Here is a 44960-nt window from a genome sequence, read left to right as displayed (position 1 = left end):
CAGAAGTGAAACGCCGTAGCGCCGATGGTAGTGTGGGGTCTCCCCATGCGAGAGTAGGGAACTGCCAGGCATCAAATTAGTAAAGAACGTGTTCCTTTTCCCCTGACAAGGAAAATAACAGGAACAAACAGGTATCAGCCGATTGCTGATGCGTGTGAAAGAACCGGTGGAGCGGTAGTTCAGTTGGTTAGAATACCTGCCTGTCACGCAGGGGGTCGCGGGTTCGAGCCCCGTCCGTTCCGCCAATTATTGCATAACCCCTGAATCGAAAGATTCAGGGGTTTTTTGCATCTGATATTTATGAATTTAAAGATCAAACGGCCTTGATAGCGGTATAGTTTACTTTTTAAGTCTCTCATTTTGATATTTAAAACTCCATTTCTCCCTCTGATTAAATAGCCTTAATTTATTCGAAATAATTATTCTTACAAAATAGTAATTGTTATCAGTTATATTGTTTTTTTATTTTATGCAGTTTAATAATTGAAAAATCCTCACCTGGAAAGTAATTTGTTTATATTCGGATAACTAAATGAAGTCACGATATAAATTATTGTGGGATCTTAAGCGAAATCTATAGTTCATGGTAATATGCAGACAAATTACAGATGCAACTTCCAATAAAATATCATAAAGTCTTATTTCGGATAATTTGCAAAGATCACTCATCATGAAATTCACACTGGATATGCTTGACTGGCGGGCTCTCGCTCCGGGAGTTAATAGCTGCGAACACTGGATCCAGTGGGCCAGCCAGCCTGATGCAGATAAATTTTCAGGTGAAATCCTTAAAAGTGCGCAAATTCCTATGATGACCGCACGTCGTATGAGTATCGGAAGTCGTTTTGCTGTGGATATCGGTCTTTCATTGCTCGAAAAGCATAACGTTGATGCGGCCATTTTTACCAGTCGTCACGGCGAGCTCGAAAAAACAGGGCGGATTTTGCATAATTTGGCAAATGAAGAACCTGTTTCACCGACTGAGTTTTCGATGTCAGTACATAATACTGCGGCGGGGTGGTTAACGATTACCGGCAAGAATCCCCTGCCAGTGACTTCATTAGCGGCGGGGTATGACAGTTTTCAGCAGGGAATACTGGAAGCACAATCAATGTTATCAGCAGGCGCTTCCCGTATTATGCTGATTGATTTCGACGGGCAGATACCTCCGATATATAATGAATCGATAAATTCTGAGTTTCTCCCTTATGCTGTGGCAATAATATTAACAGCTGGCAATACTCTGCAGTGTGAGCGCGTTTCAATGCCTGATGAACATCGGGTGTTACCTCTTGCGCAGAGTCTTCAATTCCTGCGCGGCTATCTTTCAACTATTCCGGTATTTGATGTAAGTGCGGGTAATCGTCATAGCTGGCAATGGTCGCGTAACTTGTGATGGGAGAATCTGGACTGAACAATGAGATGTCTTCTCTGCCGAACCGTATCTGGCGGTGGCTGGCGACCGGATTCTTTTTCGCACTTTTCGGAATTGGCGGACTGTTGCTTTCGCTAATCTGGTTTAATCTGTTGCGGCTCGTCATACGCCAGCCTGACAGATTGCATCGAATGACACTGAATAGTATCCGAAGCAGCTTTCGTTTTTTTCTTGGCGGATTACGTCTGGTGGGCGTGATGGATTACAGGTTTACAGGTGATGAAAAGTTTCAGCAGGATACAGGCTGTCTCATCGTCGCGAACCATCCCAGCTTACTTGACTATGTCATCCTTGCATCACAAATGCCGCGTTGTGATTGCATTGTCAAACAGGCTTTGCTGAAGAATCCGTTTCTGAGTGGCGTGATTAAAGCCGCCGGATATCTGGTTAACTCGGGGTCGGATGCGCTGCTACAGGCATGTGAAACCCGCCTGAAAGCGGGGGGGACGTTGCTGGTCTTTCCGGAAGGCACGCGTACAGTGCCCGGTGAGCCGATGACATTACAGCGCGGTGCCGCAAACATTGCGCTGAGAGCAAATTGTGATGTAAGAATTGTTCATATTACCTGTCAGCCACCTATGCTGACTAAACGGGGAAAATGGTATCAAATTCCCCCGGTAAAACCTCAGTTTGTTATTACTGTTGCCGATAAGGTAAAGGCTGAAGACTTTCTCAATGAAAGTGATCTTTCACCGGCTCTGGCTGCAAGACGTCTGACACAGCATTTGCGCACTGAGCTGATGCGTGGAAATACTCAAGATAATGAGAAATAAGTCATGGATTCATTAAGTAACGACATTAAAGCCCTTATCATCAAGACGCTTAATCTGGAAGGTATGACACCAGATGAGATAGAGACTCAGGCACCGCTTTTTGGGGACGGCTTGGGGCTGGATTCTATCGATGCTCTTGAGCTGGGCCTGGCGTTGAAAAAGCAATACGGTGTGATCCTTTCGGCTGAAAATCAGGAAATGCGCGAACATTTCTATTCTGTTGAAAGTCTTGCCAGATTTATATCAGTACAGCGTGATTAAAGAGATTCCTATGCAGAAGCAAGAAATTTACCAGCAAATTAGCGCGTTATTAATCAAGCTATTTGAAATTGATGAAAGTGATATCAGTCCGCAAGCGAAGCTTTATGAGGATCTGGAATTAGACAGCATTGATGCTGTTGATTTGGTTGTTCATTTGCAAAAGACGACGGGCAGAAAGATTAAACCTGAAATGTTCAAATCTGTAAGAACAGTTCAGGATATTGTTGATGCGATTGATGAATTGCTTAACACGCCCGAGTCCTGATTTTTGTGAATAAGCCCCGGCATTTATCTTTCCCTCTGCTGGCAAAAATTGCCCGGTGGGCAATGCCGGTGGCGGTGATTGCTTATCCGATAGCCGTCTGGTGTGGATTAAAAAATTGGGGAACAGGCGTTCTGGCGCCAATGCTTATCGCCGTATTTATTCTGCGGTTACTGACTTTTCGCGGGAAATTATCCCAGCTTACCTTTTTTGGAAAAGCGATTGCCATCGTGGGGATTGTGCTGGTGGCAACCAGCGTTTTGCTGCGCGAAACGTCGATGCTGCTGTATTACCCGGTCGCGGTAAATGCTTTATTGCTGGGCGTGTTTTTCAGCTCGCTGTCTGCCCGGCAATCTCTGGTTGAGCGACTTGCCCGTCTGAGCGAACCGGAATTGCCGCCACGGGGCGTTATTTATACACGTCGGGTTACTCAGGTCTGGTGCGTTTTCTTTTTCTGTAATGGATTGATGGCCTTATATACCTGCCTGAAAGGCGATACGGATTTATGGGCTCTTTATAACGGCGGGATCAGTTATCTGCTGATTGGCTTATTAATGGGTATTGAATGGATAGTCAGAAAGCGTCTGCGTCAGTGACAACCCTGCCGATGTGCAAATGGCTGAGCACGGAAAGAGCTGAGGATCATCTCATCGCCTGGAGTGAAGACCGGGAATGGCGGCAACATGAGTTTCGCCGCGATGTGTTATCCCTTATTGCCAGCCTCAGTGCGACCTCCCATTCCCGCTGGGCATTATGCCTGGAAGATAACTACTCATTTGCCGTCGCGCTGCTGGCTGTGATTTACAGTGGAAAGATGCCGGTTCTGCCCGGTCATTTTCGTCCAGCCGTATTATCTGAACAACGAAATGAATTTGATGCGCTGATTACCGATCTCCCTTTGTCACCTGATTGTCCGGTGCTGCGTTTTCCTTTCGCACGGCAGGCAATGCAGACGGTTTTGCCGCAATGGCCGCAAGATGCTTCAGTCGTCCTGTTTACTTCCGGTTCGACGGGTAAACCGCAAAAAATCGTTAAACCGGTTTCCTGTCTGGAACGTGAAAGCCAGTGGCTCAGCGCGCTCCGGGGAGCGGAATTTACTGACGCGCGTTTTGTCGCCACCGTTGCCCCCCATCATATGTATGGCCTGAGTTTCGCTTTTATATTGCCGCTGTCGCTGGGGCTGCCGTTTGCAAACACCTGCGTGAAATATCATGAGCAGCTACAGTCTCTGGCTGCCGCGCATTCTCTGGTCTTCATCAGCAGCCCGGCATTTCTTGAAAGGCTGGATCCGGCGCTGAATATGAAAAAACTCCGCCATGTTTTTTCTGCCGGCGGACCGCTGAAGAATGCCGCCGCCCGGTTAGTAGAACGTACCTGTGGTGATTTGCCGACGGAAATTTATGGCACGACCGAGACGGGTATTATCGCTTTTCGCCGGCAACATCAACCCGATGAGGTCTGGACGCTTTTTGGTGATATCACATTTTCGCCCCGTCCGGATGGCAATACTTCTCTGGTTTCGCCGCTGATCTCACCTTCCGGCAGTTTCACGCTCAGCGATGACATAAGAATGTTCCCCTCCGATCCGCGCCATTTTGAGTTGCTGGGTCGCAAAGATCGGATTGTGAAAATCGCGGAGCAACGTGTTTCCCTGACTGAGATTGAGCAACGCTTATGTCAGTTGGATTTTCTGTCGGAAGCCAGTGTGCTGACTGTTGAAAAACGCGGCAGGGTTTATGTGGCTGCTGTACTGGTGTTAAGCCGCAGCGGAGAACAATTTTTGGATTCGCAAGGTCAGGCGGCGCTGCTGGAAAACCTCCGGCAGACGCTGCGCAGCTGGATATCTCCTGTCGCGCTGCCGCGATACTGGCGCATAGTTCCGGTGATCCCCCTTAACCAGCAAGGCAAACGCTCGGCTGCTGAAATACAGGAAATGTTTTTATGATTATGCCTGACGTGCTAAATCAGCAACTCAATGGCGAAAACAGCCTGCTTCTTACGCTCACATTGCCTGCCGGTTTATTCTGGTTTGAAGGCCATTTCCCGTCTTCGCCAATCCTTCCTGGCGTGACGCAGGTGAACTGGGTCATGATCTACGCAGAAGAGATCCTGGGGATGAATAACGCGTTTGCCGGAATGGAAGTGGTGAAATTCCAGCGACCTCTATTACCTGAAGAAACGGTGGATTTGCAGATCGACTGGCTGGAAGAAAAACACCGGCTGGTATTTCGTTACATCGTGGGTGATACCGTCGCCAGTAGTGGAAAAATCACATTATGTCCATGATGCCGCCAGATACTTTTTCTCCCTGCCTGATTATTCCCTGTTACAACCACGGGCCGATGATGGCTGGTGTTCTGGAAAGCCTCCTGCCATCCGGTCTGCCCTGTATTGTGGTGGACGATGGCAGTGACGCGCAAACGGCTGATGAGTTACAACGACTGGCCTGTGTGACGCCCTGGATGAGCCTGGCGCGTCTTCCGGCAAATCAGGGGAAAGGTGCAGCGGTGATAGCGGCGCTGCGACTGGCCGCCGAAAAAGGCTTCACTCACGCGCTACAGGTAGATGCCGACGGTCAGCATCAGCTTTCCGACGTCCCGGCGATGCTGGCGGAAGCAAAACGCTACCCGGATTGTCTGATATCGGGTCAGCCGATTTACGATGAAAGCGTGCCCAAATCGCGCCTCTATGGTCGCTATATCACGCATTTCTGGGTATGGGTCGAAACCCTGTCATTCGCATTAAAGGACAGCATGTGCGGTTTTCGCGTTTATCCGCTTAAGCCTTGCCTGCAACTGATGGAGAAAAAGACGCTGGGTTTGCGGATGGATTTCGATACGGAAATCATGGTGCGTCTTTACTGGCAGGGCACGCGCAGCCGCTTCCTGCCTACGCGGGTCACTTATCCCGAAGACGGCCTTTCGCATTTCGATGCCGTGAAAGACAATGTAAAAATTTCGTGGATGCATACCCGGCTGTTTTTTGGCATGTTATCGCGCATTCCTTATTTGCTGCGTCAGCGTAAAAACAGGCCTGAACACTGGTCCGCAACGCAGGAACGCAAAGGATTATGGGGCATTCGCCTGATGCTGGCGGTTTACCGGACGCTGGGCTATCGGGCTTTTCGCCTGCTACTTTATCCGGTAATCACCTATTTCTGGCTGACCGGGCGTACACAGCGCAATGCCTCTGCGGACTGGCTTGAGCGTGTCCGTATCACCGCCGCAGAACGCGATATTTCCCTGCCTTATCCGCTGAGCACGTTCCGCCATTTCATGCGTTTCGGTGAATCAATGCTGAGTAAACTGGCGAGCTGGCAGGGCGATAAAACCCTGACCGATGCGGTGCTGGTGAATCCCGAAATTTGCGAATCGCATATTGCCTCTGGCCGCGGAACGTTGATCCTCGCCTCGCATCTGGGCGATATCGAATCCTGCCGGGCGATTGGCGCGCTCAATCACCGCGTGACTGTCAACGCGTTGGTATTTACCGAACACGCCGAGCGGTTCAATCAGGTGATGAAAGAAATTAATCCGCAGGCGGTGGTTAACCTGATTCAGGTGAGCCAGATGGGCCCTGAGACAGCCATCTTATTGCAGGAAAAATTGGATGCCGGTGAATGGGTGGCGATTGTCGGCGACCGGACGTCAGCCAGCCAGCATCAGCGTGGCGAACATTCCCGCGTCATTTGCAGCGAGTTTCTGGGCAAGCCCGCCGCCTTCCCGCAGGGGCCTTTTATCCTTGCCGCGGCGCTTCGTGCGCCGGTGATGCTGATGTTTGGCATCATGCAGCAACAGCAGTTGCATATTTACTGCGAATCTTTTGCCGATCCGCTGATCCTGCCACGTGCCAATCGTCTGCCCGCGCTTCAGGCCGCCGTCGATCACTATGCCGCACGGCTTGAACATTACAGCCTGCTGGCACCGCACGACTGGTTCAATTTTTATGATTTCTGGCAGCATCCCGCGGATGTCGCCCCTGACAGGAAACCTGACTGATATGACTTCCAAACTTGACCCGCGTTTTAACGATCCGCGATTTTCTACCCGCGTTGAAATTACGGTGCCTTTTCATGATGCCGACGCGATGGGCGTAGTCTGGCACGGCAATTATTTCCGTTATCTGGAAGTTGCGCGCGAGCAGTTACTTAAGCAATTTGATTACGGCTACCGTCAGATGGAAGCGTCGGGTTATGTCTGGCCAATAGTCGATACCCGCCTGAAATATATCGCGCCGGTGCTCTTTGAGCAGCGTATTGCGGTTCATGCTCAGCTTGAGGAAATCGAGAATCGTCTGCGCATCGGCTATCAGATTTACGATATCGAAACCGGTAAACGCACGACAACAGGTTATACATTGCAGGTCGCGGTGGACGCCGTTACGAAAGAAATGTGTTTTGTCTCGCCGCAGGTACTTTTTGATAAAACAGGAGTCAGCCTGTGAAAGCCTTTCTGCTCCTTGTTATGACCATTTTCAGCGTAAGCGCACACGCGGTCACGCTGGAAGAATTGCAACTGCGCTTCAGCCAGGTGCCAGTGTTGCGTGCTGATTTTTCTCAGCAAAGAACTATCAGCGGGATGGCGCAACCGCTCAATTCCAGCGGGAACCTGCTGATTGCGCAGCAGCAGGGGCTATGGTGGCAACAGGAAAAACCGTTCAGTCTGACCTTATTGCTGACCGAAAAACGCATGGTGCAAATCATGGCAGGTCAGGAACCGCAGGTGGTGACGGCGGAAAATAACCCGCAGATGTTCCAGTTTAACTCCCTGCTGAGCGCGCTGTTCCACGCAGACCGCAAGGTGCTGGAAGAAAACTTCTCTCTCAATTTTACCGATCTGGGCAATGGCGCATGGAAACTCATCCTGACGCCGAAAGTGTCGCCGCTGAACCGTCTGTTCCGCAGTATCACGCTCAATGGCGAAACCTTCCTGAACAATATCGATATTGACGATATGCAGGGGGATGCTACACACATTCGTTTCTTCAATCAGAAAACGACGCCAGCCACGCTGACCGATGCCGAGAAACGCCATTTTGCATCCTGATCTTCACAGAAAACTGGCGCAAAGCTGGCTGCTGATTATCGCGCTGCTGGTGGCGGCACTGTTCTGGTTACTGCCGCGCAGTCAGATTAACAGCAGCGTGCTGGCGCTTTTGCCTGAGCAGCAGACGGCGGATATTCCGCAGGCGTTTTCTGACGGATTTACCCAACGGCTGGACAGGCAACTGATGTGGCTGGTCAGCCCGCCGCCGGGTGCCGGAGTCCGGCCCGCTGATGACTGGCTCAGACAACTGCAAACTTTGCCGGAACTGAGTCAGGTCGCCGGACCGATGGATGCGCAGCGTCAGCAGGAGTGGGGCACTTTCTTTTTCCTGCATCGCAATGCATTGCTCGATGACGCGACCCGCCAGCGTCTGAAATCAGGTGCTGAAACGCAAAGTCAGTGGATCCTTGGCCAGGTTTACTCGGCATTTGCAGGTGTCAGCGGTAAAGAACTGGCAAATGATCCATTGCTGCTGGTGCGTGCTTCTCAAATGGCTCAGCAGCAGAACAGCGCCGGTATGACCCTGGATCAGGGCTGGCTGATGGCCCGTGATAAAAACGGTCGTAATTGGTATCTGCTGCACGGTGAACTGAAAGCGTCATCGTATGACATCACCTCCGCGAAACAGACGGTGGCGGCGCTCAGTGCAGTGAAGCAGGCCTTTGAAACACGCTGGCCGGGGGCAAAAGTTCTCGAGCGCGGGACGATTTTCTACAGTCATTATGCCAGCCAGCAGGCGCAGCACGACCTGTCCACCATTGGCGTCGCATCGGTCATTGGCGTGTTTGCGCTGATCTTACTGATGTTCCGTTCGGTCCTGCCGTTGCTGCTCAGTCTGCTTTCTATCGCTATCGGCGCGCTGTCGGGCACCGTTTTTACCCTGTGGGTGTTTGGCGAAATTCACGTGATGACGCTGGTGCTGAGTACCAGCATTGTCGGCATTTCCGCCGATTATACGCTGTATTTCCTGACTGAACGGCGAGTACACGGTGAGGTTAATTCCCCGCTGGAAAGCCTGAAAAAACTGTTCCCCGCCTTATCTGTGGCGCTGCTGACCACTGTGGCTGCCTATCTGATGTTGCTGATTTCGCCGTTCCCCGGCCTGCAACAGCTGGCTGTTTTTGCCGCTGCCGGGCTGAGCGCCGCCTGTATCACCGTGATGTGCTGGTATCCGTATTTGTCGAAGCGTTTGCCGGTCGGACCGACACCGGGGCTGGCGATTATCATGCGCTGGTTGCTGGCGTGGCGCAGTCGCAAGGCTGTGCGCATTGGCTTGCCATTACTGATTTTAGTGCTGGTGTTGACCGGAATATCGCGGCTGAAGATCAACGACGACATCGCCGATCTGCAATCCCTTCCGGCGGATCTTCAGCAGCAGGAGCAGCAGATAGCCGCGCTCACCGGACAGACGAACGACCAGAAATGGCTGGTGGTGTATGGCGATAACGCCGAGCAGACACTGCAACGTCTGGAAGCCCTGCGGCCAAAGCTGGTGCAAATTAAAGATAAAGGGGTGATTGACGGTTTCCGTGCGCTCAGCCTGCCTTCACAGGCACAACAGCAGCGCGACTTATTACTGCTCCGCCAGCGCGCCCCGCAAATTATTGCGCAGTTACAACAGGCGGGAGTGACGGTGACAACACCCGATCTCAGTGCGCAAACGGTTGATGTGCCGCAGTGGCTTAACAGCGTGGTCAGCGAGGGCTGGCGTTTGTTGTGGCTGTCACTGCCGGACGGGCGCAGCGCGACGTTGATTCCGGTAAATGGTGTTCATGATAGCGCAGCGATGGCGGCGCTGGCGGCTGTCACACCGGGAACCGGCTGGATTGACCGCAAAACAGAATTCAGCAGCCTGTTCTCGCAGTACCGTGTTTATCTGACATATCTGCTGGCGCTGGCTGTGGCGGTTATAGCGGCTATTTATCTCTGGCGTTTTCGCCTGCCGCACGGGCTGATTTGTCTCGTTCCTACACTGCTTTCACTCGGAATGGGCGTCGCAGCGCTGGGCTTCAGCGGTCACAATCTTAATCTTTTCTCCCTGCTGGCGCTGATCCTGGTGCTGGGAATTGGCATCAATTACACCCTGTTTTTCACTAATCCGCGCGGCACGCCGACGACGTCAATGTTTGCCATTTTCATGGCAGTGGTGACGACATTACTGACGTTCGGCATGCTGGTGTTCAGCTCGACACAGGCGATCAGTAGTTTCGGTATCGTACTGAGCGCCGGTATCTTAACCGCCTTCCTGCTGTCGCCACTGACCTTGCCGGCTAAAAAAAGAGGACGCAAAAAATGACCCGAATGATGTGGCCGGTGCTGGCGCTTCTGATCTTAATGCTTGGCGGTTGTGCGACAAATTCGCCTTCAGGTACTGAGCCCCATGCCTGGCTGAAACGCGGCGTGCAGGTGAAACTCCCCGCACCCGTTCTGGAAAAACCGGTCAGCCAGCAACAGCTACTGACGGCCACCGTCAACGGCAAACAGCAGTCATTGCTGGTGCTGCTCAATGCTGATGGCAAATCGCTGCAACTGGCCGGATTGTCCCCGCTGGGGATCCGTCTGTTCAAAGTGGTCTACGATCAAACGGGGATCCACACCGAGCAGGCGATAAAAATTGAGGGTTTACCTCCAGCAAATCAGGTTCTGGCCGATATTATGTTGAGCTACTGGCCGGTTCAGAGCTGGCAACCGTTGTTGCCAACGGGCTGGACGTTCGATGAGCAACCGCTTCGCCGGACATTACTGGATAACGAGGGCCATGCCGTCACCCGCATTGATTATGTCGCGCAGGGCGCCACGCGTCAGCCCATTTCGATTACTCAGATGGCGTTTCACTACCAGATAACTATCCAGAATGTCGGTGACTAACATGATCTACTTTTCGGCCGTGGGCATGGTTAACGCGCTGGGAAACAACAATGCGCAAATCGCCGCCAGCCTGAAGTCGGGCATGGCGCCAGGTATGACCGTGCAAAAAGGCTGGCTGACAGAGGACAGGCCGGTGTGGCTCGGCAGCGTTACCGGCGAACTGCCTGCGATCCCGGCGGACTTATCAGCGCATCGCAGCCGCAATAATCAGCTGTTAATGGCCGCGCTGGCGCAAATTGAAGCGCCGGTGAACAATGCTGTCGCCCGTTATGGCAAAGATCGGGTGGCGATCGTGATGGGTACCAGCACCTCTGGCATCGCTGAAGGTGAGGATGCGGTGCGCCATCTTCAGCAGCATGGCAAATTCCCTGCGGGATACGACTATCAGCAGCAGGAACTGGGCGACCCTTCGCAGTTTATGGCGCAACTGCTGGATCTGAGCGGGCCCGCCTATACTTTATCGACAGCGTGTTCTTCCAGCGCGAAAGCGATTATCAGCGGAAAACGCCTGATTGAATCCGGACTGGCTGATGCCGCGCTGGTTGGTGGTGCCGACAGTTTGTGCCGGATGCCGGTGAACGGCTTTAACAGCCTGGAATCTTATTCCCGCGGACATTGCACGCCGTTTGGCCAAAACCGCGACGGGATTAATATCGGTGAGGCATCAGCGCTGATTTTGCTGACTCGCGAACCGGCTGATATTGGCCTGCTTGGTGCCGGTGAATCATCGGATGCCTGGCATATGTCTGCGCCGCATCCTGAAGGACTGGGGGCAGAACGTGCTATCAACATGGCGTTAGAGCAGGCCGGTCTTCGCCCCGATGATGTGGGCTACATCAATGCGCACGGCACTGCCACACCGCTCAATGATCAGGTCGAAGCCGCTGTAATACACAGGCTGTTTGGCAACCGTACCCCGTGCAGTTCTACCAAACATCTCACCGGTCATACGCTGGGCGCGGCGGGTGCAACAGAAGCCGCGCTGAGCTGGCTTATTCTGACGCACAATATTGCATTGCCACGACAGGATTTCAGCGTCACGCCGCGGGACAGCAGCCTGCCGGAAATCCGTCTGGTGGAAACCACCGAAATGGCGGGAAAGCCGGTCATTTTATCCAACTCTTTTGCCTTTGGCGGCAATAACGCCAGTCTGGTGATCGGGAGACCGTCATGAAGACGTTAAACGCGGCAGATTACTTACCGCATGAATCGCCGATGGTATTGCTGGAAAGCGTCATCGACGTGGCAGAAGAAACGGCGTTGTGCAGCGTCGTCGTATCAGAAAAGAGTGTGCTGGCGCCCTTCCTCAATGCCCGTGGTGCGTTGCCCGCGTGGTACGCCATTGAACTCATCGCGCAAACTATTGGCGTGTGGAGTGGCTGGCACGGTGCGCAGAGCGGAGCATCGCCGCAGGTGGGCATGCTGCTGGGCGGCAGGGCGATAAAATGCAGCATGCCGGAATTTGCGGCAGGCAGCGAATTACTGATAAGTGTTGCAATGGTATTACGTGATGAAAAACTCGCGAGTTTTGAAGGTGTTATCTGCATTAAACGAGAACAAGACAACCTTCAGGTTGCACACGGAAGGCTGAATACGTATCAGCCAGACAAGGATGAACTCATTAAATTGACACAGGGGAAACAGGAATGACGCGTTCGGTATTAGTGACCGGTGCCAGTAAGGGGATCGGCAAAGCCATTGCCTGCCGGCTGGCTGGTGACGGATTTTTGGTAGTCATTCACTACCACAGCGATAAGACGGGTGCAGATAACACCCTGCAACAGATTACGGAAAATGGCGGCAGCGGACGCATTGTGCAGTTCGATATCAGCAATCGCCAGCAGTGCCGCGAAGTGATCGAAGCCGACATCGAAACGCATGGCGCGTATTACGGTGTGATCAATAACGCCGGGATCACCCGCGACGGGGCGTTTCCGGCGCTGACTGACGAAGACTGGGATGGCGTGATCCATACCAATCTCGACAGCTTCTACAATGTTTTACACCCCTGCGTGATGCCGATGATCGGCCTGCGTCAGGGCGGGCGAATTATCGCGCTGTCTTCGGTTTCCGGCATTACGGGCAACCGCGGTCAGGTCAATTACAGTGCAGCAAAAGCCGGGGTTATCGGTGCCTGCAAGGCGTTATCGCTGGAGCTGGCGAAACGCAAAATCACCGTCAACTGCATTGCGCCGGGGCTGATTGATACCGGTATGCTCGACATGGAACAACCCGCGCTGGATGCCGCGATGAGCATGATCCCGCTTAAACGTATGGGGCGTGCCGAAGAAGTCGCCGGACTGGCGAGCTATCTGATGTCGGATATTGCGGGTTACGTGACCCGTCAGGTGATCTCCATTAACGGAGGCATGGTATGACCGTGCGCGTAGTGATTACCGGCATGAAAGGCGTTACCGCGTTCGGCAACCACTGGGACGAGGTTTCTGCGCGTTTGCAACAGGGTAAAAATGCCGTTCGTCATATGGATGAGTGGCTGATTTATCAGGGGTTGAACACCCATCTGGGTGCGCCGGTGGATGATTTTGTTTTGCCTGCACACTACACCCGCAAGCGCATCCGCTCGATGGGGCGCGTTTCCCTGCTTTCGACACGCGCGGTGGAACTGGCGCTGGAACAAGCCGGTTTGCTTGACGATTCGGTTCTGACGGATGGCGAAACCGGCATTGCCTTCGGTTCATCGACCGGCAGCACCGGACCGGTGAGCGAGTTCGCCACCATGCTGACCGAAAAACACACGAATAACATCACGGGCACAACCTACGTGCAGATGATGCCGCACACCACGGCGGTGAACGCCGGTCTGTTCTTCGGGCTGAAGGGGCGCGTTATTCCGACGTCCAGCGCCTGTACGTCAGGCAGTCAGGCGATCGGTTATGCCTATGAAGCGATCAGACACGGCTATCAGACTGTGATGGTGGCTGGCGGTGCGGAAGAACTTTGTCCGTCAGAAGCGGCGGTTTTTGACACGCTGTTTGCCACCAGCCAGCAGAATGATCACCCGGAACTTTCTCCGCGACCGTTCGATACACAGCGTGATGGTCTGGTCATTGGCGAAGGAGCAGGGGCGCTTATTCTTGAATCGCTCGAACACGCACAGGCGCGTGGCGCGAAAATTTACGCAGAAATCGTCGGATTTGCCACTAATTGCGATGCGGCGCATATCACCCAGCCACAGCAATCGACGATGCAGATTTGTATCGAAAAAGCGCTGAAAAATGCGGGTATCCCTTCTTCTGAAATCGGGTACATCAGCGCGCATGGCACGGCGACTGAGCGCGGCGATATTGCAGAAAGTCATGCCACTTCCGCAGTGTTTGGTAATCAGACGCCGATCTCGTCGCTGAAAAGTTATTTCGGCCATACGCTCGGGGCCTGTGGCGCGCTGGAAGCCTGGATGTCGCTGGAAATGATGCGTGAAGACCGGTTTGTGCCGACCATCAACCTGACGCAGCCGGATACGCTTTGCGGCGAGCTGGACTACATCATGGGTGAATCGCGCCATATTCAGACGGAATTTATTCAGTCGAATAACTTTGCGTTCGGCGGCATCAATACCTCTTTAGTATTCCGCCGCTGGCCTTAAATGATGAACTCTGCATGTCTCATGACTGCGTCGCTGGATGACCATTTTTCGTTATCCCGTTTGCCCGCAGAAATGATCGCTAAAAGTGCAGGAATGAATCCTGCCCGCCGCCAGCAATGGCGTGCGGGCAGGGTGCTGCTGGCCGAAGCGCTGGCCGTTTTCTGCGGCTGCGAGACATTGCCGGAACTACAGATTTCGGCGCAGGGAAAACCCTTTTTTGTCGATGCTTCCCTGCCGCATTTCTCTCTCAGTCACAGTAAAAATCACCTGCAACTGCTGTTATGCCTGGCTGGAGAAGCCGGAGGTGACGTGGAGCAAATACGACCGCGCGCGCGTTATCCTGACGTGGCGCGTGGCGCGTTCAGTGATACCGAGTTTCAGTGGCTGATGAAACAGTCCGAACCGCAAATGGCATTCTGGCAGCTGTGGTGTCTGCGCGAGGCGTGGCTAAAACAGCAGGGCGGCAGCGTATGGCAGATGGACAAGATCTGTCTCGATCCGGCTTTAAAGACTTTTACGTCTGAACCAGCAACGGATTCTTGTTTATGGTATTTAGCCGATGGATCTGTGATGCGTGCGCTGGCAATGCCTGCCGGTGTTTCAGAACCTGAAGAATATGCTTTTAACGCGGCATCGGGCGATTTTGTCCCGCAGGCCTCCCGGCAATGGTCACCATTTTCCTGCCGCTGATTATTGCGCTGAAATCAAAAGTCTTCTGGCAAAACGGTCGTTTTTATCCATGAACGCGCAGTTCATACTCTCTCCAAGATTTATCACCCTGAAAAATTAAAAGAGAGAACACTATGAGCATTCCTGCATTCGGTCTGGGAACATTTCGCCTGAAAGATGACGTCGTCAAAGCGTCCGTCGCCACCGCTGTAGAACTGGGTTATCGCGCCATTGATACCGCACAGATTTATGATAATGAAGCTGCCGTCGGCGATGCACTGGCTGAAAGCGGCGTCGCGCGTGAAGAACTCTATATCACCACCAAACTCTGGATTGAAAACCTGGCCGCTGACAAAGTGATCGACAGCCTGAAAGAGAGTCTGCGTAAACTGAAAACGGATTATGTCGATCTGACGCTGATCCACTGGCCTTCACCGAATCAGGCCGTCAGCGTGGCAGAAACGATGCACGCTCTGGTTGAAGCGAAGAAAATGGGCCTGACCCGTGAAATCGGTATTTCCAACTTTACCGTCGCGCTGATGCAGGAAGCCATCGACGCAGTGGGCGCGGATCAGATTGCGACCAATCAGATCGAACTGTCGCCGTTCCTGCAAAACCAGACCGTAGTCGATTTTGCCCGTCAGAACGGCATTGCCGTGACGTCGTACATGACGCTGGCCTATGGCGAAGCGCTGAAAGATGCGACGATTATTGAGATTGCGGCACGCCATAACGCCACGCCTGCGCAGGTAGTTCTGGCCTGGGCCTTGCAGCTGGGCTACGCGGTGATCCCGTCATCGACCAAACGCGAAAACCTGCAAAGTAACCTGCTGGCGCCACAACTGACGCTGACAGATGCAGATATGCAGCAGATTGCCGCGCTGGAACGCAATGGCCGTCTGGTCAGCCCTGAAGGTCTGGCGCCAGACTGGGATTGATCCCTGAACACCTCCCCTTCGCAGGGGAGGAAACAAAGATTTAAACCCCACGCGCGCGAAGCTTTTCACTCAGAAAATCGATAAAACACCGGATCCGCGTGCTGACCGTCTGATCGCTGTAATACACCGCGTGCAACGGCATGGCGATACGCATGATGTCCGGCACCAGCAGTTTTACCAAATCTCCCCGCGCAACATCCTCATCGGTCATGAAATCCGACAGACAGGCAATACCGTTACCCTGCAAACACAGCCTGCGCAGCGTTTCACCACTCCCGGAACTGATAAACGGCGTGACCGTCAGTTGCTGACCATCAGCGCACAGCAACGGCCATTTGTTCAGCGCCATTACTTCGTTAAAGCCCAGACAGCGGTGTTTCAGCAGATCATCGGCGCTTTGCGGCGTTCCCCATTTTTTCAGGTAATCTGGCGACGCCAGCACGCTGCGGTAGCTCAGCATCAGTTTGCGTGCCCGCAGGCTGGAATCATCCAACTCCCCGACGCGGATTGCCACATCGACTTTATGGTCGATGAGATTGATGTTGCTCTCCGAAGAAAACAGCGCGAGCGACATCTTCGGGAAGCGCTCCGTAAATTCAGCTACCAGTGGCGAAATAATATGCAAAATGACCGGCGTTGCCGCGTCGATGCGCAACATTCCCTGCGGATCGTCACGGTTTTCCAGCAAATCGTCTTCCGCTGCGGCCATTTCATGCAGGATTTTTTGCACCCTTACGAAATAGCGCTCACCCTCGTGCGTCAGGCTGATCTGTCGCGTGGTGCGGTTGAGCAGGGTAATGCCGAGTTTTTGCTCCAGCCGTTTCAGCGTACGGCTGACCACAGAATTATCCTGCCCCAGCTGTTCTGCCGCGCGGCTGAAACTGCCGCTTTCTACCACGGTGACAAAGGTAATCAACTCTTCAGAACTGGCTCGCATTGTTGTTACTCCAGCATAAATAAATTGATACTTTGGTTATTTCTGTCATTTAAGCACAAGCAGATAATAGCCGCTATCAAATCGATATTCATGTGGAGTAAAGGTTATGCCGCTTGCACTATTAGCACTGACCATCAGTGCGTTCGCTATAGGTACAACAGAGTTTGTTATCGTCGGCCTTGTGCCGACCATCGCGCAGCAATTGGGCGTTTCTGTTCCGTCCGCCGGTTTGCTGGTGTCCATCTACGCCCTCGGCGTGGCGATTGGCGCACCGGTTCTGACCGCGCTGACAGGCCGTGTGCCGCGTAAAGCGCTGCTGATTGGCCTGATGGTGCTGTTCACGCTGGGCAACCTGCTGGCGTGGCAGTCACCGAATTACAGTACGCTGGTGATGGCGCGTCTGCTGACCGGTCTGGCGCATGGCGTGTTCTTCTCGATTGGCTCAACTATTGCCACCAGCCTGGTATCGAAAGAAAAAGCCGCTTCGGCGATTGCGCTGATGTTTGGCGGTCTGACCGTTGCACTGGTCACCGGCGTGCCGCTCGGAACATTTATCGGTCAGCATTTTGGCTGGCGCGAAACCTTCCTTGCGGTGTCGTTGATTGGTGTTATCGCCATCATTGCCAGCGCAGTTCTGGTACCGAATAACATCAAAAACAAACCGGCAGCGCGCATTTCTGATCAGGTCAAAGTATTGATGAATCCGCGTCTCTTACTGATTTACGCGATTACTGCATTGGGCTACGGCGGCGTATTCACCACATTCACGTTCCTTGCTCCGATGATGCAGGAACAGGCCGGTTTTTCAGCCAGCATGGTGAGCTGGATCCTGCTGGCGTACGGCGTATCGGTCGCAATTGGTAATATCTGGGGCGGTAAACTGGCTGACCGTCACGGTGCAGTAAAAGCACTGACGATTATTTTTGCCGCACTCGCCGCGCTGTTGCTGATTTTCCAGTTCACCTCTGGCTTTGGTATTCCGGCGTTAATTACGCTGCTGGTGATGGGAGTTTTCGCCTTCGGCAACGTACCGGGATTGCAGGTTTACGTGGTGCAGAAAGCTGAGGAAGTGACGCCAAATGCCGTTGATGTGGCATCGGGCCTGAACATTGCGGCCTTTAACGTCGGTATCGCTTTAGGTTCTGTGATTGGCGGGCAGGTGGTTTCTACGATTGGCCTGGCGCAAACGCCGTGGATTGGCGCGGTGATCGTCGCCGGTGCGCTGCTGCTTATCCGTCTGAGCGGGCATCTGGATCGTAAAATGAAACCCGCCATGGTCTGATTTGCAGTCTGTACTTTCTTCACGGCTCGCTTCGGCGGGCCGTTTTCGTTTTTGTGCTAGCCTGTAGATGTGAGCGGGTTGTATACCAATGTAAACAGATTTGGCCTGAGAGCCTGCGGGCGTATACTGAACTTTCGCTGTGGGAATCTCTCTCATATAGCAACGATATAACGGGTAACAGGCGATTAGCGTGCGGAAAAAAACATATGCAATGAGGTATGTCGCAGGTCAGCCCGCTGAGCAAATCTTTCCGGGTGCCCTCGCACATTTAGGGCCGGATTTGCCGCCGGGTGCTGCGCTACCCAATTCGAATATTTTGCGCGTCATGGTGTGGAATATCTTTAAACAGCAGCGGGCTGACTGGTTGTCAGTTCTGCGCGATTACGGCAAAGATGCGCAGCTGGTGTTACTTCAGGAAGCGCAGACAACGCCTGAACTGATCCGTTTTGCCACATCCAATTATCTGGCTGCCGATCAGGTACCGGCGTTTATGCTGCCTCAGCACCCCTCTGGCGTGATGACACTCTCTGCGGCGCATCCGGTTTATTGTTGCCCGCTGCGTGAGCGTGAGCCGCTTTTGAGGCTGTCTAAATCGGCATTAGTCACCGTCTATCCGCTTCTGGATGGTCGTTTGCTGATGGTGGTGAACATCCACGCCGTCAATTTCAGTATTGGCATCGACGTCTACAGCAAGCAGCTCGACCCGATTGGTGAGCAGATTGCCAACCACAAAGGCCCGGTAATTATGGCGGGGGATTTCAATGCCTGGAGCAAACAGCGTATCAACGCGCTGTATGGCTTTGCAGGGAATATTCAGCTGGAAGAAGTGCGTTTTCCTTCTGATTTCCGTAAGCGGGCGTTTGGCCGACCGCTGGACTTCATCTTCTACCGCGACCTGAGCGTCACCAGTGCCTCGGTCATGGAGACGCGAGCCTCCGATCATAACCCGCTGCGGGTGGAGTTTATGGCCGGACAACCGCTGGCGCTGTAGCGCTTTTTTTGCTGACCGAAAGAACGGCGGTCAAAAACGCAGGCATAAAAAAAGCACCCGGAATATTCAGGGTGCTTTTTTATTGCCGGTACAAATCAGAATCAGGTATCAGGACTCATTTTGTTGCTGACGTACAACGTTAACTTGTTGCCCGGCTGCAGGTTGTCGGCATTCGTGTTCCAGCGCATCACATCTTTGATGTTTACGCCGTGACGCTTGGCAATGCTCGACAATGAATCGCCTTTACGTACCTGATAGGTGATGCTGCCACCATTGGCACTGGTATCGCTGACGCTGTTATCCGCCACTTGCAGGGTTTGCCCAACTTTTAACGCGCCTGCTGAGCGCAAATTGTTCCAACGCTGTAAATCACGGGTCTTCACATTCAGTCGGGCTGCAATACCAGACAGGCTGTCGCCGGAGCGAACCTTGTACTGTTTTGCACCAGACGGACTGTTGCTGGCCAGTTTGGTTTCCTGTACTGCGGCAATATCGCCATCAGCCAGTGAATCTTTAAACTGGTCGGCATGCGCCTTCGGCAGAACGATGTAATGCGGGCCATTCGGCGCGGTTACATTTTTCTTGTAGCCAGTGTTAAACGACTTGAGCTTGGTCAGGGACATGCCCGCCATCTCTGCCGCCTGGGTCAGCTGCATCTGCTGTCCGACTTCAACACGCGCCAGAGCACGGTCTTCACTCGGTTTCGGCAGGCTGATACCGTATTTCTTACTGTGCTTGAGAATGTCGCTCAGGGCTAACATCTTCGGCACATAAATCGATGTTTCACGTGGAAGCGACAGCGCCCAGAAGTCAGTCGGACGACCTTTAGCTTTGTTCGCTTTCACCGCTTGCATTACGCGGCCTTCACCACTGTTATACGCAGCAACGGTCAGTAACCAGTCACCACCAAACATTTTGTTCAGGCGTTGCATCATATCAAGCGCAGCAGTTGTCGAAGCCACAACATCGCGGCGACCGTCATACCACTGGTTTTGTTTCAAACCATAGTTTCGACCCGTTTGAGGCACAATCTGCCATAACCCCGCAGCGTTAGCTGATGAGGTTGCTTTAGGATCAAAAGCGCTCTCCACTATGGGTAGCAGTACCAGTTCCATCGGCATATTACGTTTCTTAATCTGCTCGGTGATCCAGTACATGTACGGCTCTGCCCGTAATGTTACATCGTGGAGATAGCTCTTATTCTTTAAATATTTAACTCTTTGTTCGCGGATCCGGGAATTTTCCGGAACCTTCATCTTCAGCTCGTCGCCTATGAAGTTCCACAAATTTTGTTGGGAGACGGTGTCGTTTCCATCCAACCATCCCCCAGAGGCCGCCCGGCCATCATCTGTGTACTGTCCTGCTTCACTTTGACTTGCTGAAGACAAACTCTGTGCATGTTGTTCCGGTACCTTCACGCCCTGCCTGGACGCCTGGCAACCTGTGAGCAACATGGAGGCGATTATTAGGATCGCATTTGCCTTCATGTGTGTGTCATAGTTGCTTAAAAGACGAGCGATAATACTTTGCTTCGAAAAAAAACACAACCTTTGGGGCTAGAAGCTATCCTTGAGTGCCCTTAAATGGGCAAAAACATGCCAGTCAGGCTTTAAGGGATCGTTAAGGTTTAATTTGTTTTGTAAATCAACATCATCGCAACGTAAAAAGAGGTTAATTTTACGCTCAAGACCGAGGGTTGAAGGCAGGGAAGATTGTCCCTTTTCACGCATTTGTTGCACTTCGTGCTCATGAGAATGGATATCGTCATCCTCCGGTAAAATAGTCCGCGCAAACTTAAGATTTGAGAGAGTGTACTCGTGTGCGGCGCAGACTAAAGTTTCATCAGGCAGGGCTGCTAAGCGTTGAAACGACTGATACATTTGCTCAGGCGTCCCTTCGAACAAACGACCGCATCCGGCGGAAAACATCGTGTCTCCGCAGAAAAGATAAGGCGCGCTATAGTATGAAATATGACCAAGAGTATGTCCGGGCGTAGCAAAGATCTGCCATTCCAGACCGCCAATTACCAATTTATCGCCGTTTTTAAGACTAATCTGACTAAATTTGTTCTCAGTTTCGTGAGGTCCATACACTTTCAGACCCGGAAAATGGCTGCAAATCTCATCAACACCGCCAACGTGGTCGTGATGATGATGGGTCAGAAGGATGGCAGTCGGGGTCAAACTGGCTTTTTTCAGCGCGGCTAAAACTGGCGCAGCTTCACCCGGATCGACAATCAGGCATTGCCCCTGCTGATCATCGAGCAACCAAATGTAATTGTCCTGCAAGGCAGGAATACTGATAAGATTCATGACAACCTCTCTTTGGCAACTGCTTGAAAGAAGATAACAAACTATGCGACCAGCCCGCGCCCGTAAGAAAATAGTTGCACCGGCTTCATGGGAAGATATCCCCTGCGGCGACTACTACCGTGCCGCGCTTGAGCAACAACTGCAACCCTGGTGGGGCAAACTTTACGGGTTTCACCTGCTAAAAATCGGCGCATTAAGTGCCGAAATCGATGCCAGCGCGTGTCCGATTTCCCATCAGGTGAACTTCGCACCGGAAGGTGAGGGGCTGCATGTTCATGGCGACCCTTACTATTTACCGTTTGCAGCAAAATCTGTGGATGCCTGCCTGCTCAGTCATACGCTGGCTTACGCCGATGACCCGCACCGCATACTGCGTGAAGTGGACCGTGTGCTGATTGATGATGGCTGGATGGTGCTCAGCAGCTTTAATCCGCTCAGTCTGTTAGGCATCGGGAAACTGATGCCCGTGTTTCGCAAACGACAGCCTTACAGCAGCCGTTTGTTCACCCAAATGCGTCTGCTCGACTGGCTGTCATTGCTCAATTATGAAGTGATGGTCCACCGGCGTTTTCATGTTCTGCCCTGGAAAAAGAATGGCGGAAAATTACTGAGTACGCATTTACCTGCGCTGGGTTGCATGACGCTGATTATTGCCCGTAAAAGAACTTTCCCGCTGACACCGACCGCGAAAAAAGTCCTCTCACAGAAACAAAAAATACCGCAAGCCGTAGGGGCGACGAAAAGTTACCGGAAAAAATATCGGGGTTAGATGACGGTTCGTCCTTACCATGAATCGAATTTTAGCGCTGGCGTTTATGGCTGTTATACATTTTATTTATCGCAGCAAAATCCATGAAACACACAGAAAGAAACTTATCTGTTTCTTCAGCTAAAGAGCAACCTGTCAGTTTTTTATATCGAAATTTTGCGGATAAAATCCAGAGTTCGATGGCTGCTGGCGTCGGTTCCTCGGCAAGAACACACAGCCAGTACAGGGAATCCTTTTCCAGCATTGTGACCGGTTTTGGCCCGCGGCAACACCACCACATAGGTTCCAAAATCTTATTATAGAGATTGTCACTTATTTCCTGCCACAATTGCTCTCTTCCCCTCGGGGGTGGGAAATGAGCTCGCCAGACACAGCTCTGACGGGTAAGCAATGCAATAAGTAATGCCCTTGCAGACACTGAAGCGGGTTGTTCTATCATAAAATTGTTACACGTCAGGAAAGAATGAAGGGGGGCTGACTAAATATGAAAACATCGAGGTGCGCGATGTTTTCATCAGACAGGTCTCAGAATTTAAGTGAGGATGTTTCTATCCTTTTACATCAAAAACTGGTCCATTCCTTATCAACTGCTGCAGGGCCAACTTTTCTGGCTGGTGCCCCGGAATGCAATGCGAAGCTGACAACCGGCATGCGCTGCTGCTCTGTTTCATTGAGCTTAAAGACGGAAACCCTTTTCTCCAGTTGTTGCGCCTGAGCTTCGAGTGAGCTGGCAGCTGCAGAGGATTCTTCCACCAGCGCGGCATTTTGCTGAGTGGTGGTATCCATTTCTGTCATTGCTCCGGCAATTTGGGAAATACCGCGACTCTGTTCATCTGTTGCTATTGCGATCTCTTTCATAATGTCACGCACCTGACTCACTGAGGTCACAATATCATCCATCGCCACGCCAGCGTTTTCCACCAGGCTACATCCGCTATCGACAAAACCCGCTGATTCTTTGATAAGGGCTTCAATTTCCCTGGACGACTGTGAACTGCGTTGTGCCAGATTGCGTACCTCAACGGCGACGACCGCGAAGCCTTTTCCTTGCTCTCCTGCGTGGGCCGCTTCAACGGCTGCATTTAACGCCAGAATATTGGTCTGAAATGCAATGCTATTAATCACAGAAATTATCTCGGAGATACGCTGTGAGCTGTTTCGAACATTCTCCATAGTTTTGATAACCTGATGAGAAATCAGGCTGCCATGAGCCGCTTTCTCAGCTGCACGTTCAGAGAGCTCCCGTGCGCAATTGGCATTGTTGGCGTTTTGCTCCACGGTAGATGTCAGTTCTTCCATACTGGCCGCCGTCTCTACAACTGCCGCTGACTGTTGTTCAGTGCGGGATGACAGATCAATATTACCTGCCGCAATTTCGGCAGATGAGCGGGCGACGCTGTCCACGCTTTCACGTACATCGACGATGATCTCTTTCAGATTGTGATTCATTACCGCAACGGCCTGCATCAGTAAACCTGGCTCATCGCGACGCTGGCTGGTCAGCGTGCTGGTGAGATCCCCTTTTGCAATTTTTTCAGCCATTACCAAAGTTTTACTCAAAGGGCGGGTGATAGAAATAGTGATCAGATAGGCCAGCAGTATGCCAAAAACTGTGCCCAGCAAAAGTACGGTGACCATGATGCTTTGTGAGGTAATAATGGCGGCCGCAGCAATATTTTTTTGCAGGATAAACAGCTTAGAAATAGCATTTGTCAGTTCATTTGCACGTACGGTGAGGCGCGTCGAAGCGGCGTCCTGCTCTGTCCAGGCGGAAAGATATGGCGGCATATTCGTCAGAAAACTTTGCATCTCATTGATACTTTGGCGGATCCAGAGCTGGTGGTCTTCGGGGAGCTGTGGTAGCAATTGTTGAGCCTGCAGGATGCCCGTATTGATCCGATTCAATAAATCCTTTTCTGCCTGGACCGTAGGTTGCTCCTGATAATCACTCATCATGGAGTCGATATCATTAAATATAAAGGCGAGCTGCGTCGTTTTGACCGCGATATCACTGCTTAATGTGGGATTACGACCTAAGTTATCGGCTTTTATCGAGGCATTATAAATATCTTTGGAGTTAATTAGATTGGCTGCCTGCGTTTTATTCTCCAGTGCTTTAAGGAACGGTGCTGTATCTGCCAGATAATTTTTAACGGCGTCGTCAACCTGATTGAGATCTAGCATTCCTTGAGCAGACCAGGAAAATTCTCTGAGCTCAGTGACAATTGAGGCCAGTTTATGCACCGCCGCCGTGTTTTGTTTCAGATATTGGGCATTATGCGTATATTGATAATTTGTTCTGTTGAGATTTGCTGTTTCAAGTGCATTATTTAATTCAACGGATAAAGAACCCTTTTGTGACTTGTCACTGACATTGTTGAAACCATAGATTCCTGATAAAAAAACAATGAAAATAATCGTCATCATTACTGAAAATACCAGGGTGAGCTTTTTACTGACTTTTAAGTTTTCAAAGTAGCGTGTGATATTCATATTCATAGGGGTGTCCAGTTTCGTTTGACGGTCATTTTCAGGTCTTTGTACTTACAATATAAACTTCTGCTTCAGTGCGATGTTTGTGAAATAAGTTTTCTGTTCAGAAGTTTATACTCATTCTGAATTATTATTACAGGTGACATCTTAATTTTTCCGGGTGTAAATTGGTTTGATGTCAGGGTATTTTATAAAGTAGCCTCTGCCTTTTGAGTTTAAAATAAAGTTGTCAGGCAAGCCTAATAAAGTCAGCTTCCTGTTGAGTTCTTTTAATATTTGCCATAAGCGCTGCGTTGAAGGAGTCAGATTATTTTCCTCCCACAAAATTTTCAGGACTTCATCCTTAGGTATTTCTCTGTCACGCGCATGTAGCAGTAAATATAAAAAGAAATGCAACATGGTGTCATTGAGAAAAACAGTGGCAAAGGTTATGTCCTTCTCGAAACTTGAAGAAGGGAGCCGGTATAGCCTCTGCTTCTCAAAGTCGAAATGAATCTCCTTACCTATAAGGAAACCGCATAATTGGTAGTTCATTTATCTTCTACTCACCGTAGACATGACTTATGGGATAAAACGCCTCGAACCATAAAGACCACAATTATTTGATGGGGATTATATTGCTACGATAAATACATGCAATACATCCGCAAATGACAATATGTTGCTGCCCTGAACATAATTGTCGGAGTTTTGTTCTTTATTTTTGCAGTTATTCCTTATTTTAATTCTTAGTTTATGCTTTTTCATGTTGTTTAATCTTAGTTGTCGCTATCTCATGAAGGCAAGATAAGATGCCAAACAAAGATAAATTTTAGTCGAAAAATCTAATGATTATTACATCTGTATGTTTTTATTGAAGTGTTATGAAGCAGACTCACATTAATGTTGTCCCCAGACTGATATAAACCGTTTATAAAAGAGCAAACTTTCCTCCTTAAGAGTCACAACCCTGATTTCTTTTCTGCAGCTAAGAGTAAACATGACGACTAAAATCTGTAGTGAATTATACTGATTCACGTGAAGCAGGTTTTTAATCAGTTTTTTTCTAAGAAAGGAATTACTTATCTGATTGAATAAATTAATCTTTATATCGTAGTGTTTTAATATACCCCCTGCGGAGTACTGGCCGGAAAAATGGAGTACTGGTTGGGAATGGCATCCAAAAAAAGTACGTAATATGAAAAAACTGTATTTACTCAATGACATTGTTCTTTTTGATCCTGAGGAACGCAGCCTTGTACAAATTGATGCTACTAAGGCCAGGAAGATCATTCTGCACTCGCCAGCCAGTGAGTGCCTGCGATTGCTTTTGCTACATAATGATCAGCCTGTTAGCCAAAGATATTTGTTTGGTCAAGTGTGGGAAAAAAATGGTGCATACGTCACAGTAAATACTTTGTATCAAAATATGGGATCAATTCGTAAGGGTCTTAAAATTGCCGGGTTGTCGGATGACGTGATTAAAACGCTTCCAAAAATAGGATTCAAAATCTCAGTAAACCTGAGTGAAATAGTATCGGAGGCAGAGCAGACAGCTACTGTTGCTGATCTTAAAATTTCTGGCGGAGAGTGCGAAAAGGAAGCGACAGAAAAAAAAGAAGTGTCGACTGCGAATGTGACCAGGGTTTTCCAGCGTGGTTATTACTCATTTGAACGCAAATATCGCTGGTTGTGCGGTATCGCGGGGATATTAGTGATTGTCTTTATTTGGGGATGTATTTTGAAAATACTTCCGGTGGATACATCGTACTACTCTGCATATCGGTTTGCCGGAACGCTTAACGGATGTGATCTTTACTCCTCCTATCCGGATGATGAAAAAAGTCTCGCCCTCTTTTCTGAATTAATGAAAAAACATCCTCTGCAATGTCACTCGAAAAAAATCACGTATATGGCTATAAACCGAATGTATGAAGCGTCATCCCTGCTTTTATGCGATCAAAAAATCACAGGCAATGATGCCCGTTGCGTATCATTTGTCTTTATAAGTGACAAAAATGAAAATTAAAAACTCCGTGCTTATGGGCTCTGCAATTATTATTCTGATTTTTTTCTCAGCGGGTTTTTGGGCTTTCGTTTCTTATCAGAAAAAACATTTTTCCTGCGAAAGTGAAGTTACCCTCATTCAAGGGGATGCAGTTTATGATGTCATCATGGATTACGCCTTTAATGATGGTGCAGGGCGTTTTCATTCGGTGGGAAATTTACAGGCTGATGGAAAATCTATCAATATAAGTAAAACCCTTTCTTTCACCTATGTACAAGAAAATGGCAACATCATTATGACGTCAGAAGATAATCATGTGAGTGATAAGTCATTGGACAGTCAGATACCTTATATTCCTGATTTTTTTAGTTACAGCGGGCGGGGCATGAGTATGAAGATTATTCAGCAAAACCAATCTGGCTATCTTTTTATCCACAATGACGCCCCTTTATTTTATTGCACGCGGACGAAACGGAAGGATTTGTGACTGGCGACTTCACTGTTTTTTCAGTTGATCGCCAGAAGGGAATTAATCAATTCTCAGACTGATAACCTACATCTTCCAGCGTTGGATTGCCCGCCGCCTCTTTCGCCAGCACGTCGCACCGCTCATTCTCAGGGTGTCCGGCGTGGCCTTTGACCCACATCCAGTTCAGCTGATGCGTCTGGATCGCGGCGTCGAGGCGTTTCCATAAATCGACGTTTTTCACCGGTTTTTTGTCTGCTGTTTTCCAGCCACGCTTTTTCCAGTTGTGGATCCAGGTGGTAATGCCCTGGCGCACATACTGGCTGTCGGTGCTCAGCGTCACTTCGCACGGCGTGCTCAAAGCTTCAAGTGCCACAATCGCCGCCATCATTTCCATGCGGTTATTGGTCGTCAGACGGAAACCCGCACTGAACTCTTTTTCGTGTTGTTTATAACGTAAAATCGCACCGAAACCGCCGGGGCCGGGATTTCCCAGGCAGGAGCCGTCGGTGAAAATTTCTACCTGTTTGGTCATTGCGGGCAGGCTCTTTGGTCAAATGTAAACGTTAAGTCTGACATAAACCGGCGCGGCGAGCACTTCAATATCTTCCACGCCTCTTCCTGCTGTGCTGCGTTATTCAATATGCGCATTTTTCAGTTCATTAATCAGCCAGCGCAGCGCGGGCTGATGATCAAACAAGCTGTGCGTCAGAAGATTCAGTTCATACGAAGGCAGACCGGAGGGCAATTCAAGGATCCGCAAAGGCAGCATATCCGCCAGTTCGCGGGCGATGCGATAGGGCACGCACATCAGATAACCCGATGTCACCGCAACTCTTCCTCCGACGGCATAACTTTGTACCACTGTCGCCAGCGGACGATAGAGATGCTGCGCCGACAGCCAGCGGTCGATATGGTCAGCGCCGGAACTGACGGCGGGGAGATGGATTTGCGGCTCCGTCACCAGATTTTTGATCGTGAGAACTGAAGGCAGATCCGTACGATCTTTTGACGCGATCGCCACGAAATGGTCTGAAATCAGCGGGTGCTTATTATAGTAGTGCGGAACATGTTGCAGGGTGTCGACGCCGATAAAAGCGTCCAGTTGCCCCATCTCAATGCGCTCTAGCTTGATAGTTTCTGAAAGAATATCGACGGAAAGCCGGACATTCGGTGCCCGCTGCTTAAACCGCGCGGTCAGCACCGGCATAAACATGAATTCAAAATAATCGACCGCGCCGATATAAAAGGTATGGGCATCGCGAAGCGGGTCAAACGCATGAGCGCCGCGGGTGGCGGCTTCCAGCCTGTCCAGTGAACTGGCAATCACCGGAATAATCGAGGCGGCATAAGGCGTTGGTTCCATGCCATTGCGCGTGCGTACAAACACCTCGTCATTCAGTTGCTCCCGGATACGGTTAAGTGCATGGCTGAACGCCGATTGCGTGATATTGGCTTTAAGCGCTGCGCGGGTGACGTTTTTTTCTTTCGCCAGAATGACCACCAGGCGCAGAAGATTCAGGTCCAGCATGATTATGAATATTCCTCATTATTTAATGAAAACAATACATTTCATTCATATTGTTTGTCACTGATATATTCACTGCTATCCGATAAAAAAGCAGGGTGTGATGATGGAAACGAATAAAAATCAAAAGATTGGCATGGGCAGTCTGACGATGTTCACCCTTTGTGCGGTCATGATCCTTGATACTTTGACGGCTTCTGCCGCCATCGGGCCGTCGGCTTTTTCGTGGTGGGTTATTATGCTGGCGGGCTTTGTTCTGCCTTATACGCTTGTGGTCACGGAGCTGGGCAGCACCTGGCCTGCTGAAGGCGGTATTTACGATTGGGTTAAGCGGGCATTCGGGACGCGCATGGCCGCAAGAACCTCTTATCTCTACTGGATCAACGTCGGGCTGTGGATGCCTTCTGTTTATATTCTGTTTGCCGGCACTTTTTCTTCGTTGTACTGGCCGAAAATGGCGCTGCACTGGCAAATTCTGCTGTGTCTGATGCTGACCTGGCTGACGGTCTGGTTTTGCAATATCTCCACCAGCGTATGTCTTAAAATCGCCCGCTGGGGGGCGTTCGCAAAAATTATCGCGATTGCTGTGCTGGGCTTTGCCGGTATTCGTTATTTTCTGCAACATGGTCTCGCCAACAATTTTGAGTGGCATAACCTGATCCCACATCTCAATGAAAGCAGCCGCTTTCTTCCCGCCATCATCTACAGCCTGCTGGGGCTGGAGCTGGTCGCGAGTATGGGCAAGATGATAAAAAGCCCTGAGAAAACGATGCGCACTGCAATGTTCCTCGCCGCCATATTCATCTCGGCACTTTATTTATTCGGGACATTTGGCATTCTCGCCGCACTGCCTGTCAGTCAGATAAGCCTGGTATCAGGCATCATCGATGCGATGAAAATCATTTTCGGGCAAAGTGAAGGAGCGCGGATAATCCTTAACATCTTGTGTGTGCTGACGTTATTCAGTTTCATCAGCAACATGGTGACCTGGACGTCCGGCTCGAGCCGCACCGCCGCCGAGGCGGCAAAAAGCGGTGAGTTGCCTGCCTGTCTGGGCATGCTCAGTCGCCGCTTTCACACGCCGGTCGGCGCGAATGTGGCGACCGGTGTGGTCTCCTCGCTGGTTATCCTCTGCTACAGCCAGCTGGCCAGCGACAGGAGCGACCTGTTCTGGATTATCTTCTCCTTCTCGAGCTGCATTTTCCTTCTGCCGTATTTACTGCTCTTCAGCGCATGGTTCTGGTTGCGCTATAAGGAAACTGAAACACCGCGTCCGTATCGGGTACCTGGCGGCATTTTGGGACAGTGGCTGGTCGCTGGTGTGTGCTTACTGTTTGTTATTCAGGGGATCATTCTGTTTGTGTTCCCGGATTTATTCGACGGAAAAATCGACATGAGCCACAGTCTGCCGATTGTTATCGGAATCATCGTGACTCTTTTGGCTGGAGAGCTCTGTCTTTTGCAATATAATAGGAAAATGCAGAGTGCCAGTTCAAAACTCTGAGTGAGTTCCGACTTTCATGGTTTTTTCACTGCCAATTTTCAATGCTTTAAGGATGTCTAATGAGAAATGTTACGGTTTCTGCAACACAAATGAGCTGCAGCTGGGATCTGGAAAAGAATATTGTTAACGCTGAGAAACTGGTTCGCCAGGCTCATTCCAAAGGCGCACAAGTTATTCTTATCCAGGAGCTTTTTGCTGCGCCTTACTTCTGTATTGATCAGAGCCCTGAGCATTACAGCCTGGCGCAGGAGCTGGATAACAGCCCGCTTATCCGCCATTTCTCTGCGCTGGCGAAAGAACTGGAAGTCGTTCTGCCTCTGAGCTTCTTTGAAAAGTGCAATAACGCCTATTACAACTCGCTGGTCATGATTGATGCTGACGGCAGTGTGCTGGATGTTTATCGCAAAACTCATATTCCGAACGGTCCTGCCTATCAGGAAAAACAATTCTTCATTCCGGGCGATACCGGCTTCAAAGTGTGGAATACCCGTTACGCGAAAATCGGCGTGGGCATCTGCTGGGATCAGTGGTTCCCGGAAACCGCACGTTGCCTGGCTTTGCAGGGCGCAGAAATCATCTTCTATCCGACGGCGATCGGTTCAGAACCGGCTTATCCGGAAATTGATAGCCAGCCACACTGGACCCGCGTTCAGCAGGGCCACGCTGCCGCTAATCTGGTGCCGGTGATTGCCTCTAACCGTATCGGTACTGAAAAAAGCAAATTCATTCCTGATTACGAAATGACCTTCTACGGTTCTTCCTTCATTGCTGACCAGACCGGTGCGCTGGTGCAACAAGCTAACAAAACCGACGAAGCCGTGTTGGTTCATACCTTCGATCTGGATGCAGTCGCTGCTCAGCGCGCGTCATGGGGTCTGTTCCGCGATCGCCGTCCTGAAATGTATGGCGCCATCGCCACATCCGACGGTTCAACAAGGAAATAACTGATGTCTTCTATTGATATCAATCCTCAGGCTGAAGGTTTTGCCATGCCCGCTGAATGGGCATCGCAGCAGGCTGTCTGGATGATCTGGCCTTACCGCACCGACAACTGGCGCTCCAACGGCCGTCCGGCACAACTGGCTTTTGCCAACGTGGCGGCGGCTATTGCCACTTCCACACCGGTATTTATGGCGGTTCCGGCAGCGGAAATGGCCAACGCACGCGAAGTGATGCCTGCGCAGATAACGCTTGTGGAAATGGAAAGCGACGATGCCTGGATGCGCGATACCGGCCCGACCATTGTGGTGAATCCACAGGGTGAGCGTCTGGCTATCGACTGGACATTCAACGCCTGGGGCGGCTTCAATGGCGGCCTGTATTCGAGCTGGGAGCGCGACCAGCTGGTGGCCCGTCAGGTGGCGGACCATCAGCAGATTCCTTATGTGTCGACCGATCTGGTGCTGGAAGGCGGTTCGATTCATGTCGATGGGGAAGGGACTTTGCTGACCACAGCGGAATGCCTGCTCAATCCGAACCGTAACCCTCATCTTTCGAAAGCTGAAATTGAAGCGCAGTTGCAGAAATACCTCGGCGTTAAGCAATTCATCTGGCTGGAAGAGGGCGTGTTTAACGACGAAACTGACGGACACATCGACAACATGTGCTGCTTTGTTCGTCCGGGTGAAGTCGCTCTGCACTGGACTGACGATGAGCAGGATCCGCAGTACGCACGCTCTGCGGCAGCGTTGAAAGTGCTGGAAGCGGCCAAAGACGCCAAAGGTCGCAGCCTGAAAATCTGGAAAATGCCTTCACCTCCTGTGATGCACGCCACCGCAGAAGAGACGATTGGCGTATTACCGGGCACGGCGATTGAACGTCTGGAAGGCAACCGTCTGGCGGGTTCTTACGTCAATTATCTGATAAGCAATCAGCACATTATTTATCCGCTGCTTGATGCTCAGACTGATAGCCTGGCCGAAGCGCTGTTTGCGCAAATGTATCCTGACTTCAAAATCACCGGTATTGCGGCCCGCGAAATTCTTCTGGGCGGCGGAAATATCCACTGTATTACCCAGCAAATTCCTGCGTAATGAAATCCTTAGCGGCACATTTACGTGCCGCTGTTCTGTTTCCTTCCCCGAACCCGCACGCCATTGAATGACTTGAATACCCGCCTGATGGTACTCTGTGCGCAATTTCGTCCGCATCCGTGACAGTGGGTAATGAGCTATGGATTTACAAAACACATTAAACAGGATCGTCGTTCTCGATACCGAAACCACCGGTATGAATAAACTCGGCGTCCATTATGAAGGGCACCGTATTATCGAAATCGGTGCTGTTGAAGTGGTTAACCGTCGCCTGACGGGGCGCAATTTCCATGTTTATCTCAAACCCGACCGTCTGGTGGATCCGGAAGCTTTTGGCGTTCATGGCATCAGTGATGAATTCCTTGCCGATAAGCCGACCTTCGCTGACGTCGCTGACGACTTTATCGAATACATTCGCGGCGGCGAATTAGTCATTCATAACGCGACGTTCGATATCGGCTTTATGGATTACGAGTTCGACATGCTTGGCCGTAATCTGCCGAAAACCGAAACGTTCTGTAAAATCACCGACAGCCTGGCGATGGCGCGTAAGCTGTTTCCCGGCAAGCGTAACAACCTCGATGCCCTGAGCGATCGTTACCTGATCGACAACAGCAAACGAACGCTGCATGGCGCATTGCTTGACTCCGAAATTCTTGCCGAAGTTTATCTGATGATGACCGGCGGGCAGACCAGCATCAAATTCACCCATGAGGGCGAGCAAAATACCGGTGCTGACGGGTTAGGGATCCAGCGCGTGGCGCGTCCGGCTTCAGGGTTAAAAGTGATCGCGGCAAATGATCAGGAACTGGCGTGGCATGAAGAAAGGTTGGATCTGGTGGTGAAAAAGGGCGGCAGTTGCCTGTGGCGTTCGTAAGGCTTGTCTCTTCGCCGTTGTTTTGAAAGCATCCATTCTGCGGAAAAACTGTGCAGTTGATTGAAAATATCAGGAAAAGCATTGACGTAAGCGCAGGTATTCCTTAATATCCGCTCCGTTCTTAACCAGAACAAAACGCGGAGCGGTAGTTCAGTTGGTTAGAATACCTGCCTGTCACGCAGGGGGTCGCGGGTTCGAGCCCCGTCCGTTCCGCCACTATTCAGAAGCCCTGAGTGAGAAATCACTCAGGGCTTCGTCGTTTCAGCCATCCTGACTATTTTCTTCCTTTTAACCGCCTGTTATTCCGCTTCGGTTTTCATATAGCCGATTGCGCCGCTGGTCGCGCGATCATGACGGGCGATGTAGCGATAGAAACCGCCTGCCAGGAATGCACCGATAAACCAGCTGAAGTTCGCCACCTGATGCAGGCTCGGCGTAAAGCTGATTACCAGACCAATCACCACTGCTGGCACCAGGGCTGCAATCGCTTTCGGGTTAAACCCGTTGCGATACCAGTAACGACCGGAAGGCGTGGCATTAAACAGCGCATCCACATCCATATGACCGCGTTTGATCAGATAATAATCCGCCAGCAAAATCCCGAACAACGGCCCGATAAATGACCCCAGCACGTCCAGCGTGTAGTGGATAATTTCCGGTGACTGGAACAGGTTCCACGGCGTCAGCAGCACAGAACCGACGGCGGCAATCATCCCGCCAGTACGGAAACTGATTTTTTGCGGTGAACAGTTTGAGAAGTCGAAGGCCGGTGACACGAAGTTTGCCACGATGTTGATACCGATAGTCGCGATGATCATGGTCAGTAAGCCCAGCGCTACGGCCACGCTGTTGCCCACGCGGCTGACGGTTTCGATAGGGTCGGTAATCATCTGGCCGAACAGCGATTGTGTCCCGGAAACGATAACCACGGTCACAATCGAGAACAGCAGGAAGTTAAACGGCAGACCCCAGCGGTTACCGCGACGGATTTCACTCATGCTTTTACCGTAGCGGGAGAAGTCACCAAAGTTCAGCAGCGGACCGGAGAAATAAGACACCACCAGCGCCGTGGCAGTGAGCATTTCCCAGCCTTGCTGGCCGACGGTCAGGGTTTTGGTTGACAGAGTGAAGGAGATATTGCTCAGCCCGGTTTTATATAAAATCCAGCCCGCCAGCATCAGCATGACGATATATACCGCCGGACCCGCCACATCGATAAAGCGCTTAATGGCGCTCATACCGTGCCAGAACACCATCGCCTGCAGTACCCACATAATGCCGAAACAAATCCAGCCCAGAGCAGAAAGGCCCAGCCAGTGCGGCACGGTCAGCGGCGTCAGGGAAGGGAAGAATTTAAGCAGCACCAGCATTAATGCGCTGGCAGCCAGATAGGTCTGAATGCCGTACCAGGCGAAAGCGATCAGCCCGCGGATCACCGCCGGAATATTCGCCCCGAACACGCCAAATGCCTGGCGGCAAATCACCGCGTAAGGTACCCCGGCCTGCTGGCTTGGTTTCGCCACCAGATTGGCACAAATCTGCACGATACAAATCCCGCACAACAAACACAGCAGCACCTGCCAGCTGGTCAGGCCGAGCGTAAAGAAACTCGCTGCAACCACATAACCGCCCATGCTGTGCACATCTGACATCCAGAAAGAAAATATGTTGTACCAACTCCAGTTTTGGTCTCGGGTAGGCGCTAAGTCATCATTACACAGCCGCGGGCTGTAATAAGGTTTGATGATCCCGGCACCCTGTTCGGAAGACGCCGTGGCGGAGGTGATTTCCTGATTTGGCATAAATCGTGCTCCTGTCATAAACAACATGTGAAAGTCGGAAGCCGGATACCGGCTGCCCAAAGTTAAAAAGCAGTCATGGGAACACTGCATGAATCAGGCCAAACTTCACTTCTTGTATACAAAAAATCTATTTCAGGTATACGATAAATACACAAAACGGTATACGGAGTAACAGCAATGACCAGTTGGAGCGGGCTGAATACGGCCTATTTTACCGAGGATAAGGACGACCACATTTATAACGCGCTGGTGCGATCTATTGTTGAGCACCAGCTTCTACCCGGCAGTAAATTACCCGAAGAAGCGCTGGCTGAAGTGTTCTCTGTCAGTCGCACGGGCATCCGCCGGGTGTTACAGCGCCTTGCTGCAGTGCAACTTGTGACGATATTGCCCAAGCGTGGTGCGCATGTGACCGCGCCGGATGCCGCTGAAGCACGTGACGTTTTCGCGACCCGTAAAATTCTTGAGTGTGCCAACCTGCCACTGGTGATTGCGCGTTGTCAGTCCACACATCTGGTTGCGCTGAAGAAACTGGTGCAGGAAGAGAAACGTGCCCATGACGAGCGTGACGGTGCCGCGGCAATCCGTCTTTCCGCCGCTTTTCATGTGCAGCTTCAGGCCATTTCCGGCAACAAAGTTCTGACAGAAGCCGTTTCTCAACTCACATTACGTTCTTCACTGGCGATTGCCGCCTGGGGCGCGCCATGGCAACAAGGGTGTCGTTGCCATGATCATGACGATCTGCTGGCACTGCTGAAAAAACGCGACACCGCGGCGTTGGCCGACAGCATGGCGCAGCATTTTGACAGCATCGTCGCCACCCTGCGCTTTGAGCAAAACAAAGGGCCGATGCCCGATTTCGCGCAGATTTTTGCCGCGCAGAAAGCGGTCACAGAAAAGGACTCCGGCTGATGGCGAATCCACTTTGTATACAACTGATTAATCCCAATACCAGTCTGGCAATGACCGAAGTGATGGCACAAACCGCCCGTTCGGTGGCCGCGCGGGATACACAGATTTTGGCCGTTTGCCCTGAAGAAGGCGCACCGTCTATTGAAGGTCATTTCGACGAGGCGATTGCCACGCTCGGCGTGTTGCAGCAGATAAAAGCCGGGCGTGACGCCGGCGTCGACGGGCACATCATTGCCTGTTTCGGTGACCCCGGTTTGCTGGCTGCCCGAGAGCTGGCACGTGCGCCGGTTGTGGGTATTGCCGAAGCAGCGATGCATCTGGCGACCTTGCTGGCGACGCGATTCTCTATCGTCACGACGCTGCCACGCACGCTGACAATCGCCCGGCATTTGTTGCATCAGTACGGATTTGAGCGTCACTGTGCGGCTTTGCACGCCATCGATTTGCCGGTGTTATCGCTGGAAGATGGCAGCGGACTGGCGCAGCAGAAAGTACGCGAGCAATGTATTGCGGCTAAAAAATCCGACGGCAGCGGGGCGATTGTGCTCGGTTGCGGCGGAATGGCCGATCTGGCGCAGGAACTGACGCTCGAGCTGAATATACCGGTGATCGACGGCGTCAGTGCGGCGGTCAAAATGATTGAGTCACTGGCTGCGTTGCGTCTGACGACCAGTAAACACGGCGATTTGGATTATCCGCTTGAAAAACCTTTGTCTGGCCGTTTTGCCGGACTGAATCTGAGAGAACACTATGTCTGATTTCGAATACGGTTTTACTGATGCTTACCCGCGGGACTTAATCGGTTACGCCGGACGCCCGCCGCATGCCAACTGGCCGGGCAATGCCCGCATAGCGGTGCAGTTTGTCCTCAATTACGAAGAGGGTGCCGAAAATAACGTTTTGCATGGTGACGCCGGTTCCGAGCAATTCCTGTCTGACATCATCGGCGCTGCCAGTTTCCCCGACCGTCACATGTCGATGGATTCCCTTTACGAATACGGTTCTCGCGCCGGTTTCTGGCGCATTCATAATGAATTTCAAAAGCGTGGTCTTCCCTTGACCGTTTTCGGCGTGGCGATGGCACTGGCGCGCAATCCTGAAATTGTCAGCGCGATCAAAGCGGCGGATTACGACGTGGTCAGCCACGGCTGGCGCTGGATCCACTATCAGGATATGAGCAAAGCCGAAGAAGCGCAGCACATGCAAAAAGCCATCACGGTTCTGCGTGATTTGTTCGGCAAAGCGCCAACCGGCTGGTACACAGGCCGTGACAGCCCGAACACCCGCCAGCTGGTGGCTGAGTCTGACGGATTTCAGTATGACAGCGATTATTACGGCGATGACCTGCCGTTCTGGACGCCGGTAAAACTGGAAAACGGCGAAACAAAACAGCATCTGGTGATCCCTTACACACTGGAAACCAACGACATGCGGTTTGCTTCCCCGCAGGGTTTTAACACCGGCGAGCAGTTCTACACCTATCTGAAAGACACGTTTGATGTGTTATATGAAGAAGGTGAGACCTCCCCGAAAATGATGTCGATCGGGATGCATTGCCGGATCCTAGGCCGCCCAGGGCGGTTCAGGGCGTTGCAGAGATTTCTGGATTACGTGGAATCGCATGATCGGGTATGGGTCTGTAAGCGGCAGGAAATTGCGGATCATTGGGGTAAAGAGCATCCTGCAACGGGGCTTTAAGTTCAAAACCAAGATCAAGACCTTGGGCTCGCCGCCCAAAAGGGGCCCAGAGGACGCGTAAGCGCGCGCCCTCTGGGCCCCTTTTGGGCGGTTTGGGCGCAGCGCGACAAGTGATCGCTGTTATTGAGAAACCGAAACTTTCACCGTCCATTCCTGGAAAAGAACAGTTTCCTCAGCTTTCTAAAGCGGAACCGCCCGTTGGTTCGGTCAAACCATCAGGCTCACATGTGCCGCCACAATCTTCCATCCGCTCGCCATCTTGACCCACGTTTGCTGCTGACGCCCAATCTTGTCCGTCCCTTCGCGGCGAAATTCCGTGCTGGCCACCGCCATGTCATCGCCAAACGTTGTGATAGTAGTGTTGACCAGATCCCGGTTTAATCCCTGGGACGATCGCGCTGTGCGGAACGCGCGGATGGCTTCAATGCCGTAAAGATTTTCTCCCGCACCGTAGCGCACGGTACGCGGGTCATGCCAGAACAGTTCGTCAAGGACGGCGGTATCATTGCTGATCAGCGCCTGTTCATAGCGATAAAACGCCGCATTCATTTCGGCAAGGATCGCCGGGCGGTCGATATGTTCAGTTTTCATGATTTTGTCTCTTTACTCTTTTTACTTCACCCTGAAAAACGGGGATGCAGGTTATTACGCGGGCATCCCCGGAGAACTGCTGACTTTCACTATTCCCTGAAGTTCGAGCGCCCGTGCTGCGCGCAGGCACAGATCTTCTCGCCACGGCGGCGCAATCAGTTGTAATCCTATCGGCAGACCGGCCGATGTCGTGACCGGCACCGTCACCACCGGTAAACCGAGGAACGAAATCGGCTGAGTCAGCATGCCCATATTGGCACGTGTCGGCAGATCCTGACCGTTAATTCTGATCGTCTCCTGGCCAATCAGCGTCGCCGGACACGGCGTGGCTGGCGCAATCAGAATGTCCCAGTGATCAAACAAGGGCAAGATTTGTTCCTGAAATTGCTGACGAAAACGCTGTGCCTGCACGTACCACGCCGCAGGGATCATTGCGCCCGCCAGTAAACGCTCGCGTGAAAGCGGCTCGAACTGTTGCGGGATAGAGCGCAATTTTGGCAAATACTGATTGCCGCCTTCAGAGGCACTGATGATGAACGCCGCTGAACGCGCCAGTTCGGCCTGAGGCATCTCGACTTCTTCCTGCGCTTCCAGGGCCTGCGCTATCTGGTGCACGGCAGCTTTGGCATGCTCGTCGCACCAGGCAGCAAAATATCCGCCCAGCACCGCCGTGCGCAAACCTTGCTGGCCGCGTCCGAGCTGAGAAAAGGTTGCGGTAACCGGTTTATCTGCCTGGAAATGATCCTGCGGATCTGTACCCTGGATCGCGTCATACACCTGCGAAAGATCTTCGCTGCACCGCGCCATTGGGCCGATATGATCGAGGCTTGCGACAAACGGCTGACTGCCGCGGCGTGAAATGCGTCCAAAGGTCGGTTTCAGGCCGAGAATGCCACTCAGCGAAGAAGGCACTCGAATGGAACCGTTAGTGTCGCTGCCGAGCGTGAAATGCACCAGACCGGCAGCCACGGCGGCGGCTGAACCACCGGAAGATCCTCCGGCGACGCGTGCCAGATCTCGCGGGTTACGGGTTGCGCCGTAATGGCTGTTCTCGGTGGTGAAACCGTACGCATAAGCGTCCATATTCAGCATGCCGGAAAGCATCGCGCCCTGTGCGGCGAGACGGGAAACCGTCCACGCATCATGACGGGCAGCGGCGTTGCTGCTGTTGAGACTGGCGCCCGCCAGCGTGACTTCACCGGCCACATCCAGCAGATTTTTCACCGCATAAGGAATGCCTGCCAGCGGCGCAAGTGTGGCTCCGCTGACGCGGGCTTTATCAACTTTTGCAGCTTCACTCAGCATGCGCTCGCGGGTGACATGCGTATACGCGTTAATGACCGGATTGGCCTGTTCGACCGCGTCGAGCGTGGCGCTGGCAATTTCTGTCGCCGAAATTTCACCCTGCGTGATCGCCTGATGTAACTGACTGACGGTATAGCTATCAAACGATTTCATGCGCGATACACTCTTCATGCTCTATACACCCCGGCAATTTCCAGACGCGAGTCGAGCGGTAAATCCATCAGCGGTTGTGCCATTTGGGCGATACGACTGAACTGCACCAGCAATTCCTGACGACGGGCGTCGTCGAGTTCCAGCGCCAGAACGGATTCCATCTGGCGGATATACGCGGCCCAGTCGGTCGCTGCGGGGGTATTTTTCATGCTGCTTCCTTATCAATGCTCAAGAGCGAAGTCTTATCAAAATCCGGCGGCGCTGCCGTTGCTGCGCGGATCGGAGGCACCTTCAAACATGCCGTTGGTGTGGCGGACAATCGCGCCGGCGTGACCGACGGCTTCGCTGAAATCCGGCAACAGCTCGACGTCGTGACCGCGCTGTCTCAGTCCGGCCAGCGTCGGATAGGCGAAACGGCCTTCCAGTTTCAGTGAATCCGAACTTTCGCCCCAGGTGCGACCCAGCAGCCAGCGCGGACCGCTGATTGCCTGCTGCAAAGATTGTCCCTGCACCACATGGCGGATAAATACCGCGGCTTGTGTTTGCGGCTGACCGTCACCGCCCATCGAGCCGTAAACCATCGTGCGCCCGTCGTATAAGCGTGCGGCGGCGGGGTTCAGCGTGTGGAACGGCTGCTTGCCCGGTGCCAGAGCCAGTAAATGGCTGGCGTCGAGGCTGAATGACGCACCCCGGTTTTGCCACAAAACGCCGCTGCCCGGCAGGACTACGCCACTGCCAAACTCGTGATAAATACTCTGGATAAACGACACCGCCAGCCCGCTGCTGTCCATTACGCCCATCCAGACGGTATCGCCCGGTCCTTTGCCTTTGCCCCAGCCGGCGGCGCTGTGCGGTTTGATGCGGGTGGCGAGAGCGTCGAGATACTGCGGATCCAGCAGGCCCTGGGCGTCCTGCGTCATCATGCGCGGATCGGTGATGAAACGGTCGCGCAGGCCGAATGCCAGTTTGGTGGCTTCGACAATACTGTGAATGGTGGCGCTTTCGTCCATGGTTTCCAGCGGCAGGCGATCCGTCAGCCCCAGGATCGCCAGTGAAACCAGCCCCTGCGTCGGTGGCGTCAGATTGTAGATTTCGCCTTTGCTGTGTTTGAGACGCAGGGGTACACGGCGCTGCGGCTTGTAGGCGGCGAGATCGGCGCGGGTCACAGGCATACCGAGTTTTTCCATGTCGGCGGCCATATTGTCAGCCAGCTCACCGCGATAGAAACTGTTCAGCCCGTCTTCGCACAGCATGGATAACGTCTGCGCCAGCTGCGGCTGAGTGAAACGGTTACCGGCTCGCGGCACCTCGCCGTTCGGCAAAAAAACGTCGGCAAAAGTACGGAAATCTTTCAGTTCATGCTGCTTGGCGCGGGTTGCGGCTTCCTGAGAGGCGGTCACCGGAATGCCGTCCGCAGCGTAACGGATGGCATCACGCAGCAGGCGCGAAAGCGGTTTTTGCTCGCCGCCAAATTCAGCTGACACATTCAGCGCTTCCTGCCAGCCGCCGACGGTGCCTGCCACCGTCAGTGCCGCTTTCGGGCCACGGTGTGGAATATGTGTTTCACCGGCGTAGAAATCGAGAGAGGCGAGGGAGCCTGCCGCACCGCTGGCGTCTATCGCCACCGGATTGCCCTGCGGTGGCACAATCAGCCAGAAGCCATCGCCGCCCAGCCCGTTCATGTGCGGGTACACCACGGCAATGGTGGCAGCCGCAGCCACCATTGCCTCGATGGCATTGCCTCCCTCACGCAATACCGCAAGCGCACTCTGGCTCGCCAGATGATGAGGTGTGACCGCCATGCCCAGCGGTGCGCTGTTACTGTTAATCATGCAATGTCCTTTTTTGAGACGCTTTTTTATGCTGCCCGTACTTGCAGGGTTTTAGGCGCGTAGGGGTAAAGTTAAGCAAGAGGTGTTCCACATCCGCAGAACCTTGCGGCTTCCCCACATAATTTAGCTTGCATTGGCAAGCTTAGTGCATGGTATGTTCCGCTGAAACATTGGTTACAAATACCCAAGGGTTAGGGGAAAAGATGAAACAGATTGATGAGCGTCTGCGTGACCATTACGCAGAACTGACGCCGCAGGAACAGCGGGTGGCCGATTTTATTTTAGCCAGTATCGACGACCTGATGAGCTACAACAGCGCAGAGCTGGCGCGGCTTAGCGGCGTATCCAAAGCGACGGTCAGCCGTCTGTTCAAGCGTCTCGGTTACCCGAGTTATCGCGATATGCGCGATGAGATGCGCACGCTGCGCCAGAGCGGGATGCCGCTGACCGACAGCCGTGACGCGGTGCAGGGTAATACCTTGTTATCACGGCACTATAAGCAGGAAATGGCTAACCTGACGCAGTGGATTAACCAGATTGACGGCGCACAGTTTGGCGCGCTGATCACCGCCCTGAGTCAGGCGCGGCAGGTGCGTCTGCTGGGTTTTCGCAACAGTTATCCGGTGGCGCTGCACCTGCGTCAGCAGCTGATTCAGGTGCGTGCAGGTGTGATGATCATGCCGCAACCTGGGCAGACGCTGGCGGAAGAACTGGTGGATCTCACCGCGCAGGATGTGGTGATTTTTGTCGCTTTCCGCCGCAGGCCGCGTATGGCGAAGGAAATTCTGATGCAGTTACAGTCACTTGGCGTGCCGGTGCTGCTGATTTGTGAACCGCAGGCGCAGACGCTTATCCCGCTGGCGACCTGGCATCTGGCTGCGCCGCTCGACAGCGTATCAGCGTTCGACAGCTATTCTTCCGCCATGAGTCTGGCGAATTTACTCAGCAATGCGCTGCTGCACGATATTCTCGCCTCGGGCCGTCAGCGTATTCATCAAATCAGCGATTTGTATCACTCTCTGGATGAACTGGAACAGCGCTGATTCCCGTTTTAGGAACAAAATCGGCGCTTTTGTGGTGCTTTCGCACAATTTCAGTGCAGTCTGTCTTTCATCGTTTCACGCTTTTTGCCCTGCTTCAGGGCAAAAAAATCGCTTCTGAATCCCCCCGCCTCTTTCTAATTCCTTGTCATACCGTGACTTTGCGCACATTTTTTCTGTCGCGTCGCTTTTGGCACATTCGTTGCAAAGTTTTAAATATAAGAATCTATCGTTCCAAAAACTTTTCACCGGAGATAATCTATGAACATGAACAAACGGCTGTTGGCTTGGGCAGGTGCGGCAATGTTGGTGCTTCAGGCATCGGGCGTGATGGCCGATCAGTTGCAGGATATTCAGAAGCGCGGCGTGCTGCGTGTGGCTGTCCCTCAGGATTTCCCGCCGTTTGGTTCGGTGAGCAAGGATTTGCAGCCGGAAGGGTATGACATCGATATGGCGCAGTATCTGGCCGATAAGATGAAACTTAAGTTGCAACTGGTGCCGGTCACCAGCGCCAACCGCGTACCGTATCTGCAAACGGATAAAGTCGATCTGGTGATTTCCAGCCTTGGTAAAAACGCAGAACGCGAAAAAGTGATCGACTTCAGCAACGCCTATGCACCGTTCTTCCTCGGCGTGTTTGGCGCGCAGGGCGACAAACTGGCGGATCTGAAGGAACTTTCAGGCAAAACCATCGGCGTAACCCGTGGCGCGGTGGAAGATCTGGCGCTGACGGATGTCGCTCCGAAAGACGCCAAAATTCAGCGTTACGAAGACAACAACACCACGCTGTCTGCCTATCTGTCCGGTCAGGTGGAATACATCGCTACCGGCAACCTGGTGGTGGCTGCCATTGCCCGCATGAATCCGGCCAAAGCCCCGGTTTCGAAAGTGATGCTGAAAGATTCGCCGTGCTACGTCGGGCTGCGTAAAGACGAACCGGCGCTGAAAGACAAAGTGAATGAACTGATCGCCGAAGGCATTAAAGATAAGACGCTCAATACGCTGTCTGAAAAATGGATGAAGGCTCCGCTGCCAGCTTCTATCGGCGCGTGATCAGGGTTTTGACGGAGATCTTTCATGACCTATCAGCTTAACTTTAGCGCGCTGTGGCCCTATATGCCGGAACTGCTGGCCGGATTATGGACCACCATTGAGCTGACGGTTCTGGCGACAATTGGCGGCGTCGCAATAGGGATTTGCGGCGCGGCTATCCGCTGTGGCAACCATAAAACCCTGCGGACGGTGTGGGGCATTTATGTCGAAGCCATCCGTAATACGCCGTTTGTGGTGCAGCTGTTTTTCATTGTTTTTGGCCTGCCGGCTATCGGCCTGAAAATGACCGCCGGTGAAGCAGCATTGCTGGCGATGCTGATTAACCTCGGCGCGTATAGCACCGAAATTATCCGCGCCGGTATTCAGGTGACGCCGAAAGGCCAGTGGGAAGCCGGGCGCGTGCTGGGATTAACCCGCAGCCAGACCTTCCTGCGCATCGTGCTGCCGCCGTCGCTGAAACGCATTTATCCGTCGCTGGTCAGCCAGTGCATTATCGTGATGCTCGGATCATCCGTGGTATCGCAGGTGTCCTATGAAGAGCTGACGTTTGCCGCGAACTTAATTCAGTCGCGCACTTTCCTCAGTTTTGAAGTGTATCTGGTCACCACGTTGTTCTATTTGCTGTTGTCGGTGGCGATGCGTCAGTTGTTACTGCTGGCCGGACGCCGTGTCTTTGGGAGTGAAAACTGATGATGACCTTCACAGACTGGGACATTGTGCGCAATCTCCTGCTGGCCGCGCGCTGGACGCTGTTGCTTTCGCTGACTGCGTTTATCGGCGGTACGCTGGTCACATTGCCGCTGCTGTTATTGCGCCTGACCAAGCGCCGCTGGCCGACGCGTTTTGTGCGTTTATATTCCGAACTGTTTCAGGGCACCCCGTTGCTGATGCAGCTGTTTCTGGCGTTCTTTGGCCTCGGGCTGTTTGGTATCAACGTCAGCCCGTGGACGGCAGCGGCTCTGGCGCTGACGCTTTACACCAGCGCTTATCTGGTGGATATCTGGAGTGGCAGTATCGCCGCGTTACCGAAAGGCCAGTGGGAGGCGTCGCGCTGCCTCGGCCTGAATTTCGGGCAAACGCTGTGGCGCGTGATCACCCCGCAGGCACTGCGCATTGCGATTGCACCGACCGTCGGGTTTTCCGTGCAGGTGGTGAAGGGCACCGCGCTGGCCTCGATTATCGGGTTTGTCGAACTGACCAAAGCCGGAACGATGCTGAACAATGTGACTTATCAGCCATTTAAAGTGTTTGGATTAGTGGCGCTGGGCTACTTCCTGATGTGCTATCCGCTGTCGCGTTACAGCCAGCATTTAGAAAAATCATTGCGTGGAGAGAAGCAGTAATGCCACTGATCACAATTAACCAGGTTCAGAAATTTTACGGCCAGAACCACGTACTGAAAGGCGTGGATCTGGATATCGACAGCGGCGAAGTGATTTCAATCATTGGCCGCAGTGGTTCAGGAAAAAGTACGCTGCTGCGCTGCATGAACGGGCTGGAAGGCTATCAGGACGGCAGCATCAAACTGGGCGGCATGACC

48 protein-coding genes and 2 tRNA genes (1 of these 50 running past the window's edge) are annotated in these 44960 nt (G+C 52.2%); 37 read left to right on the top strand and 13 right to left on the bottom strand.

Annotated features, from left to right (window positions below; genetic code table 11):
- The first annotated feature begins 168 nt into the window (after positions 1-168).
- From D5398_RS09840 to dkgB, 19 genes are all read left to right on the top strand, one after another.
- A tRNA-Asp gene (locus tag D5398_RS09840) sits at positions 169-245 on the top strand.
- A gap of 425 nt (positions 246-670) precedes the next feature.
- Positions 671-1396, top strand: coding sequence for a beta-ketoacyl synthase chain length factor (locus D5398_RS09835; protein WP_120507429.1), 726 nt, complete (start codon positions 671-673; stop codon positions 1394-1396).
- A gap of 26 nt (positions 1397-1422) precedes the next feature.
- Entirely contained in the window at positions 1423-2208 is a 786-nt protein-coding gene (locus tag D5398_RS09830) for a lysophospholipid acyltransferase family protein (RefSeq protein WP_415838518.1), read from the top strand.
- A gap of 3 nt (positions 2209-2211) precedes the next feature.
- Positions 2212-2469: a phosphopantetheine-binding protein gene (locus D5398_RS09825; RefSeq protein ID WP_120507427.1), complete on the top strand. Its 258-nt coding sequence runs from the start codon at positions 2212-2214 to the stop codon at positions 2467-2469.
- A 10-nt stretch (positions 2470-2479) separates the two neighbouring features.
- Positions 2480-2734, top strand: coding sequence for an acyl carrier protein (locus D5398_RS09820; protein ID WP_120131853.1), 255 nt, complete (start codon positions 2480-2482; stop codon positions 2732-2734).
- Positions 2735-2796: 62 nt separating this feature from the next.
- Positions 2797-3327: a COG4648 family protein gene (locus D5398_RS09815; protein WP_415838519.1), complete on the top strand. Its 531-nt coding sequence runs from the start codon at positions 2797-2799 to the stop codon at positions 3325-3327.
- Positions 3297-4676: an AMP-binding protein gene (locus tag D5398_RS09810; protein ID WP_120507425.1), complete on the top strand. Its 1380-nt coding sequence runs from the start codon at positions 3297-3299 to the stop codon at positions 4674-4676. The genes D5398_RS09815 and D5398_RS09810 overlap by 31 nt, the downstream gene beginning before the upstream one ends.
- Positions 4673-5017 carry a 3-hydroxyacyl-ACP dehydratase FabZ family protein gene (locus D5398_RS09805; RefSeq protein ID WP_120507424.1) on the top strand — a complete coding sequence of 115 codons (345 nt, stop codon included), beginning with the start codon at positions 4673-4675 and terminating at the stop codon, positions 5015-5017. Before D5398_RS09810 ends, D5398_RS09805 begins: the two co-directional genes overlap by 4 nt.
- Entirely contained in the window at positions 5008-6729 is a 1722-nt protein-coding gene (locus D5398_RS09800; RefSeq protein ID WP_120507423.1) for a glycosyltransferase family 2 protein, read from the top strand. Before D5398_RS09805 ends, D5398_RS09800 begins: the two co-directional genes overlap by 10 nt.
- Before the next feature lies 1 nt (position 6730).
- Entirely contained in the window at positions 6731-7174 is a 444-nt protein-coding gene (locus D5398_RS09795; protein ID WP_120507422.1) for an acyl-CoA thioesterase, read from the top strand.
- A complete protein-coding gene (locus tag D5398_RS09790) occupies positions 7171-7776 on the top strand; it encodes a LolA family protein (RefSeq protein WP_120507421.1) in 606 nt (201 codons plus the stop codon). Before D5398_RS09795 ends, D5398_RS09790 begins: the two co-directional genes overlap by 4 nt.
- Positions 7766-10072, top strand: coding sequence for an MMPL family transporter (locus D5398_RS09785; protein ID WP_120507420.1), 2307 nt, complete (start codon positions 7766-7768; stop codon positions 10070-10072). The genes D5398_RS09790 and D5398_RS09785 overlap by 11 nt, the downstream gene beginning before the upstream one ends.
- The gene (locus D5398_RS09780) at positions 10069-10644 is read left to right on the top strand and encodes a DUF3261 domain-containing protein (protein WP_120507419.1); all 576 of its coding nucleotides are present in this window, start codon (positions 10069-10071) and stop codon (positions 10642-10644) included. Before D5398_RS09785 ends, D5398_RS09780 begins: the two co-directional genes overlap by 4 nt.
- Before the next feature lies 1 nt (position 10645).
- Positions 10646-11818, top strand: a complete 1173-nt coding sequence (locus tag D5398_RS09775; protein WP_120507418.1) for a beta-ketoacyl-[acyl-carrier-protein] synthase family protein — start codon at positions 10646-10648, stop codon at positions 11816-11818.
- Positions 11815-12294: a hotdog family protein gene (locus D5398_RS09770; protein ID WP_120507417.1), complete on the top strand. Its 480-nt coding sequence runs from the start codon at positions 11815-11817 to the stop codon at positions 12292-12294. Before D5398_RS09775 ends, D5398_RS09770 begins: the two co-directional genes overlap by 4 nt.
- The gene (locus tag D5398_RS09765) at positions 12291-13022 is read left to right on the top strand and encodes a 3-ketoacyl-ACP reductase FabG2 (protein WP_120507416.1); all 732 of its coding nucleotides are present in this window, start codon (positions 12291-12293) and stop codon (positions 13020-13022) included. Before D5398_RS09770 ends, D5398_RS09765 begins: the two co-directional genes overlap by 4 nt.
- Positions 13019-14248, top strand: a complete 1230-nt coding sequence (locus tag D5398_RS09760) for a beta-ketoacyl-ACP synthase (RefSeq protein ID WP_120507415.1) — start codon at positions 13019-13021, stop codon at positions 14246-14248. The genes D5398_RS09765 and D5398_RS09760 overlap by 4 nt, the downstream gene beginning before the upstream one ends.
- A gap of 21 nt (positions 14249-14269) precedes the next feature.
- Positions 14270-14938 carry a 4'-phosphopantetheinyl transferase superfamily protein gene (locus D5398_RS09755; protein WP_244216737.1) on the top strand — a complete coding sequence of 223 codons (669 nt, stop codon included), beginning with the start codon at positions 14270-14272 and terminating at the stop codon, positions 14936-14938.
- A gap of 113 nt (positions 14939-15051) precedes the next feature.
- Positions 15052-15855 carry a 2,5-didehydrogluconate reductase DkgB gene (gene dkgB, locus D5398_RS09750; protein ID WP_120507414.1) on the top strand — a complete coding sequence of 268 codons (804 nt, stop codon included), beginning with the start codon at positions 15052-15054 and terminating at the stop codon, positions 15853-15855.
- 40 nt (positions 15856-15895) lie between these two features.
- Here the strand turns inward: dkgB and yafC are convergent, their stop codons facing one another.
- On the bottom strand, positions 15896-16792 hold the full coding sequence (yafC, locus tag D5398_RS09745) for a DNA-binding transcriptional regulator YafC (protein ID WP_120507413.1): 897 nt from the start codon (positions 16790-16792) through the stop codon (positions 15896-15898).
- Positions 16793-16898: 106 nt separating this feature from the next.
- Here yafC and D5398_RS09740 point away from each other — a divergent pair, with 106 nt between their 5' ends.
- Together D5398_RS09740 and D5398_RS09735 are read left to right on the top strand one after the other, a co-directional pair.
- Positions 16899-18074 (top strand): MFS transporter, encoded by a 1176-nt coding sequence (locus D5398_RS09740; protein WP_120507412.1) that lies wholly within the window; start codon positions 16899-16901, stop codon positions 18072-18074.
- Between the two features lie 190 nt (positions 18075-18264).
- Positions 18265-19065, top strand: coding sequence for an endonuclease/exonuclease/phosphatase family protein (locus D5398_RS09735; protein ID WP_120507411.1), 801 nt, complete (start codon positions 18265-18267; stop codon positions 19063-19065).
- A gap of 101 nt (positions 19066-19166) precedes the next feature.
- Here D5398_RS09735 and mltD read toward each other — a convergent pair whose 3' ends face one another.
- Together mltD and gloB are read right to left on the bottom strand one after the other, a co-directional pair.
- Positions 19167-20552 carry a murein transglycosylase D gene (mltD, locus tag D5398_RS09730; RefSeq protein WP_120507410.1) on the bottom strand — a complete coding sequence of 462 codons (1386 nt, stop codon included), beginning with the start codon at positions 20550-20552 and terminating at the stop codon, positions 19167-19169.
- Positions 20553-20621: 69 nt separating this feature from the next.
- Entirely contained in the window at positions 20622-21377 is a 756-nt protein-coding gene (gene gloB / locus D5398_RS09725) for a hydroxyacylglutathione hydrolase (RefSeq protein WP_120507409.1), read from the bottom strand.
- Between the two features lie 43 nt (positions 21378-21420).
- On the opposite strand from gloB, the gene D5398_RS09720 reads away from it, so the two are divergent.
- Positions 21421-22146, top strand: a complete 726-nt coding sequence (locus D5398_RS09720; RefSeq protein WP_120507408.1) for a class I SAM-dependent methyltransferase — start codon at positions 21421-21423, stop codon at positions 22144-22146.
- Between the two features lie 31 nt (positions 22147-22177).
- On the opposite strand, the gene D5398_RS25445 is transcribed toward D5398_RS09720, so the two are convergent.
- The 3 genes from D5398_RS25445 to D5398_RS09705 all read right to left on the bottom strand — a co-directional run bounded on the left by D5398_RS25445 (position 22178) and on the right by D5398_RS09705 (position 25173).
- On the bottom strand, positions 22178-22585 hold the full coding sequence (locus D5398_RS25445) for a hypothetical protein (RefSeq protein WP_162940744.1): 408 nt from the start codon (positions 22583-22585) through the stop codon (positions 22178-22180).
- Between the two features lie 122 nt (positions 22586-22707).
- Entirely contained in the window at positions 22708-24645 is a 1938-nt protein-coding gene (locus D5398_RS09710; protein ID WP_120507406.1) for a methyl-accepting chemotaxis protein, read from the bottom strand.
- 141 nt (positions 24646-24786) lie between these two features.
- On the bottom strand, positions 24787-25173 hold the full coding sequence (locus D5398_RS09705) for a helix-turn-helix domain-containing protein (protein WP_120507405.1): 387 nt from the start codon (positions 25171-25173) through the stop codon (positions 24787-24789).
- 643 nt (positions 25174-25816) lie between these two features.
- On the opposite strand from D5398_RS09705, the gene D5398_RS09700 reads away from it, so the two are divergent.
- Positions 25817-26647: a winged helix-turn-helix domain-containing protein gene (locus tag D5398_RS09700; RefSeq protein WP_120507404.1), complete on the top strand. Its 831-nt coding sequence runs from the start codon at positions 25817-25819 to the stop codon at positions 26645-26647.
- A complete protein-coding gene (locus D5398_RS09695) occupies positions 26637-27113 on the top strand; it encodes a hypothetical protein (RefSeq protein ID WP_162940743.1) in 477 nt (158 codons plus the stop codon). Before D5398_RS09700 ends, D5398_RS09695 begins: the two co-directional genes overlap by 11 nt.
- 46 nt (positions 27114-27159) lie before the next feature.
- On the opposite strand, the gene rnhA is transcribed toward D5398_RS09695, so the two are convergent.
- Together rnhA and D5398_RS09685 are read right to left on the bottom strand one after the other, a co-directional pair.
- Complete coding sequence (rnhA, locus tag D5398_RS09690) at positions 27160-27627, bottom strand: ribonuclease HI (RefSeq protein ID WP_120507402.1); 468 nt, start codon at positions 27625-27627, stop codon at positions 27160-27162.
- Between the two features lie 99 nt (positions 27628-27726).
- Positions 27727-28623 carry a LysR family transcriptional regulator gene (locus tag D5398_RS09685; protein ID WP_120507401.1) on the bottom strand — a complete coding sequence of 299 codons (897 nt, stop codon included), beginning with the start codon at positions 28621-28623 and terminating at the stop codon, positions 27727-27729.
- Positions 28624-28726: 103 nt separating this feature from the next.
- On the opposite strand from D5398_RS09685, the gene D5398_RS09680 reads away from it, so the two are divergent.
- From D5398_RS09680 to D5398_RS09660, 5 genes are all read left to right on the top strand, one after another.
- Positions 28727-30124, top strand: coding sequence for an APC family permease (locus D5398_RS09680; protein WP_162940742.1), 1398 nt, complete (start codon positions 28727-28729; stop codon positions 30122-30124).
- A gap of 59 nt (positions 30125-30183) precedes the next feature.
- Positions 30184-31068: an N-carbamoylputrescine amidase gene (gene aguB / locus D5398_RS09675; protein WP_120507399.1), complete on the top strand. Its 885-nt coding sequence runs from the start codon at positions 30184-30186 to the stop codon at positions 31066-31068.
- Positions 31069-31071: 3 nt separating this feature from the next.
- A complete protein-coding gene (aguA, locus tag D5398_RS09670; RefSeq protein ID WP_120507398.1) occupies positions 31072-32157 on the top strand; it encodes an agmatine deiminase in 1086 nt (361 codons plus the stop codon).
- Positions 32158-32296: 139 nt separating this feature from the next.
- Positions 32297-33034: a DNA polymerase III subunit epsilon gene (gene dnaQ / locus D5398_RS09665; RefSeq protein ID WP_120507397.1), complete on the top strand. Its 738-nt coding sequence runs from the start codon at positions 32297-32299 to the stop codon at positions 33032-33034.
- A 139-nt stretch (positions 33035-33173) separates the two neighbouring features.
- Positions 33174-33250, top strand: a tRNA-Asp gene (locus tag D5398_RS09660).
- 83 nt (positions 33251-33333) lie between these two features.
- Here D5398_RS09660 and D5398_RS09655 read toward each other — a convergent pair.
- Positions 33334-34836, bottom strand: coding sequence for an NCS1 family nucleobase:cation symporter-1 (locus tag D5398_RS09655; RefSeq protein ID WP_120507396.1), 1503 nt, complete (start codon positions 34834-34836; stop codon positions 33334-33336).
- Between the two features lie 177 nt (positions 34837-35013).
- Here D5398_RS09655 and D5398_RS09650 point away from each other — a divergent pair, with 177 nt between their 5' ends.
- From D5398_RS09650 to puuE, 3 genes are read left to right on the top strand one after another with little or no spacing between them, the layout of a single operon-like run.
- Positions 35014-35748 carry a GntR family transcriptional regulator gene (locus D5398_RS09650; protein WP_120507395.1) on the top strand — a complete coding sequence of 245 codons (735 nt, stop codon included), beginning with the start codon at positions 35014-35016 and terminating at the stop codon, positions 35746-35748.
- The gene (locus D5398_RS09645; RefSeq protein ID WP_120507394.1) at positions 35748-36506 is read left to right on the top strand and encodes an aspartate/glutamate racemase family protein; all 759 of its coding nucleotides are present in this window, start codon (positions 35748-35750) and stop codon (positions 36504-36506) included. The genes D5398_RS09650 and D5398_RS09645 overlap by 1 nt, the downstream gene beginning before the upstream one ends.
- Positions 36499-37446: an allantoinase PuuE gene (gene puuE / locus D5398_RS09640; RefSeq protein ID WP_120507393.1), complete on the top strand. Its 948-nt coding sequence runs from the start codon at positions 36499-36501 to the stop codon at positions 37444-37446. Before D5398_RS09645 ends, puuE begins: the two co-directional genes overlap by 8 nt.
- A 207-nt stretch (positions 37447-37653) precedes the next feature.
- On the opposite strand, the gene hpxZ is transcribed toward puuE, so the two are convergent.
- The 4 genes from hpxZ to D5398_RS09620 are packed head-to-tail and all read right to left on the bottom strand — an operon-like array spanning position 37654 to position 41327.
- Positions 37654-38037: an oxalurate catabolism protein HpxZ gene (gene hpxZ, locus D5398_RS09635; protein ID WP_120507392.1), complete on the bottom strand. Its 384-nt coding sequence runs from the start codon at positions 38035-38037 to the stop codon at positions 37654-37656.
- Positions 38038-38091: 54 nt separating this feature from the next.
- Positions 38092-39495 (bottom strand): AtzE family amidohydrolase, encoded by a 1404-nt coding sequence (locus D5398_RS09630; protein ID WP_120507462.1) that lies wholly within the window; start codon positions 39493-39495, stop codon positions 38092-38094.
- A gap of 14 nt (positions 39496-39509) precedes the next feature.
- Complete coding sequence (gene hpxX, locus D5398_RS09625; protein ID WP_120507391.1) at positions 39510-39704, bottom strand: oxalurate catabolism protein HpxX; 195 nt, start codon at positions 39702-39704, stop codon at positions 39510-39512.
- A gap of 36 nt (positions 39705-39740) precedes the next feature.
- Complete coding sequence (locus D5398_RS09620) at positions 39741-41327, bottom strand: gamma-glutamyltransferase family protein (RefSeq protein ID WP_120507390.1); 1587 nt, start codon at positions 41325-41327, stop codon at positions 39741-39743.
- Positions 41328-41530: 203 nt separating this feature from the next.
- Here D5398_RS09620 and D5398_RS09615 point away from each other — a divergent pair, with 203 nt between their 5' ends.
- The 5 genes from D5398_RS09615 to D5398_RS09595 form a co-directional block, all read left to right on the top strand.
- Positions 41531-42370 carry a MurR/RpiR family transcriptional regulator gene (locus tag D5398_RS09615; protein WP_120507389.1) on the top strand — a complete coding sequence of 280 codons (840 nt, stop codon included), beginning with the start codon at positions 41531-41533 and terminating at the stop codon, positions 42368-42370.
- 258 nt (positions 42371-42628) lie between these two features.
- Entirely contained in the window at positions 42629-43420 is a 792-nt protein-coding gene (locus D5398_RS09610; RefSeq protein WP_120507388.1) for a transporter substrate-binding domain-containing protein, read from the top strand.
- 24 nt (positions 43421-43444) lie between these two features.
- The gene (locus D5398_RS09605) at positions 43445-44110 is read left to right on the top strand and encodes an amino acid ABC transporter permease (RefSeq protein ID WP_120131816.1); all 666 of its coding nucleotides are present in this window, start codon (positions 43445-43447) and stop codon (positions 44108-44110) included.
- Between the two features lie 2 nt (positions 44111-44112).
- Positions 44113-44763 carry an amino acid ABC transporter permease gene (locus D5398_RS09600; RefSeq protein WP_095923153.1) on the top strand — a complete coding sequence of 217 codons (651 nt, stop codon included), beginning with the start codon at positions 44113-44115 and terminating at the stop codon, positions 44761-44763.
- A protein-coding gene (locus D5398_RS09595) for an amino acid ABC transporter ATP-binding protein (RefSeq protein WP_120507387.1) crosses the window boundary here: on the top strand, positions 44763-44960 show its beginning. It continues 555 nt past the right edge of the window; only the first 198 of its 753 coding nucleotides appear in the window; its start codon is at positions 44763-44765; the stop codon falls past the right edge of the window. Before D5398_RS09600 ends, D5398_RS09595 begins: the two co-directional genes overlap by 1 nt.

The sequence above is a fragment of the Rahnella bruchi genome (assembly GCF_003614975.1).
Lineage (GTDB): Bacteria > Pseudomonadota > Gammaproteobacteria > Enterobacterales > Enterobacteriaceae > Rahnella > Rahnella bruchi.
The sequence above is the reverse complement of the archived record's forward strand: the minus strand, read 5'-3'. Positions and strand labels throughout refer to the sequence as shown.

Excerpts from the sequence above, each read along its gene's own strand:
- D5398_RS09600 (WP_095923153.1), top strand. The coding sequence starts at position 44,113 with ATGACCTTCACAGACTGGGACATTGTGCGCAATCTCCTGCTGGCCGCG.
- D5398_RS09645 (WP_120507394.1), top strand. The coding sequence starts at position 35,748 with ATGGCGAATCCACTTTGTATACAACTGATTAATCCCAATACCAGTCTG.
- D5398_RS09775 (WP_120507418.1), top strand. The coding sequence starts at position 10,646 with ATGATCTACTTTTCGGCCGTGGGCATGGTTAACGCGCTGGGAAACAAC.
- D5398_RS09705 (WP_120507405.1), bottom strand. The coding sequence starts at position 25,173 with ATGAACTACCAATTATGCGGTTTCCTTATAGGTAAGGAGATTCATTTC.
- D5398_RS09720 (WP_120507408.1), top strand. The coding sequence starts at position 21,421 with ATGCGACCAGCCCGCGCCCGTAAGAAAATAGTTGCACCGGCTTCATGG.
- D5398_RS09760 (WP_120507415.1), top strand. The coding sequence starts at position 13,019 with ATGACCGTGCGCGTAGTGATTACCGGCATGAAAGGCGTTACCGCGTTC.
- D5398_RS09770 (WP_120507417.1), top strand. The coding sequence starts at position 11,815 with ATGAAGACGTTAAACGCGGCAGATTACTTACCGCATGAATCGCCGATG.
- D5398_RS09830 (WP_415838518.1), top strand. The coding sequence starts at position 1,423 with ATGTCTTCTCTGCCGAACCGTATCTGGCGGTGGCTGGCGACCGGATTC.
- mltD (WP_120507410.1), bottom strand. The coding sequence starts at position 20,552 with ATGAAGGCAAATGCGATCCTAATAATCGCCTCCATGTTGCTCACAGGT.
- D5398_RS09710 (WP_120507406.1), bottom strand. The coding sequence starts at position 24,645 with ATGAATATGAATATCACACGCTACTTTGAAAACTTAAAAGTCAGTAAA.
- yafC (WP_120507413.1), bottom strand. The coding sequence starts at position 16,792 with ATGCGAGCCAGTTCTGAAGAGTTGATTACCTTTGTCACCGTGGTAGAA.
- D5398_RS09685 (WP_120507401.1), bottom strand. The coding sequence starts at position 28,623 with ATGCTGGACCTGAATCTTCTGCGCCTGGTGGTCATTCTGGCGAAAGAA.
- aguB (WP_120507399.1), top strand. The coding sequence starts at position 30,184 with ATGAGAAATGTTACGGTTTCTGCAACACAAATGAGCTGCAGCTGGGAT.
- D5398_RS09755 (WP_244216737.1), top strand. The coding sequence starts at position 14,270 with ATGACTGCGTCGCTGGATGACCATTTTTCGTTATCCCGTTTGCCCGCA.
- D5398_RS09835 (WP_120507429.1), top strand. The coding sequence starts at position 671 with ATGAAATTCACACTGGATATGCTTGACTGGCGGGCTCTCGCTCCGGGA.
- D5398_RS25445 (WP_162940744.1), bottom strand. The coding sequence starts at position 22,585 with ATGATAGAACAACCCGCTTCAGTGTCTGCAAGGGCATTACTTATTGCA.
- dkgB (WP_120507414.1), top strand. The coding sequence starts at position 15,052 with ATGAGCATTCCTGCATTCGGTCTGGGAACATTTCGCCTGAAAGATGAC.
- D5398_RS09825 (WP_120507427.1), top strand. The coding sequence starts at position 2,212 with ATGGATTCATTAAGTAACGACATTAAAGCCCTTATCATCAAGACGCTT.
- D5398_RS09620 (WP_120507390.1), bottom strand. The coding sequence starts at position 41,327 with ATGATTAACAGTAACAGCGCACCGCTGGGCATGGCGGTCACACCTCAT.
- D5398_RS09605 (WP_120131816.1), top strand. The coding sequence starts at position 43,445 with ATGACCTATCAGCTTAACTTTAGCGCGCTGTGGCCCTATATGCCGGAA.
- D5398_RS09765 (WP_120507416.1), top strand. The coding sequence starts at position 12,291 with ATGACGCGTTCGGTATTAGTGACCGGTGCCAGTAAGGGGATCGGCAAA.
- D5398_RS09615 (WP_120507389.1), top strand. The coding sequence starts at position 41,531 with ATGAAACAGATTGATGAGCGTCTGCGTGACCATTACGCAGAACTGACG.
- gloB (WP_120507409.1), bottom strand. The coding sequence starts at position 21,377 with ATGAATCTTATCAGTATTCCTGCCTTGCAGGACAATTACATTTGGTTG.
- hpxX (WP_120507391.1), bottom strand. The coding sequence starts at position 39,704 with ATGAAAAATACCCCCGCAGCGACCGACTGGGCCGCGTATATCCGCCAG.
- D5398_RS09650 (WP_120507395.1), top strand. The coding sequence starts at position 35,014 with ATGACCAGTTGGAGCGGGCTGAATACGGCCTATTTTACCGAGGATAAG.
- hpxZ (WP_120507392.1), bottom strand. The coding sequence starts at position 38,037 with ATGAAAACTGAACATATCGACCGCCCGGCGATCCTTGCCGAAATGAAT.
- D5398_RS09695 (WP_162940743.1), top strand. The coding sequence starts at position 26,637 with ATGAAAATTAAAAACTCCGTGCTTATGGGCTCTGCAATTATTATTCTG.
- D5398_RS09820 (WP_120131853.1), top strand. The coding sequence starts at position 2,480 with ATGCAGAAGCAAGAAATTTACCAGCAAATTAGCGCGTTATTAATCAAG.
- rnhA (WP_120507402.1), bottom strand. The coding sequence starts at position 27,627 with ATGACCAAACAGGTAGAAATTTTCACCGACGGCTCCTGCCTGGGAAAT.
- dnaQ (WP_120507397.1), top strand. The coding sequence starts at position 32,297 with ATGGATTTACAAAACACATTAAACAGGATCGTCGTTCTCGATACCGAA.
- puuE (WP_120507393.1), top strand. The coding sequence starts at position 36,499 with ATGTCTGATTTCGAATACGGTTTTACTGATGCTTACCCGCGGGACTTA.
- D5398_RS09700 (WP_120507404.1), top strand. The coding sequence starts at position 25,817 with ATGAAAAAACTGTATTTACTCAATGACATTGTTCTTTTTGATCCTGAG.
- D5398_RS09610 (WP_120507388.1), top strand. The coding sequence starts at position 42,629 with ATGAACATGAACAAACGGCTGTTGGCTTGGGCAGGTGCGGCAATGTTG.
- D5398_RS09800 (WP_120507423.1), top strand. The coding sequence starts at position 5,008 with ATGTCCATGATGCCGCCAGATACTTTTTCTCCCTGCCTGATTATTCCC.
- D5398_RS09795 (WP_120507422.1), top strand. The coding sequence starts at position 6,731 with ATGACTTCCAAACTTGACCCGCGTTTTAACGATCCGCGATTTTCTACC.
- D5398_RS09655 (WP_120507396.1), bottom strand. The coding sequence starts at position 34,836 with ATGCCAAATCAGGAAATCACCTCCGCCACGGCGTCTTCCGAACAGGGT.
- aguA (WP_120507398.1), top strand. The coding sequence starts at position 31,072 with ATGTCTTCTATTGATATCAATCCTCAGGCTGAAGGTTTTGCCATGCCC.
- D5398_RS09805 (WP_120507424.1), top strand. The coding sequence starts at position 4,673 with ATGATTATGCCTGACGTGCTAAATCAGCAACTCAATGGCGAAAACAGC.
- D5398_RS09810 (WP_120507425.1), top strand. The coding sequence starts at position 3,297 with ATGGATAGTCAGAAAGCGTCTGCGTCAGTGACAACCCTGCCGATGTGC.
- D5398_RS09680 (WP_162940742.1), top strand. The coding sequence starts at position 28,727 with ATGGAAACGAATAAAAATCAAAAGATTGGCATGGGCAGTCTGACGATG.
- D5398_RS09780 (WP_120507419.1), top strand. The coding sequence starts at position 10,069 with ATGACCCGAATGATGTGGCCGGTGCTGGCGCTTCTGATCTTAATGCTT.
- D5398_RS09815 (WP_415838519.1), top strand. The coding sequence starts at position 2,797 with ATGCCGGTGGCGGTGATTGCTTATCCGATAGCCGTCTGGTGTGGATTA.
- D5398_RS09740 (WP_120507412.1), top strand. The coding sequence starts at position 16,899 with ATGCCGCTTGCACTATTAGCACTGACCATCAGTGCGTTCGCTATAGGT.
- D5398_RS09630 (WP_120507462.1), bottom strand. The coding sequence starts at position 39,495 with ATGAAATCGTTTGATAGCTATACCGTCAGTCAGTTACATCAGGCGATC.